The sequence below is a fragment of the Aquabacterium sp. OR-4 genome (genome assembly GCF_025290835.2).
Lineage (GTDB): Bacteria > Pseudomonadota > Gammaproteobacteria > Burkholderiales > Burkholderiaceae_C > Pseudaquabacterium.
Genome location: NZ_JAOCQD020000003.1, coordinates 227359 through 283411 on the forward strand (window position 1 = coordinate 227359; position 56053 = coordinate 283411).

The 56053-nt window shown below is 71.1% G+C and carries 51 protein-coding genes (2 of these 51 running past the window's edge); 23 read left to right on the forward strand and 28 right to left on the reverse strand.

Annotated features, from left to right (window positions below; translation table 11 throughout):
• Window positions 1-642, reverse strand: the 5' portion of a protein-coding gene (locus N4G63_RS23035) for an N-acetylmuramoyl-L-alanine amidase (protein WP_260789963.1). Its footprint begins 294 nt before the window's first position; 642 of the gene's 936 nt are visible here — the first part of the coding sequence; the start codon lies at window positions 640-642; its stop codon lies beyond the left edge, outside the window.
• Window positions 639-1709, reverse strand: coding sequence for a BadF/BadG/BcrA/BcrD ATPase family protein (locus tag N4G63_RS23040; protein ID WP_314600365.1), 1071 nt, complete (start codon window positions 1707-1709; stop codon window positions 639-641). The genes N4G63_RS23035 and N4G63_RS23040 overlap by 4 nt, the downstream gene beginning before the upstream one ends.
• A 181-nt stretch (window positions 1710-1890) precedes the next feature.
• On the opposite strand from N4G63_RS23040, the gene N4G63_RS23045 reads away from it, so the two are divergent.
• From N4G63_RS23045 to N4G63_RS23080, 8 genes are all read left to right on the forward strand, one after another.
• The gene (locus tag N4G63_RS23045; protein WP_260789965.1) at window positions 1891-3534 is read left to right on the forward strand and encodes an ABC transporter substrate-binding protein; all 1644 of its coding nucleotides are present in this window, start codon (window positions 1891-1893) and stop codon (window positions 3532-3534) included.
• The gene (locus N4G63_RS23050; RefSeq protein ID WP_260789966.1) at window positions 3535-4554 is read left to right on the forward strand and encodes an ABC transporter permease; all 1020 of its coding nucleotides are present in this window, start codon (window positions 3535-3537) and stop codon (window positions 4552-4554) included.
• Window positions 4551-5465 carry a nickel transporter permease gene (gene nikC, locus N4G63_RS23055; protein ID WP_260789967.1) on the forward strand — a complete coding sequence of 305 codons (915 nt, stop codon included), beginning with the start codon at window positions 4551-4553 and terminating at the stop codon, window positions 5463-5465. The genes N4G63_RS23050 and nikC overlap by 4 nt, the downstream gene beginning before the upstream one ends.
• Window positions 5462-6319 carry an ABC transporter ATP-binding protein gene (locus N4G63_RS23060; protein WP_260789968.1) on the forward strand — a complete coding sequence of 286 codons (858 nt, stop codon included), beginning with the start codon at window positions 5462-5464 and terminating at the stop codon, window positions 6317-6319. The genes nikC and N4G63_RS23060 overlap by 4 nt, the downstream gene beginning before the upstream one ends.
• Window positions 6316-7131: an ABC transporter ATP-binding protein gene (locus tag N4G63_RS23065; protein WP_260789969.1), complete on the forward strand. Its 816-nt coding sequence runs from the start codon at window positions 6316-6318 to the stop codon at window positions 7129-7131. The genes N4G63_RS23060 and N4G63_RS23065 overlap by 4 nt, the downstream gene beginning before the upstream one ends.
• A complete protein-coding gene (gene dacB / locus N4G63_RS23070) occupies window positions 7128-8774 on the forward strand; it encodes a D-alanyl-D-alanine carboxypeptidase/D-alanyl-D-alanine endopeptidase (protein ID WP_260789970.1) in 1647 nt (548 codons plus the stop codon). Before N4G63_RS23065 ends, dacB begins: the two co-directional genes overlap by 4 nt.
• A gap of 210 nt (window positions 8775-8984) precedes the next feature.
• On the forward strand, window positions 8985-10457 hold the full coding sequence (locus N4G63_RS23075) for a P-loop ATPase, Sll1717 family (RefSeq protein WP_260789971.1): 1473 nt from the start codon (window positions 8985-8987) through the stop codon (window positions 10455-10457).
• A gap of 322 nt (window positions 10458-10779) precedes the next feature.
• Window positions 10780-11733, forward strand: a complete 954-nt coding sequence (locus tag N4G63_RS23080; RefSeq protein WP_260789972.1) for an IS1595 family transposase — start codon at window positions 10780-10782, stop codon at window positions 11731-11733.
• A 38-nt stretch (window positions 11734-11771) separates the two neighbouring features.
• Here N4G63_RS23080 and N4G63_RS23085 read toward each other — a convergent pair whose 3' ends face one another.
• Window positions 11772-12533, reverse strand: coding sequence for an aldolase (locus N4G63_RS23085; RefSeq protein ID WP_260789973.1), 762 nt, complete (start codon window positions 12531-12533; stop codon window positions 11772-11774).
• Window positions 12534-12611: 78 nt separating this feature from the next.
• Between N4G63_RS23085 and N4G63_RS23090 the strand changes: the two genes are divergently transcribed.
• The 3 genes from N4G63_RS23090 (at window position 12612) to N4G63_RS23100 (ending at window position 14546) form a co-directional block, all read left to right on the forward strand.
• Entirely contained in the window at window positions 12612-13217 is a 606-nt protein-coding gene (locus tag N4G63_RS23090) for a GNAT family N-acetyltransferase (protein ID WP_314600366.1), read from the forward strand.
• Window positions 13198-13392, forward strand: a complete 195-nt coding sequence (locus N4G63_RS23095; RefSeq protein ID WP_314600367.1) for a hypothetical protein — start codon at window positions 13198-13200, stop codon at window positions 13390-13392. The genes N4G63_RS23090 and N4G63_RS23095 overlap by 20 nt, the downstream gene beginning before the upstream one ends.
• A 317-nt stretch (window positions 13393-13709) precedes the next feature.
• Window positions 13710-14546: a crotonase/enoyl-CoA hydratase family protein gene (locus N4G63_RS23100; RefSeq protein ID WP_314600368.1), complete on the forward strand. Its 837-nt coding sequence runs from the start codon at window positions 13710-13712 to the stop codon at window positions 14544-14546.
• Between the two features lie 126 nt (window positions 14547-14672).
• On the opposite strand, the gene N4G63_RS23105 is transcribed toward N4G63_RS23100, so the two are convergent.
• On the reverse strand, window positions 14673-15473 hold the full coding sequence (locus tag N4G63_RS23105; protein WP_260789975.1) for a DUF8198 family protein: 801 nt from the start codon (window positions 15471-15473) through the stop codon (window positions 14673-14675).
• Window positions 15474-15787: 314 nt separating this feature from the next.
• Between N4G63_RS23105 and N4G63_RS23110 the strand changes: the two genes are divergently transcribed.
• Window positions 15788-16204 carry an SRPBCC domain-containing protein gene (locus N4G63_RS23110; RefSeq protein WP_260789976.1) on the forward strand — a complete coding sequence of 139 codons (417 nt, stop codon included), beginning with the start codon at window positions 15788-15790 and terminating at the stop codon, window positions 16202-16204.
• 201 nt (window positions 16205-16405) lie between these two features.
• On the opposite strand, the gene N4G63_RS23115 is transcribed toward N4G63_RS23110, so the two are convergent.
• The 3 genes from N4G63_RS23115 to N4G63_RS23125 all read right to left on the reverse strand — a co-directional run bounded on the left by N4G63_RS23115 (window position 16406) and on the right by N4G63_RS23125 (window position 19595).
• Complete coding sequence (locus N4G63_RS23115; protein WP_260789977.1) at window positions 16406-17260, reverse strand: hypothetical protein; 855 nt, start codon at window positions 17258-17260, stop codon at window positions 16406-16408.
• A 17-nt stretch (window positions 17261-17277) separates the two neighbouring features.
• On the reverse strand, window positions 17278-18255 hold the full coding sequence (locus N4G63_RS23120) for a cyclase family protein (protein WP_260789978.1): 978 nt from the start codon (window positions 18253-18255) through the stop codon (window positions 17278-17280).
• A 206-nt stretch (window positions 18256-18461) separates the two neighbouring features.
• Window positions 18462-19595, reverse strand: a complete 1134-nt coding sequence (locus N4G63_RS23125) for a zinc-dependent alcohol dehydrogenase family protein (protein WP_260789979.1) — start codon at window positions 19593-19595, stop codon at window positions 18462-18464.
• A gap of 244 nt (window positions 19596-19839) precedes the next feature.
• Here N4G63_RS23125 and N4G63_RS23130 point away from each other — a divergent pair, with 244 nt between their 5' ends.
• The 8 genes from N4G63_RS23130 (at window position 19840) to N4G63_RS23165 (ending at window position 28105) form a co-directional block, all read left to right on the forward strand.
• Window positions 19840-20724, forward strand: coding sequence for an HTD2 family dehydratase (locus tag N4G63_RS23130; protein ID WP_260789980.1), 885 nt, complete (start codon window positions 19840-19842; stop codon window positions 20722-20724).
• A gap of 24 nt (window positions 20725-20748) precedes the next feature.
• On the forward strand, window positions 20749-21912 hold the full coding sequence (locus tag N4G63_RS23135; protein WP_260789981.1) for an acyl-CoA dehydrogenase family protein: 1164 nt from the start codon (window positions 20749-20751) through the stop codon (window positions 21910-21912).
• Window positions 21912-23093 carry a CaiB/BaiF CoA transferase family protein gene (locus tag N4G63_RS23140; protein WP_314600369.1) on the forward strand — a complete coding sequence of 394 codons (1182 nt, stop codon included), beginning with the start codon at window positions 21912-21914 and terminating at the stop codon, window positions 23091-23093. Before N4G63_RS23135 ends, N4G63_RS23140 begins: the two co-directional genes overlap by 1 nt.
• Window positions 23094-23146: 53 nt before the next feature.
• Complete coding sequence (locus tag N4G63_RS23145) at window positions 23147-24505, forward strand: MmgE/PrpD family protein (RefSeq protein ID WP_260789983.1); 1359 nt, start codon at window positions 23147-23149, stop codon at window positions 24503-24505.
• Between the two features lie 5 nt (window positions 24506-24510).
• Window positions 24511-25419, forward strand: coding sequence for an HpcH/HpaI aldolase/citrate lyase family protein (locus N4G63_RS23150; protein ID WP_260789984.1), 909 nt, complete (start codon window positions 24511-24513; stop codon window positions 25417-25419).
• Window positions 25416-26573 (forward strand): tripartite tricarboxylate transporter substrate-binding protein, encoded by a 1158-nt coding sequence (locus N4G63_RS23155; protein ID WP_260789985.1) that lies wholly within the window; start codon window positions 25416-25418, stop codon window positions 26571-26573. Before N4G63_RS23150 ends, N4G63_RS23155 begins: the two co-directional genes overlap by 4 nt.
• Window positions 26574-26754: 181 nt before the next feature.
• Entirely contained in the window at window positions 26755-27222 is a 468-nt protein-coding gene (gene bfr / locus N4G63_RS23160; RefSeq protein WP_314600370.1) for a bacterioferritin, read from the forward strand.
• A gap of 7 nt (window positions 27223-27229) precedes the next feature.
• Window positions 27230-28105 carry a hypothetical protein gene (locus tag N4G63_RS23165; RefSeq protein WP_314600371.1) on the forward strand — a complete coding sequence of 292 codons (876 nt, stop codon included), beginning with the start codon at window positions 27230-27232 and terminating at the stop codon, window positions 28103-28105.
• A 12-nt stretch (window positions 28106-28117) separates the two neighbouring features.
• On the opposite strand, the gene N4G63_RS23170 is transcribed toward N4G63_RS23165, so the two are convergent.
• Complete coding sequence (locus tag N4G63_RS23170) at window positions 28118-29023, reverse strand: 2Fe-2S iron-sulfur cluster-binding protein (protein WP_314600372.1); 906 nt, start codon at window positions 29021-29023, stop codon at window positions 28118-28120.
• 475 nt (window positions 29024-29498) lie between these two features.
• Here N4G63_RS23170 and N4G63_RS23175 point away from each other — a divergent pair, with 475 nt between their 5' ends.
• Window positions 29499-29987 carry a ferritin-like domain-containing protein gene (locus N4G63_RS23175; protein ID WP_260789988.1) on the forward strand — a complete coding sequence of 163 codons (489 nt, stop codon included), beginning with the start codon at window positions 29499-29501 and terminating at the stop codon, window positions 29985-29987.
• Between the two features lie 66 nt (window positions 29988-30053).
• On the opposite strand, the gene N4G63_RS23180 is transcribed toward N4G63_RS23175, so the two are convergent.
• From N4G63_RS23180 to N4G63_RS23230, 11 genes are all read right to left on the reverse strand, one after another.
• A complete protein-coding gene (locus tag N4G63_RS23180; RefSeq protein ID WP_260789989.1) occupies window positions 30054-30266 on the reverse strand; it encodes a hypothetical protein in 213 nt (70 codons plus the stop codon).
• A 547-nt stretch (window positions 30267-30813) separates the two neighbouring features.
• Window positions 30814-31971 (reverse strand): ChaN family lipoprotein, encoded by a 1158-nt coding sequence (locus tag N4G63_RS23185; protein WP_314600373.1) that lies wholly within the window; start codon window positions 31969-31971, stop codon window positions 30814-30816.
• Window positions 31968-32291 carry a DUF2149 domain-containing protein gene (locus N4G63_RS23190; protein WP_260789991.1) on the reverse strand — a complete coding sequence of 108 codons (324 nt, stop codon included), beginning with the start codon at window positions 32289-32291 and terminating at the stop codon, window positions 31968-31970. The genes N4G63_RS23185 and N4G63_RS23190 overlap by 4 nt, the downstream gene beginning before the upstream one ends.
• Window positions 32291-32818 carry a MotA/TolQ/ExbB proton channel family protein gene (locus N4G63_RS23195; protein WP_260789992.1) on the reverse strand — a complete coding sequence of 176 codons (528 nt, stop codon included), beginning with the start codon at window positions 32816-32818 and terminating at the stop codon, window positions 32291-32293. The genes N4G63_RS23190 and N4G63_RS23195 overlap by 1 nt, the downstream gene beginning before the upstream one ends.
• Window positions 32815-37032, reverse strand: coding sequence for a cobaltochelatase subunit CobN (cobN, locus tag N4G63_RS23200; protein WP_260789993.1), 4218 nt, complete (start codon window positions 37030-37032; stop codon window positions 32815-32817). The genes N4G63_RS23195 and cobN overlap by 4 nt, the downstream gene beginning before the upstream one ends.
• A 2-nt stretch (window positions 37033-37034) precedes the next feature.
• Entirely contained in the window at window positions 37035-39410 is a 2376-nt protein-coding gene (locus N4G63_RS23205; RefSeq protein ID WP_260789994.1) for a TonB-dependent hemoglobin/transferrin/lactoferrin family receptor, read from the reverse strand.
• Window positions 39411-39517: 107 nt separating this feature from the next.
• Window positions 39518-39889: a hypothetical protein gene (locus tag N4G63_RS23210; RefSeq protein ID WP_314600374.1), complete on the reverse strand. Its 372-nt coding sequence runs from the start codon at window positions 39887-39889 to the stop codon at window positions 39518-39520.
• Window positions 39890-39926: 37 nt separating this feature from the next.
• A complete protein-coding gene (locus tag N4G63_RS23215) occupies window positions 39927-41339 on the reverse strand; it encodes a DUF2325 domain-containing protein (protein ID WP_260789996.1) in 1413 nt (470 codons plus the stop codon).
• A gap of 3 nt (window positions 41340-41342) precedes the next feature.
• A complete protein-coding gene (locus N4G63_RS23220; protein WP_260789997.1) occupies window positions 41343-41981 on the reverse strand; it encodes a hypothetical protein in 639 nt (212 codons plus the stop codon).
• 203 nt (window positions 41982-42184) lie between these two features.
• Window positions 42185-42457, reverse strand: coding sequence for a hemin uptake protein HemP (locus tag N4G63_RS23225; protein WP_260789998.1), 273 nt, complete (start codon window positions 42455-42457; stop codon window positions 42185-42187).
• A 103-nt stretch (window positions 42458-42560) separates the two neighbouring features.
• Window positions 42561-44141, reverse strand: a complete 1581-nt coding sequence (locus N4G63_RS23230; protein ID WP_260789999.1) for a DUF4331 domain-containing protein — start codon at window positions 44139-44141, stop codon at window positions 42561-42563.
• A 187-nt stretch (window positions 44142-44328) separates the two neighbouring features.
• On the opposite strand from N4G63_RS23230, the gene N4G63_RS23235 reads away from it, so the two are divergent.
• Window positions 44329-44952, forward strand: coding sequence for a PEP-CTERM sorting domain-containing protein (locus tag N4G63_RS23235; RefSeq protein WP_260790000.1), 624 nt, complete (start codon window positions 44329-44331; stop codon window positions 44950-44952).
• 51 nt (window positions 44953-45003) lie between these two features.
• Here N4G63_RS23235 and N4G63_RS23240 read toward each other — a convergent pair whose 3' ends face one another.
• The 5 genes from N4G63_RS23240 to N4G63_RS23260 all read right to left on the reverse strand — a co-directional run bounded on the left by N4G63_RS23240 (window position 45004) and on the right by N4G63_RS23260 (window position 51352).
• A complete protein-coding gene (locus N4G63_RS23240; RefSeq protein WP_260790001.1) occupies window positions 45004-45588 on the reverse strand; it encodes a GNAT family N-acetyltransferase in 585 nt (194 codons plus the stop codon).
• Window positions 45588-46505, reverse strand: coding sequence for a LysR substrate-binding domain-containing protein (locus tag N4G63_RS23245; protein ID WP_314600375.1), 918 nt, complete (start codon window positions 46503-46505; stop codon window positions 45588-45590). Before N4G63_RS23245 ends, N4G63_RS23240 begins: the two co-directional genes overlap by 1 nt.
• A gap of 119 nt (window positions 46506-46624) precedes the next feature.
• Window positions 46625-49480, reverse strand: coding sequence for an ATP-binding protein (locus tag N4G63_RS23250; protein WP_314600376.1), 2856 nt, complete (start codon window positions 49478-49480; stop codon window positions 46625-46627).
• 166 nt (window positions 49481-49646) lie between these two features.
• Window positions 49647-50261, reverse strand: a complete 615-nt coding sequence (locus N4G63_RS23255) for an exopolysaccharide biosynthesis protein (protein WP_260790004.1) — start codon at window positions 50259-50261, stop codon at window positions 49647-49649.
• A 203-nt stretch (window positions 50262-50464) separates the two neighbouring features.
• Complete coding sequence (locus N4G63_RS23260; protein WP_260790005.1) at window positions 50465-51352, reverse strand: LysR family transcriptional regulator; 888 nt, start codon at window positions 51350-51352, stop codon at window positions 50465-50467.
• 159 nt (window positions 51353-51511) lie between these two features.
• On the opposite strand from N4G63_RS23260, the gene N4G63_RS23265 reads away from it, so the two are divergent.
• The gene (locus N4G63_RS23265) at window positions 51512-52489 is read left to right on the forward strand and encodes a TerC family protein (RefSeq protein WP_314600377.1); all 978 of its coding nucleotides are present in this window, start codon (window positions 51512-51514) and stop codon (window positions 52487-52489) included.
• Window positions 52490-52589: 100 nt separating this feature from the next.
• Here N4G63_RS23265 and fahA read toward each other — a convergent pair whose 3' ends face one another.
• The 4 genes in view from fahA to N4G63_RS23285 are tightly spaced (at most 16 nt apart) and all read right to left on the reverse strand, a layout consistent with a single transcriptional unit that may run on beyond the window.
• Window positions 52590-53918: a fumarylacetoacetase gene (gene fahA / locus N4G63_RS23270; RefSeq protein WP_314600378.1), complete on the reverse strand. Its 1329-nt coding sequence runs from the start codon at window positions 53916-53918 to the stop codon at window positions 52590-52592.
• Complete coding sequence (locus N4G63_RS23275) at window positions 53915-54166, reverse strand: DUF2783 domain-containing protein (protein ID WP_260790006.1); 252 nt, start codon at window positions 54164-54166, stop codon at window positions 53915-53917. The genes fahA and N4G63_RS23275 overlap by 4 nt, the downstream gene beginning before the upstream one ends.
• A gap of 14 nt (window positions 54167-54180) precedes the next feature.
• Window positions 54181-55944, reverse strand: coding sequence for an FAD-dependent oxidoreductase (locus N4G63_RS23280; protein ID WP_260790007.1), 1764 nt, complete (start codon window positions 55942-55944; stop codon window positions 54181-54183).
• A gap of 16 nt (window positions 55945-55960) precedes the next feature.
• Window positions 55961-56053 carry the final stretch of a VOC family protein gene (locus tag N4G63_RS23285; protein WP_260790008.1) on the reverse strand. It continues 453 nt past the right edge of the window, so the window shows 93 of its 546 coding nt (coding positions 454-546); its start codon lies off the right edge, out of view; the stop codon is at window positions 55961-55963.

Consider the following 56053-nt stretch of genomic DNA (forward strand, 5'->3'; position numbering starts at 1 on the left):
GGCGATCAGCCCGGCCTCGGCCAGGCGCCACCACGGAAACAGCGGGCCCGGATCGATCTTGCGCTGCGGCGCGATGTCGCTGTGGCCCAGCACGCGCTCGGGCTTGATCTGGTGCCGCGCCACGATGTCGCGCACCAGCGCCAGCATCAGGTCCATCTGCGCCTCGGGATAGGGCGTGAAGCGCTGGCTGCCATCGGCGTTTTTCTCGGCGCCGGCGTTGACGATCTCGATGCCGATCGACGCGCTGTTGAGGTTGCTGCTGCCGGCCCAGTGGCTGGCGCCGGCATGCCAGGCGCGGCGGTTCTCGTCCACCAGGCGGTAGACACGCGGCGGGTTCTCGTCGCTCAGCAGGTAGTGCGCCGACACCGCCTGCTCGGTGAGGATGCGCGCCGAGCGCGCCATGTCTTCGTCGGTGTAGTGCAGGATCAGGAATTGCACGCGGCTGTCCTGGCCCTGGGCGCGGTAGGTCTGGCTGTCGATCTGCAGCGCGGGGCGCTCCGCGCCGGTCTGCGCACAGCCGCCCAGCAGGGCCAGGCTGGCCAGCAGGGCCAGGCCGCCCGGCACCAGGCCGCGCGCCCGCGCTGGCGGCCACGCGGCGGGCCGAGCTGCGGGCCAGGCTGCGGGCCGGGCCGCGGGCTTCATGCCGCCTCGCCCATCAGCCGCGCGGCGCGGCGTGCGGCGCCGGCGGCGGTGGACTCTTCGGCCAGCGGCGCCTGGGTGACCGGCAGCGTGTCGGGCAGGGCCGCGCTCATGGCCGCGGCCAGGCGCGGGCTCAGCAGGAAGGCCCGCCCGGCCAGCGCCACCGGCCGCGGGCCGAAGCGCTGCGCCAGTGCCAGCGCCAGGCGCGCCAGCTCGCGGCCGGCTTCATCGAGGATGGCGGCGGCATCGGCGTCGGCCAGCGGGCTGCCGGCCGGCCCGTCGGCGGCGGCCACCGCGCGTGCCAGCAGGCCGATCTCGCCGCGCGAGGCGCGCGCGATCCAGTGGCGGGTGAGGGCCCAGTCGCCCAGGTCGTTGTCGAGGTCCACGCCTTCACCGGCCTCGCGCGCGATGTCGGCCAGCACCCGGCGCGCCATGCCCGAGCGGCGCCAGGCGCCGGGCTCGGCATCTTCGGCGCGCCAGATGCGGCGCAGCGCCTGGCGGGCGATCCAGTGCGCGCTGCCGCCGTCGTCGATCAGGCCGCCGCGGCCGCCGGCGCGGTGGAACTGGCCGCCAGCGTCCACATGGCCGGCGATCGAGCCGGTGCCGGCATAGACCAGAAAACCCGCACCCGGCGCAAAGGCCACCTGGCAGGCCATCTCGATGTCGCTGGTGATCTCGATGCGCACCCCGGGCACGGCCAGGGCCTTGGCCAGCATCTGGCGCAGCAGGGCACCGCCGGCGCGGTCGGTGCCGGTGACGCCGGCACACACCGCGGCCACCGGGCCCAGAACCAGCGGCCGGCCCACCGGATGGCCGTTGCCGCGCACGCGCGCCGCCAGCGCCGCCATCACCTCGGCCGCCGCCTGCTGGCCATGCGGCTGGCCCAGCAGCGCGGCGGTAAAGCCCGGCAGGTCGCCCTGCGCATGCAGGCGGCCCGCGGCATCGGCCAGCGCCCAGCGGGTGGAGGTGCCACCCACGTCCAGGCCCAGGCCCAGGCGGGCCGGCGCGGACGCAGCCGTGGCTTGCAGGGGCGGGTGGGAAGCGGGCGGGGGGACTGCGTCAAACGCCATGGGTGGGCCAAGGTGAGCCAAGCGCGCAAGCATTGTGCAGTGCCGCGCGCTGCCCGGCCGCGGCACCCGCGCGCGGCCCCGATGCCTGGATGAGCGCCGGCCATCACCCTGGGCAATGCCCTGGCCCGGGCTGGCACGACCCCTGCATAGAATGGTTTTACACCCCAGGAGGACTCGACGCATGACCCTTGCCGCCCCCCGCCACGCCCGCCAAGCTGCGCCGAGCCGCCGTGCGATCCACGCCGCCAGCCTGGCCACGCTGATCGCCGCCAGCCTGCCCTTTGCCGCCGGCCCGGCGCTGGCCGCCACGCCGAAAGACACGCTGGTGATCGCGCTGGCCTTCGACGACATCATCACGCTCGACCCCGCCGAGGCCTTCGAGATCTCGGCCGGCGAGCTGATGGGCAACAGCTACGACCGCCTGGTGCGCCTGGACGCCAACGACACCAGCAAACTGGTGGGCGACCTGGCCAAGGGCTGGACGGTCTCGGCCGATGGCAAGACCTACAGATTCGAGTTGAAGCCCGGGCTCAGGTTCGCCTCGGGCAACCCGGTGACGGCCGACGACGTGGTGTGGTCGCTGCAGCGCGCGGTGCTGCTCGACAAGAACCCGGCCTTCATCCTCACCCAATTCGGCTTCAACAAGGACAACGTCAAGACCGCCATCCAGGCCAGCGGCGCCTTGACCCTCACGCTCACCACCGACAAGGCCTATGCGCCGAGCTTCGTGCTCAACTGCCTCACGGCCAATGTGGCCAGCGTGGTCGACAAGAAGCTGGTGCTGGCCAACGAGGCCAATGGCGACCTCGGCGCCGCCTGGCTGAAGACGCACTACGCCGGCTCGGGGCCGCTCAAGATCCGCGAGTGGCGCGCCAACGAGCTGGTGGCGTTGGAGCGCAACGACGCCTACGCCGGCGCCAAGGCCAAGCCGGCGCGCGTGATCTACCGCCACGTGAAGGAATCGGCCACGCAGCGCCTGATGCTGGAGAAGGGCGACATCGACGTGGCCCGCAACCTCAGCCCGCAGGATCTGGAAGCCCTGGCGGCCAGCAAGGACGTGAAGCAGACCGCCGCGCCCAAGGGCACCGTCTACTACATCGGCCTGAACCAGAAGAACCCCCACCTGGCCAAGCCCGAGGTGCGCGAGGCCCTGAAGTGGCTGGTGGACTACCAGGCCATCGGCAGCACGCTGATGAAGAACATCGGCGTGGTGCACCAGAACTTCCTGCCGCAAGGCCTGCTGGGTGCCGCCAAGGACAACCCCTACAAGCTGGACGTGGACAAGGCCAAGGCCCTGCTGACCAAGGCCGGCTTAGGGCAAGGCTTCAAGCTGAGCATGGACGTGCGCAGCGTGCAGCCCATCCAGGGCATGGCCGAGGCCTTCCAGGCCACCGCCAAGCGCGCCGGCATCGACATCGAGATCCTGCCCGGCGACGGCAAGCAGACCCTCACCAAGTACCGTGCCCGCAGCCACGACATGTACATCGGCCCCTGGGGCGCCGACTACTGGGACCCGCACACCAATGCCGACACCTTTGTGCGCAACCCCGACAACAGCGACCAGGCCAAGAGCAAGCCGCTGGCCTGGCGCAATGCCTGGGACATCCCCGCGCTGACCGGCCAGGCCGATGCCGCGGTGCTGGAGCGTGACGGCGCCAAGCGCGCCAAGATGTACCAGGCCATGCAGGCCGAGTTCCGCAAGAGCAGCCCGTTCATCGTGCTGTTCCAGCAGACCGAGGTGGCCGCTTACCGCAGCAACGTGGAAGGTCTGAAGCTCGGGCCCACCTTCGACACCAACTACGTGTTCAACGTGTCGAAGAAATAAGTGATCGGGCGCCTGGCCGCCACGGCGCGCTTTGCGGCCGTGGTGGCCCTCACCTACCTGGGCCTGCTGGCCGCCACCTTCTTCATCGGCCGCGTGATGCCGATCGACCCGGTGATCGCCATCGTGGGCGACCGCGCGCCCGAGCATGTGGTGCAGCGTGTGCGCGCTGAGCTGGGCCTGGACCGGCCGCTGACCACGCAGTTCGCCATCTACGTGCGCAAGGCACTCAGCGGCGATCTGGGCACCAGCGTGCTCACCGCCCGCCCGGTGGCCGAGGACATCCGCAAGACCTTTCCGGCCACGCTCGAGCTGGCCACCTGCGGCATCCTGATCGGTGCCGGCCTGGGCGTTCCGCTGGGGGTGTGGGCCGCCGTGCGCCGTGGCGGCTGGGCCGACCAGGCCGTGCGCGTGATGGCGCTGGTGGGCTACTCGGTGCCCATCTTCTGGCTGGGGCTGATGGCGCTGCTGGTGTTCTACGCCAAGCTGGGCTGGGTGGGCGGCCCGGGCCGCATCGACGTGGCCTACGAGTTCAGCGTGCCCACGGTCAGCGGCCTGCTGCTGGTGGATGCGGCGCTGGCCGGCGAGTGGGAGGCCTTTGGCAATGCGCTGGGCCACCTGGTGCTGCCGGCCTCGCTGCTGGGCTACTTCTCGCTGGCCTACATTGCGCGCATGACGCGCAGCTTCATGCTGCACGAGCTGGCGCAGGAGTACATCGTGGCTGCCCGCGCCAAGGGCCTGAGCGAGGCGCGCATCATCTGGCGCCATGCGCTGCGCAATGCCATGGTGCCGCTGGTGACGGTGATCGCGCTCAGCTACGCCGGCCTGCTGGAAGGCTCGGTGCTGACCGAGACCGTGTTCGCCTGGCCCGGCCTGGGCCAGTACCTCACCAACAGCCTGCAGAACGCCGACATGAACGCCGTGCTGGGCGCCACGCTGGTGGTGGGCACGGTGTTCATCGCGCTGAACCTGCTGAGCGATCTGCTGTACCGCGTGCTCGACCCGAGAACGCGCGCCCGATGAGCCGCAGCGCCTCACCCCGCCTGCACACCTGGCTGCTGAGCGAGCACCCCGCCTCGCGCCGCCAGGCCGCGCTCGGCCGCGCCTATGTGGCCTGGCGCGGCTTTGCGCGCAACCGGCTGGCGCTGCTGGGCCTGGCCATCGTGATCGGGCTGGTGCTGCTGGCGGCGCTGGCGCCCTGGCTGGCCAGCCACTCGGCCACCGCGGGCGAGCTCACCCAGCGCCTGCAGGCCCCCAATGCCACGCACTGGCTGGGCACCGACGACCAGGGCCGCGACATTGCCGCGCGGCTGCTGCACGGCGCGCGCATCACGCTGGCCGTGGTGAGCCTGGTGGCGGTGCTGGCCGCGCCCATCGGCCTGCTGGTGGGCACGGTGGCGGGCTATGCCGGCGGCTGGGTGGATGCGGTGCTGATGCGCGTCACAGACATCTTTCTGTCGTTTCCCAAGCTGATCCTGGCGCTGGCCTTTGTGGCCGCGCTGGGGCCGGGCATCGGCAATGCCATCCTGGCGATCAGCATCGTGTCTTGGCCGGCCTATGCCCGCATCGCCCGGGCCGAGACCCTGGTGGTGGCGCAGAGTGACTACATCGCCGCTGTGCGCCTGCTGGGCGCCAGCCCCGCGCGCGTGGTGCTGCGCCACATCGTGCCGCTGTGCCTGCCGAGTGTGATCGTGCGCGTGACGCTGGACATGGCCGGCGTGATCCTCACCGCCGCGGGCCTGGGCTTTCTGGGCCTGGGCGCGCAGCCGCCGCAGCCCGAGTGGGGCGCGATGATCGCCACCGGCCGGCAGTTTGTGCTCGACCAGTGGTGGGTGGCGGCCGCCCCCGGCGCGGCGATCTTCATCGTGAGCCTGGGGTTCAACCTGCTGGGCGATGGGCTGCGCGATGCGCTCGACCCCAAGGGTGATCAATGAGCACGCATGAACCGCTGCTGACCGTGCACAACCTGCGCGTGGCCTACTCGCAGCGCCAGGGTGCCGATCCGGGTCTTCGCGAGGTGGTGCGCGGCGTGAGCTTCTCGCTCGGCCGCGAGCGGCTGGGCATCGTGGGCGAATCGGGCTCGGGCAAGAGCCAGACCGGCCGCGCCATCCTGGGCCTCACCGCGCCCGGCGGCCAGGTGACGGCCGATGCTTTGCGCTTTGACGGCATCGACCTGCTCAGCTGCCCGCCGGCACAGCGCCGCGCGCTGCGGGGCGGGCGCATCGCCATGGTGCTGCAAGACCCCAAGTTCAGCCTGAACCCGGTGATGACCCTGGGCGCGCAGATCACCGAAACCCTGCGTGCCCACCAGCCCACGGTGGGCCGCAGCGAGGCCCAGCGCCGCATGCTGGCCGCGCTGGAGGCCGTGCGCATCGACGACCCCGCGCGCGTGGCCGGCCTGTATCCGCACGAGGTGTCGGGCGGCATGGGCCAGCGCGCCATGATCGCCATGATGCTGATCGCCGGGCCCGAGCTGCTGATCGCCGACGAGCCCACCTCGGCGCTCGATGTCACGGTGCAGCTCGAGGTGCTGGGCATCCTGGACGGCCTGGTGCGCGAGCGCGGCATGGGCCTGGTGTTCATCTCGCATGACCTGCGCCTGGTGAGCAGCTTTTGCGACCGCGTTTTGGTGATGTATGCCGGCCGCGTGGTGGAGACGCTGGACAGCGGCCGCCTGCACGAGGCCACCCACCCCTACACCCAGGGCCTGCTGAACTGCCTGCCGCAGATCGATGCGCCACGGCATCCGCTGCCCGTCTTGGACCGCAAACCCGAATGGCTGGCATGAGCGACACCCCCGCCGCCATCGGCCTGAGCGTTCAGGGCCTGACCGTGCGCTACGGCGCCTTCACCGCGCTGAGCGAGGTGGGCTTCACGCTGGCCCCCGGCGAAGCCCTGGGCCTGGTGGGCGGCAGCGGCTCGGGCAAGAGCACGGTGCTGCGCGCCATCTGCGGCCTGGCCCCGCGCAGCGCCGGGCAGGTGCAACTGCAGGCCGACGGGCCGGCCGGCGCCGCGCTGCCGGCGCCGGGCAGCCTGGCCTTTCGCCGCTGCGTGCAGATGGTGTTTCAAGATCCGTTCGGCTCGCTCCACCCGCGCCAGACGGTGGACCGGCAACTGGCCGAGCCGCTGGCCATCCACCGCGTGCCCGATGCCGAGGCGCGCATCGCCCGTGCGCTGGACGAGGTGGGCCTGGGCGAGGCCAGTGGTGGCGGCTTTCGCTTTCGCTACCCGCACCAGCTCTCGGGCGGCCAGCGCCAGCGCGTGGCGATTGCCCGCGCGCTGATCCTCGAGCCGCGCGTGCTGCTGCTGGACGAACCCACCTCGGCGCTGGATGCCTCGGTGCAGGCCGAGGTGCTGAACCTGCTGGACAGCCTGCGCCAGCGCCGCGGCCTGAGCTACCTGATGGTGAGCCACGACCTGGCCGTGGTGACCCATTTGTGCCAGCGCCTGCTGGTGATGGAGCGCGGCCGCATCGTCGAACAACTGACCGCGCAAGACCTGGCCGCCCGCCGCGTGAGCGCCCCGGCCACGCAGGCGCTGCTGGCGGCGGCGCAGGGCTTTGTGCGCAAGCCGGCCGCCGCAGAAGAGCAGGGCGCATGAGCGAGCTCACCATTGCCCCCGCCTTGGCCCAGCCCATCGTCACACGCCCCATGCCCCAACGCCATCGCACGCTCAGCCTGTCCGCTATCACCTCGCTGGCCATCGCCCTGGTGCTGGCGCTCTCAGGCTGCGCCACGCCGCAGCGCACCACGCTCACCCAGCTGCCGCCGCCGGTGCTGGCCGCGCTGGCCGAGGCCGGCCTGCCGGCCGACAGCCTCTCGGTGCTGGTGGTGCCCGCCCCCTGGCCCGGCCAGAAGATCGACCGCGCCACCCTCGGCCCGCCGCTGCTGAGCGTCAACGCCGACCGGCTGATGCAGCCCGGCTCGGCCATGAAGCTGATCACCAGCATCGTGGCGCTGGACGTGCTGGGCCCCGAGCACCGCGGCTTCACCGAGCTGCGCTCGGCCGCACCCCAGCAGGGCGAGGTGCTGCAAGGCGACCTGGTGCTGCGCGGCGGTGCCGACCCCGAGCTGGGCCTGCCCGAGCTGTGGCAACTGCTTTCGGCCTTGCGCTGGGGCACCAACGGCCCAAATGGCCAAGTGAGCGGCGTGCGCGAGATCGCCGGCGACATCGTGCTCGACCGCACCCTGTTCAACCCGCCGCGCCCCGACATCGGCCTGCCGCCCTTCGACGAGACACCCGAGTTCGCCTACAACGTCATCCCCGACGCGCTGAACCTCAACGGCAGCCTGGCCGGCCTGGTGATCGAGGCCGGCAGCGGCCCCCAGGCCACCGTGGCGGCCCGGCTCAACCCCCCGCTGCCCGGCATCACGCTCGACACCACTCAGCTGCACCCCATCGACGCCCCCTGCCGCGAATGGGACGAACACGGCTGGCGCACACCCGAGGCCACGCCACAGCCCGACGGCAGCGTGCGCGTGCGCCTGCAAGGCGGCTTTCCCCGCGGCTGCGCCGTGACGCCGCAACTGCAGCTGATGGAACGCAACCGCCTGGCCGAAGCGCAGCTGCGCCTGGTGTGGGAAAGCCTGGGCGGCACCTGGCGCGGCCGCGTGCGCGAAGGCACGGCGCAAGACGCCGCCGCATCGCAATCGCCCCAGGCCCGCCTGATCTTCCGCCGCGTGGCTCACCCCTGGGGCGAACTGCTGCGCACGATGAACAAACGCAGCGACAACGCCTTTGCGCGGCTGCTGTACCTGTCACTCGGCCTGCCCCGGCCGGGCGATGCGCCAGTTGCGGCCGGTGATGCCCCCATCGCCACCGCAGAGCGTGCTGATCAGCGCGTGCGGGCCTGGTTCAAGGATCAGGGCATCGACGCCACCGGCCTGGTGATGGACAACGGTTCGGGCCTCAGCCGCAGCGAGCGCATCAGCGCCACGCAGATGGCCCAGGCGCTGCAGGTGGCGCTGTCAGGCCGCCGCGCGAATGAACTGCTGATGAGCCTGCCGGTGGCGGGGGAGGACGGGACGATGCGGCGGCGCTTGACCGACAGCCCGGCCAAGGGGGTGGCGCGGTTGAAGACGGGGACGTTGAGGAATGTGGTGGCGTTGGCGGGGGTGGTACCGGATAAAGTTGGGAATTACTGGGTTCTGATGGGAGTAATCAATCAAGCCGAGGCAGGACATGGCAGACAAGTACTCGACGCGGTGATCAACTGGGTCGTGCATCACCAACCACCTGGCTAATGTGACATCTGGATCAGTCCCAAGCCCTCTCGAACTGCTGTTGCAAGATTGCCCAGTCTGCTCGATAAGCAAGCCGATTGATCGCGCTCGACTTAACGTGACTTGACCGGTATTCGAAGAATGCGATTTTTGGCTTTGAGAACTCTTCGTTCGCGATTCGTCAAACTAAATTAGTTCTTGAAATTCTTAAATTAACCCGAAAGGAAGCCAATGAGTGACGCCTTAAGCATAACATTCGGAGACCGAGTCGCCGAAAACGAATCCCAAGACCTATCTGCCTACTTTATTAAGACAGAACACTGGGAAAAGGTTAGATCCGGTAAGGCTGACATAATTTTCGGTGCAAAGGGTGCGGGGAAGAGTGCACTCTATACACTCTTATTCAAAGAATCGGATCTATTGAGGCAGGAAGGAACGACGCTAATTTCCGCCGAAAAGCCTGTGGGCCAAACGGTCTTCTCGGAGATCAAGAATTCGCCGCCAACCACAGAGGTTGAGTTCGTCACCCTTTGGAAAATATACATCTGCCAGCTAATAATACAACAGCTACAGGAGACCGAAAATTGCGCAGGCAAAGCAGCAGACGTAAAAAATAAATTAGTGGAAGCGGGCCTAATTCAAGAAAAAAACACCCTGAAGAGGCTCGTTAATTCCGCAATGGCGTTTGCTCGTCGCATTATTAACGTTGAATCCTTTGAGGGCGGCGCAGCACCGGATGGATCACTCGTAACAGGAAAAATCACGTTTCGGACACCAACCGCAGAGAATCACAGACTTGGATATGTTTCGGTCGACGAGCTTCTTGAAATCCTCAATGAATACCTGACTGACAGAGGATTGAGATATTGGGTGCTCTTTGACCGACTGGATGTGGCCTTTGACCAAGACGCCGGATTAGAGAAAAATGCGCTCCGTGCGTTGTTTAAGACGTATCGCGACATCGAGGATCTGGAAGCGATATCGCTAAAGATATTTCTTCGAGACGATATTTGGAAGCGAATTACTGACGAAGGATTTCGCGAATCCAGCCACATAACCAGAACAACAACAATAGACTGGTCACCCCAAAGTCTCTTGAACTTAATTATCCTACGCGCAATCAAAAATCCAGATATAACCAGGGAATACTCGGTTAACCCTGATGTTGTTGAACGTAGCCACGCCGAACAACGATCACTGTATTACAAAATATTCCCAGAACAAGTTGATATTGGCGAGAAGCAATCTGATACGTTTGACTGGATATTAAACCGTGTTCGGGACGGGCTTGCCAATGCAGCGCCGCGAGAGGTTATACATTTTCACAACGAAATCATTGTTTGCGAGAAGGAGTTAATGTCCATTGGTGCGCGAAAGGTTGAATCGCCCAATCTCTTCAGCCGCTCATCAATTAAAAGCGCGACGCTTGAAGTCTCGAGGGTAAAGGCGGAGCAGAATCTTTTCGCAGAGAACCCGCATCTAAAGCCATTTATTCAAGGGCTAGATGGCAACAAAGCCGAACAAAGTCTCGAAACACTCGCTGGTCTTTGGGGAAAGAGTCTGGATGAAACTAAGAGGATCGCTGCCGAGCTGGTAGTCGTAGGTTTTTTTGAGCAGCGCGCCGCTCGAGACGAGGGTATTTTTAAAATCCCCTTTATATATCGACCTTACCTACGAGTCACACAAGGAAAGGCGTTTTCATAATTTGATGGCGATGAATATTTTGAATATAGAAAATCATTGGGTGCACGCTCATCCAAATCGGCAGAGTCGATTGATTCTCGCTGCATCCGGGAAAGTTAGGCCCAAGACCGTCTAACGAGGCAGTAGCTCCCCGGCAGTTCGGATTACTGCACATGTTCACTTGAAGGCTGCGCGGAACTCAATTGGACAAGTTAAATTACTGTGCGCCGTCATCAGTGCTCATAGCTATCGTCCGACCTGATTCGTCACCAAGCTCAGCCAGACTCATCCAATGAGCTACTGGCCCCGTAGGCTGTACCTCATTCACAGGAGGGCCAGCGCGATGCCGATGAACCGAGTCCAGTTCCAGCCTGGCGTGTCGATGGCCGAGTTCTTCTCGCGCTACGGCACCGAGGCGCAGTGCGCCGAGACGGTTAAGGCGATGCGCTGGCCTCAGGGCTTTCGCTACCCGCGCTGTTCGTCGGCCGAGCACTACGTCGTCGGCCATGGCGCTCGCAAGTTGTTTCAGTGCCAAGCCTGCCGCCACCAGACTTCTCTGACCGCAGGCACGGTCATGGACAGCACCAAGCTGCCGCTGACGACCTGGTTTATGGCCATCTTCCTGCTCAGCCAGGACAAGACCGGGCTGTCGGCACTCGCGCTCATGCGTCCTCTGGGCACCAGCTACCGTACTGCCTGGCTGATCCACCAGAAGCTGATGAAAACCATGGCATTGCGCGACAGCGAACAGCCGCTCACGGGCTCGGTGCAGGTCGACGACGCCTACCTGGGTGGCGAGCGCGCCGGGGTTGGTGGTCGTGGTTCGCCCAACAAGGTACCCATCGTCGCTGCCGTCTCCACCAATGACCTTGGCTATCCACTGCGAGTCAAGCTCAATGCGGTGGCGGCATTTACGAACGAGGCCATCACTGCCTGGGCGCGCACGAATCTGACGCCGGGCTGTGACGTGCGCAGCGACGGCCTGTCGTGCTTTGTTGGCGTGATCGACGCTGGCTGTGCGCACTCGTACGTCGTGGTCGGCCGCCGCCTGCCGCGCGAGCTGCCCCAATTCAAGTGGGTCAACACCGTGCTGGGCAATCTCAAGACCCTGATCAACGGCGCGCACAAGCACTTCAAGTTCGGCAAGTACGCCAGCCAATGCCTGGGAGCCTTCGCCTACCGGTTCAACCGGCGCTTCGATCTGCGCACACTGCTCACCGACCTGATCGGCCACGCAGCAACCAACTCGCCAACCCGCGAGCGGCAGATCAGGGGCGGGGCTGAGGTTCATGACTAATCAGGTCGTCCGATGGACGCGATATAGATTTATGACGCTCAAACTATCCGCCGCAACGCCTCAAAGAACAAAACCGACTGCTCCCTCTCCCCCTGCACCTGCCCCGCCACCGTCGCCGCCAAGCCCGCATCCACCGGCGCCAAACCCAGCCCCGTCGACAAGGCCAGCACCTGCGCTTGGCAGGCCCGCTCCAGGTAGTACAGGTCGTCATACGCGTAGTCGACGCGCTCGCCGCACACCACCACGCCGTGGTTGCCCAGGAAGGCGATGTCGGCGCTGCCCATTGCGCGGGCGATGCGCTCACCCTCCGTGTTATCAAGCGCCAGGCCGTTGTAATGCGCGTCGATGGCGGTGCGGCCGTGGAAGCGCATGGCGCCTTGTGACAGCGTGGTGTCCAGCGCGCGGGCGGTGGTCAGCGTCAGCGCGGTGGCGTAGGGCATGTGGGTGTGCAGCACGCAGGCCTTGCGGCAGATGCGGTGCACGGCGGCGTGGATGAACATGGCCGTGGGTTCCACCGGGTGACGGCCGGCCAGGCGCTGGCCGACGGCGTCCACCATCACGATGTCGTCGGCCTGGATCTCCTGCCACAGCAGGCCGCGCGGGTTCAGCAAAAAGCGGCCATCGCCGCCTGGCAGTTCCACGCTGAAGTGGTTGCACACGCCTTCGGCCAGGCCATGGTGGGCGGCGGCGCGCAGGGCCAGGGCCAGGTCTTCCCGCAGGCGGCGGATGTCGTCGCGGTGGTAGTCGTCGGCCGCTTGGGCGTCAGTGGCGTGGAATGCGGTGGAGACGGTCAGCGTCATGGGTCAGGGCGGGAGTGCATGGCGGTTCACCATCGGTGCATTCTCGGGTCGCCGATCCGTCGCTAAGCTCGCCGCACCATGCCCACACCCATCCACCTCGACACGCCCCGCCTGCGCCTGCTGCCCTGGCGGCCCGATCACTTGGCCCCGTTCGCGGCGCTGAACGCCGACCCCGAGGTGATGCGCCACTTCCCGTCCACACAAACCGTCGACCAGACACAAGCCAGCATCGACCTGTGGATGGGCCAGTTTGCGCAGCAGGGCTGGAGCAACTGGGCGGTGGAACTGAAGGCCACGGGCGAGTTCATCGGATTCATCGGGCTGTCGGTGCCGCGGCGGGTGCTGCCGTTCTCGCCGTGCGTGGAGATCGGCTGGCGGCTGGCCCGCAGGTTCTGGGGCCAGGGCCTGGCCAGCGAGGGCGCGCGCGCCTGCCTGCGGGTGGGCTTCGAGCAGCTGGGCCTGGCCGAGGTGGTGTCGTTCACGGCGCTGGGCAATGCACCGTCGCGAGCGGTGATGGCACGCATCGGCATGCGCGACACAGGGCAGGATTTCGAGCACCCTGGCGTGCCGGAAGGGCACCCGCTGCGCATGCATTGCCTGTACCGCATCACGCGCGACGAGTGGGCCGCGCAGGTGGGCAGCAGCACCCCCGCTGGCCACGGCGATGCTCGCCAACCTGGATGACGGCCTGCCCGAGCGCACCCGCGCGCTCGATGTATCCATCGGCAGCCAGATCCGCGCCGGCCAGTTGCTGAAGACCTCGGTCTACGAGTTCCGCTACCTGGATGCGTCGCCCAGCCAGCCCGCGCTGGCGCTGCTGATGCCGAAGGCGCTTCGCGCATGCCGGCACCCCTGCTGAGCAAGATGCGCAACGCCTGAGCCGACGGGCTGCGCCCCTGCGCTACATTGATCGCCTCGAAAAGGAGTGACGCATGGCCAAGGGTGAACAACGCAGCAACAAGATGACGAAGAAACCCAAGAAGGACAGTGCCCCCCCAAAGGAATCATCGTCGACTTCTACCAGGCCAATTGCGCCAATGACATCGATCGCGCCAAAGGGCAAGCTGAAGAACAAGTAGACCGAACAGACAGGGTGTCAAGGCCGGCACAGCGCAGCGGCGTGCCGCTGGCCACAATGCCAGCCTCCGCCACCCCAGCACCTCGACCGCCTTCACCATGAGCCAATGGACCTGCTTCGACGTGACGATGGATGGCGCGGTCGCGCACATCCGCATGAACCAGCCGCAGCGCCACAACGCGATGACGGCGGCCTTCTGGTCCGAGATTCCGCAGCTGTTCCGCGCGTTGGATGCGGCCGGCAATGTGCGCGCGGCCGTGCTGTCGTCAGAGGGCAAGAACTTCACCGCGGGCATGGACCTGGGCGTGTTTGCCAATGCCGGCACGCTGGGCACGGTGGATGTGCGCGCGCGTGAGCAGTTCCGCCACCAGCTGCGGCAGCTGCAGGGCAGCTTCAATGCCATTGCCGAGGTGCGCTTTCCGGTCATCGCGGCGGTGCAGGGCGGCTGCATCGGCGGCGGGGTGGATCTGGTCAGTGCCTGCTGCCTGCGCTATGCCAGCCGCGAGGCCTGGTTCTGCATCCACGAGATCAACATCGGCATGATGGCCGACGTGGGCACGATGAACCGCATGCCCAAGCTGATCCCCGATGCGGTGATGCGCGAGCTGGCCTACACGGGCGACCGCCTGGGCGCCGAGCGCGCCGAGCGGCTGGGCTTCGTCAACGGCCTGTTCGACGATGCCGCCGCCACCGTGGCCGGTGCGCTGGCCGTGGCCCAGCGCATTGCCCAGCGCGCGCCGGTGGCCGTGGCCGCCAGCAAGGAGATGATCAGCTACAGCCGTGACCACTCGGTGGCCGAGAGCTTTGCCTACATGAACGCGCTGCAGCCCGGGGTGTTCGACCCCGCCGACATCGAGCGCGCCATCGCGGCGCAGCAGAAGAAGCAGGTGCCTGAGTTCGCGGATCTGCCGCCGATTGCGCCGCCGCTGGGTTGAGCTTCAGGCGCCGATGCCGGCGTAGCCCTGCTGCCGCTCGTGGCGCAGCGCCAGCACCACCGCCTGCCAGCACCACCACCTGCCAGGTCGGCCACGGGCCTGTGATGGCCGATGGCCACCCTCGGTTCAAGGCAGCCACTGCAAGGCCGGATCGCCTTGCCCCGCAGCGCCCGTCAGCGGGGCGTTGAACAGCGCCGCGGCCAGCGCCCGCTCGCGCTCGGCCACCAGGGCCTGGAACGGGCGGGTGTCGCCCATCGCGCCAAAGGTTTCGAAACCCGACTCCAGAAAGTTCTGCAGCGCGCCCAGCCCGGCGGCCTGCGCGGCGCTGCGCATGGCGCGCAGGCCCACGCGCAGCAGGCGGTGGCGGGTGTGCTGCTCCAGCGCGGCCATCATGTGCAGGGTGAGCGTGATCTGGCGCTCGCGCGCCTCGGGCTGGCCCACGGCCTGCCAGGCGCCGATGTAGACGGGGGCGCTCAGCGTGGGCACCGCCGTGCCGGGCGGCGGGCCGGCCTGGGCCTGATGCTGAGCCAGGTGCCGGGCCATCGCGTCGTCGAGCTGCTCGCTCATCGCGTGCAACTCCACCAGCTCGGCCACGGTGTCCACCAGCGCGGCCGGAAACAGGCGCACCAGCGTGGGCACCACGCGGGCAAATTGCGCGTCGCGGGCGCTGAAGTCTTGAGGGCCGTACAGCTCGCGCAGAAAGAAGCGCGCGCCAGGCGCATAGCGGCCGCCGGCCACGTGGCCGTCCAGCAGGTCGGCATAGCTGCGCTCGAAGCGTGCGGCCTGGTAGGCCTTCAAGGGCGCCAGCCAGGGCGCGCCGGCAGCCGCGGTGCTGTCGCCTTGCGGGCCGCCGCGCCGGCGCTGGCCCAGCGCGGCCACGGCCTGCAGACGATCCAGGATGGCCTGGGCTCGGGGCGATGTGCTCATTCAGAGGGCTTCAGACAGCGCCTGGCGGCCATGGCCTGCGGGTGGCCGGGTGGTCGGGTGGCCGGGCGGTAAGGTGGTAGACGGGGCGGGCTGGCGCCGATGGCGGCTTCATCTTGCCAGCATACCCATGGCGCACGGCCGCGTGGCCCCGCGCCGGCGGCAGGCACAGCGCGATGCATACTGTTTTGACGGTGCCTGTTGGGGGCGCTGCCGGCGCTGGCCCGCCCGCATCTGGCGCAGCGCTTGCACCCACTGTTGCACCCACTGCGCCACCACTGCTCCCCCCACTGTTTCACCCACCGTTTGAGGCTGTCATGAAGATCACCGTCTCCACCCTGGTTGCCGCACCCATCCATGCCGTGTGGCAGGCCTACACCACGCCCGAGGACATCAAGGTCTGGAACACCGCCTCGCCCGACTGGCACACCACCGCCGCCACGGTGGATCTGCGGCCGGGCGGCCTGTTCAGCTCGCGCATGGAGGCCAAGGACGGCTCCTTCGGATTTGACTTTGCTGGCCAGTACACCGAGGTGATCCCGCTGCAGCGCCTGGCCTATGTGTTTGGCGAGCGCGCCGGGGTGGTGGAGTTTGTGCCCGGGCCCGCGGGGGTGACCGTCACCGTCACCTTTGACGGCGAGCCGACGCACTCCGAAGAGCAGCAGCGCAGCGGCTGGCAGGCCATTCTCGACAACTTCAAGTGCCATGTGACCGGCCAGCTGGCCGCGTCATGATCTGGCGCTGCACCTCGTGCTGCACACCGGGCTGGTGCCGGCGCAGTCGTGGGCAGGCTGCTGGCCGCGGGCAGTGGCGGTTGATGCGCTGTACCAGGCCGCGCCGGCAGCCGGCCAGCGGCAGGCCTTCTTGATCCCGTCGTGTGCCGCTGACAGCGCCCCGGCTCAACAAGGCGCCGCCTTGAGCGGCGGGCCGCCCGCTCAGCAGGCCAGGCGCAGGCTGGTGGCGCGCTGATCGTTGCGCTGGCGCAGGGCCTCGGGCATTTGATCGGCACCCGGCGCGCCGGCCTGGCGGGCGGCGGCCTGCAGGGCCTGGGCCTGCTCTCCCTGGTGCAGCAGCGCACCCAGCTCGGCGCGGCATGGCCGCGCCGATGGCGTGTTGGGCTCTGCAACGGCCAGGGCCACGGCCTGGGCACCGGTAAAGCCGGTGAGCCAGTACCACACCGGGTCGCGGCAGCTCAGGGCCAGGCCATCCAGCGGGATGGGCGGCGCGTCGGCGGCGGGCCGCAGGCGCACATGCACCTGCAGACGGCCGTCGGCGGCCTGGCTGTAACGGGGGGGATCGGGGTCTTGCAGCGCGGGCAAGGTGGGCGGGGCGGGCAGCGCGGGTGGGGCAGGCGGGGCGTTGGGTGCCCCGTCTGCGCTCGCGCTGTTGGCGGTGTTCAGGGCGCGCGGTTCGGTGGGCGCACCCGGGCCCGGCGCTGCCACGCCGGGGGCGGCCGCAGGCTGCAGCTGCAGCATCCAGCCGCTCTGGCGAAACAGCCCGGCCAGGGTTTGCGCCAGCACCACCGCCTGGCGCGCGGTGCTGGCATCGGCCGGTGGTGGCTGGCCTTGAACCGGCAGGCGCGGCAGCAGGGCCTGCGACGAGGCCGGGTCGAGCGTCAGCCGCAGATCCAGCCAGGCCAGCTGCGGCGCTGCGCTGGCATCGGGCTGGGCCTGGGCCACGATGCCCAGCGCGCAATCGAGCGCGCCGTGCGGGTGGGCCTGCAGCGGCGCGGCGGCCAGCAGCAGGCCGGCGGCTGCGCCCAGTTGCTGCCAGCCGCTGACGGACCGCACCGCGCGCTGCACCACGCTCAGCGGATGGCCGTCGGGTTGATGATGGCCTGCACGCCGCCGGTCATGCGGCTCTGGCCCAGCACGAACATGAACTCCCAGGCCTTGTCCTTGACCAGGGCCTCGGTGTCGATGTTCTCCAGGATGTAGATGCCGTTTTTCGGGATCAGGATCTGGTGCACCTCGAACACGCCCACGCCCTTCTCGAAGGGCACGGCTTCCATGCCCCAGGTGTCGGCCCCCACGGCCAGCACGTTCTTGCTAACCAGGTATTCGGCGCCGTCCTTGCCCACGCCCGGCTCGCCGCTGATGTAGCGCTTGTCGTCCTTGCCCACCAGGCTCAGCCAGCCGGTGTAGAACAGCACCACGTCGCCCTTGCGGATCTCGATGCCCTGGCGCTTGGCCTGCTCGTCGATCTCCTTGCGGTTGAAGGCCGTGCCTTCGGGCACCGGGTTCTTGCCGTAGTAGGCGGCCATGTCGAGCACCACGCCGCGGGTGACGAAGTTGGGCACCTTCTCGATGCCCAGCTTGGTCAGGCCGTTGGCCTGCACGAAGTCGCTGTTCTTGTTGCAGTTGTAGTAGACGTTGTCGATGCCGATGTGGCCCAGGCCGTCGAGCTGGGTGCCGGTGCCCACATAGCCCATGTAGATGTCGTCGTTGTAGTTGGTCTTGGTGTGTCCCAGACCCACGCCGCCCACCTGCGCCGGCTGGTTGATCACCAGCGCCCAGCTGCGCGGGCCGAAGGCCGGCGTCTTGCTGTTGGTCTCGACGCCCAGGCGGTAGACCTTGCCGGTCTTCACCAGCTTGGCCGCGGCCAGCGCCAGCTCGGGGCTCAGCAGGTTGGCGGCGCCGATCTCGTCGTTGGGGCCCCACTTGCTCTTGCACCAGTCGGGCTGGGCCTGGGCCTGGGCGGCACCGGCCACCAGCAGCCCGGCCGCGGCCAGCGCGGCACCCAGCCATGACACCCCCACTCGCTTCTTCGATGCATCCACTTGCATGTCGACTCCTTGTGCAACGAGGTCCGGCACGGGCAGCAGGCCTGGGCGGCGGCGTGTCTCCTCGTCGGAAATCTGCTTGGCCGGCGCACGCCACCCGGCGCGGATGATCGTCTGCCCGCGCCTCTTGCGGGTTGCTTTTTTGCTGAAGGGCGGGTTAGTCCGGAACGCGCTTGTCGCCCAGGCGTCAGGCCGTTGCGGCAAGGGTGTCAGAGCAGCACCACGTCGCGCATGGCCTGGCCGGTGGCCAGGCGGTCGAAGCCGCGGTTGATGTCGTCCAGCGTCAGGGTCTCGCCCATCAGGCGGTTCACCGGCAGCTGGCCACGCTGGTACATCTGCACATAGCGCGGAATGTCGCGGGCCGGCACGGCCGAGCCGATGTAGCTGCCGCGCAGGGTGCGCTCTTCGGCCACCAGCTGCACCGGTGGCAGGGCAAAGCGGCGGTCGGGGTGGGGCAGGCCGGCGCTGATGGTGCTGCCACCGCGGCGCGTGATGGCCCAGGCCAGCTCCATGGCCGGGATGGCGCCGGCCATCTCGAAGGCGTAGTCGACGCCGCCGCGCGTGAGGGCGCGCACCTGCTCGGCGGCGTCGGGGGCGCTGGCGTTCACGGTGGCGGTGGCGCCCAGTTCGCGCGCCAGCGCCAGCTTGGCCTCGCTGAGGTCCAGCGCCACCACCTCGCGCGCCCCCGAGGCCACCGCCGCCAGCAGCGCCGAGAAGCCCACCCCGCCCAGGCCCAGCACCGCGGCCGTGCTGCCGGCCTGCACGCGCGCGGTGTTGATGACCGCGCCCACACCGGTGAGCACCGCGCAGCCGAACAGCGAGGCTTCGGCCCAGCTCAGGCTGGCTGCGCTGTCGGGCAGTGCAATGCACGAGCGCTGCGACACCACGGCATGGTCGGCAAAGCAGCTCACGCCCACGTGGTGGTGCACCGGCTGGCCCGCCAGGTGCAGACGCCGGCCGCCGCCCAGCAGGGTGCCGGCGCCATTGGCCGCGGCGCCGGGCTCGCACAGGGCCGGCCGGCCTTCCTGGCAGGGCAGGCAGCCGCCGCAGCTGGGCATGAACACCAGCACCACCCGGTCGCCCGGCTGCAGACGGGTGACCCCGGGCCCGCAGGCCAGCACCTCGCCCGCCGATTCATGACCCAGGGCCATCGGCACCGGCCGCGGTCGGTCGCCCGAGATCACCGACAGGTCGGAGTGGCACAGCCCCGCGGCGCGCAGGCGCACCAGCACCTCGCCGTGGCCGGGTGGATCGAGTTCAAGCTCGCGGATCTTCAGCGGCCGGCTGTCGGCATACGGGGCGGGCAGGCCGATGGTTTCGAGCACGGCGGCGCGGATCTTCATGCGGGGCACTCCGGTGGTTCGGCCCAGTCTAGAAGGCCGGCGCAGCGGGCGCATCGGGCGCAGCCCGGGGCCGGCTGGCGCCAAGCGGCCGCGGGTGCCACGCGATGCCACGCCGCGCCGCGCCGTTAAGGCCGGCAAAAGGCGCGCTTCCCGCTTTACGAATGGCGTGTGGCGCGCGCTGCGGTCATGCTCGGGCCCCGACAAAACATCCGAGCGCGGCGCCGGCCTGGGCGCTGCCAGCCGCATGACTACGCCCGACCCCACACCGCCCGCCGCCGAGCTGCTGCACCTGAAGGACTGGATCGGCCGCGCCGAACAGCGCGCCGACTGGATCTCGGCCGCGCCGCTGGCCGCGCTGTCGGCCACCCTCGACCGCCACGACGCCGAGCCGCTGCCCGGCTGCACCGTGCCGCCGCTGTGGCACTGGCTGTTTTTTCTGCCGATGGCGCCGCATTCGCAGCTGGGCGACGACGGTCACCCCAGGCGCGGCGGCTTCTTGCCGCCGGTGCCGCTGCCGCGCCGCATGTGGGCCGGTGGCCGGCTCGAGTTTCATCACCCGCTGCGCGTGGGCGACGAGGTCACGCGGCAATCGCGCATCCTCAGTGTCGACATCAAGGCCGGGCGCAGCGGCACGCTGGTGTTCGTGACCGTGCGGCACGAGCTCACCAATGCCCAGGGCCTGGCGCTGAGCGAAGAGCACGACATCGTCTACCGCGAAGCGCCCGTGCCGGGCGCGCCCACGCCGCCGCCCAAGGTGGCGCCCGGCGATGAGGCCTTCTCGCGCGCCATCACGCCCGATCCGGTGCTGCTGTTTCGCTACTCGGCGCTCACCTTCAACGGCCACCGCATCCACTACGACCAGCCCTATGTCACCCAGGTCGAGGGCTACCCCGGCCTGATCGTGCACGGCCCGCTGATCGCCACGCTGCTGCTCGACCTGCTGCGCCGCCAGCAGCCCGAGGCGCGGGTCAGGCGCTTTGCCTTCACCGCGCTGAAGCCGCTGTTCGACATCCACCCCTTCACCGTGTGCGGCAAGCCGCAGGCCGAGGGCGCCGAGCACCGCCATGCGCTGTGGGCCCGCGATCACCAAGGCCACCTGGCCATGCGCGCCACGGCCGAACTGGCCTGATTCACTTTCTTCCGCACCGACCCCATGTCCACCACGCCCGAGAACAGCTTTCCCGAGATCCGCGACGCCGTGCGCGCGCTGTGCGCCGAGTTTCCCGACGAATACCACCGCAAGGTCGACGCCGAGCGCGGCTACCCCGAGGCCTTTGTCAACGCGCTCACCCAGGCCGGCTGGATGGCCGCGCTCATTCCCCAGGCGTACGGCGGCTCGGGGCTGGGCATGGCCGAGGCCTCGGTGATCATGGAAGAGATCAACCGCTCGGGCGGCAACTCGGGCGCCTGCCACGGCCAGATGTACGTGATGAACGCCGTGGTGCGCAGCGGCAGCGAAGCCCAGAAGCAGAAGTACCTGCCGCGGATCGCCGCCGGTGAGCTGCGCCTGCAGAGCATGGGCGTCACCGAGCCCAGCACCGGCAGCGACACCACCAAGCTGAAGACCCTGGCCGTGAAGAAGAGCGACCGCTGGGTGGTCAACGGCCAGAAGGTCTGGATCTCGCGCATCCAGCACAGCGATCTGATGATTTTGCTGGCCCGCACCACGCCGCTGGATCAGGTGAGCAAGCGCTCCGAGGGCCTGAGCTGCTTCATCGTCGACCTGAAGGCGGCCATCGGCAACGGGCTCACCGTGCGGCCCATTCCGAACATGGTCAACCACGAGACCAACGAGTTGTTCTTCGACAACCTCGAGCTGCCCGACGACGCGCTGCTGGGCCCCGAGGGCAAGGGCTTCAAGACCCTGCTCGACGGCCTGAACGCCGAGCGCACGCTGATCGCCGCCGAGTGCATCGGCGACGGCTACTGGTTCATCGACCGCGCCGCCAGGTACGCCAAGGAGCGCATGGTGTTCGGCCGGCCGATCGGCCAGAACCAGGGCGTGCAGTTTCCGATCGCCGACGCCTTCATCGAGCTGGAGGCCGCCAACCTGATGCGCTGGAAGGCCTGCGCGCAGATCGACGCGCACCAGAACGCCGGTGCGGCCGCCAACATGGCCAAGTACCTGGCGGCCAAGGCCAGCTGGGAGGCGGCCAATGCCTGCCTCCAGACCCATGGCGGCTTCGGCTTCGCCTGCGAATACGACATCGAGCGCAAGTTCCGCGAAACCCGGCTGTACCAGGTGGCGCCGATCAGCACCAACATGATCTACAGCTACGTGGCGGAACACGTGCTGGGTCTGCCGAGGTCGTTCTGATGCTCCCCCTCGAAGGCATCACCGTCGTCACGCTGGAGCACGCCATCGCGGCGCCTTTCTGCACCCGCCAGCTGGCCGACCAGGGCGCGCGCGTGATCAAGATCGAGCGCCCCGGCGTGGGCGACTTCGCGCGCGGCTACGACGAGCGGGTGAAGGGCCTGGCCTCGCATTTCGTGTGGACCAACCGCAGCAAGGAAAGCCTCACGCTCGACCTCAAGGCGCCGGTGGCCGACGAGGTGCTGCACCGGCTGCTGGCCGGCGCCGACGTGCTGGTGCAGAACCTGGCCCCCGGCGCCGCGGCGCGCATGGGCCTGGGCTACGAGGCGCTGAGCGCGCAGTACCCGAAGCTGATCGTCTGCGACATCTCTGGCTATGGCAATGACGAAGACAAGACCGGCCCCTATCGCGACAAGAAAGCGTACGACCTGCTGATCCAGAGCGAGTCGGGCTTCTTGTCGATCACCGGCAGCGATGCCGAGATGGCCAAGGCCGGCTGCTCCATCGCCGACATCGCCGCCGGCATGTACGCCTACACCGGCATCCTCAACGCACTGATCGAGCGTGGCCGCAGCGGGCGCGGCAAGCACCTCGATGTGTCGATGCTCGAGGCCATGGGCGAGTGGATGGGCTACCCGCTGTACTACGCCTTCGAGGGCGCGCCACCACCGCCGCGGGCCGGCGCGGCGCACGCCACCATCTACCCCTACGGCCCCTTTGCCACCGGCGACGGCAAGACCGTGATGCTGGGCCTGCAGAACGAGCGCGAGTGGCAGGCCTTTTGCGAGCAGCTGCTGGGCGACGCCACGCTGGCCACCGACGAGCGCTTCAACACCACCGCGCGCCGCTCGGCCGCGCGCGCGGCGCTGAAGGCGCTGATCGAGCAGGCCTTTGCGGCGATGACGGCCGCACAGGTGCTGGCGCGGCTGGACGAAGCCGGCATCGCCAACGCCCAGGTCAACAGCATGGCCGACCTGTGGGCGCATCCGCAGCTGCAGGCCCGCCAGCGCTGGGCCCAGGTGGACACCCCGGCCGGCCCGGTGCCGGCTCTGCTGCCGCCGGGCTGCACCCAGGCGCGCATGGACGCCGTGCCGGCGCTGGGCCAGCACACCGACGCCGTGCTGCAGGGCCTGGGCTACACGCCCGAGGCGATTGCCGCGCTGCGCCGGGCCGGCACGGTGTGAACCCCCCCGGTGCCCGCGCGCACCGCCCCTGAACCCCGAGAGACAGACCGCCCATGAGCGCCACCCATCCCGGCCAGACCCTGGCCACCTTTGCCGCCACACTGCGCCTGGCCGATGTGCCGGCTCCGGTGCTGCGCCGCACCGAAGACCTGATGCTCGACTGGGCCGGCTCCACGCTGGCCGGCAAGGGCTCGCGGCCGGTGGAAAGCATCGCCCGGTTCTGGCAGTCGCAGGGGCCGGCCAGCGGCCCGTCGGAGGTGCTGATCCACCGTTGCGGCAGCAGCCCGCTGGTGGCGGCCGCGATCAATGCCGCCGCCTCGCATGTGGCCGAGCAGGACGATGTGCACAACGGCTCGGTGTTCCACCCGGCCGCGGTGGTGTTTGCGCCGGCGCTGGCCATGGCGCAGTCGCTGGGCCGCTCGGGCGCCGATCTGCTGGCCGCCAGCGTGGCGGGTTATGAGGTGGGCATCCGCGTGGGCGAGTTCCTGGGCCGCTCGCACTACCGCATCTTTCACACCACCGGCACCGCCGGCTCGCTGGCCGCGGCCGCGGCCGTGGGCCATCTGCTGCGGCTCACGCCCGAGCAGATGGGCCATGCGCTGGGCTCGGCCGGCACCCAGGCCGCGGGGCTGTGGGAGTTTTTGCGCACCGCGGCCGACAGCAAGCAGCTGCACACCGCGCATGCCGCGCACACCGGGCTGGCCGCGGCCTGCCTGGCGGCCGACGGCTTTACCGGCGCGCAGCGCATCCTCGACGGCGCGCAGGGCCTGGCCGCCGGCATGAGCAGCGACAGCGACCCGGCGCGCCTGACCGATGGCCTGGGCACGCGCTGGGCCACGGCCGAGACCTCGTTCAAGTACCACGCCTCGTGCCGCCACACCCATCCGGCCGCCGATGCGCTGCTGGCAGTGATGAACGCCCACGGCCTGCGGCCCGAGCAGATCACGCGGGTGCAGACGCTGGTGCATCAGGGCGCCATCGACGTGCTGGGCCCGGTGGTGGATCCGCAGACCGTGCACCAGAGCAAGTTCTCGATGGGCACGGTGCTGGCGCTGGCGGCGCTGCATGGCTACGCCGGCCTGGGCGAGTTTGACGCGCACTACAACGACCCGGCCACGGTGGACTTCTGCCAGCGCGTGAGCATGACGCTGGACGCCGAGGTCGACCGCGCCTACCCGGCGCGCTGGATCGGCAAGGTGCGGGTGCACACCGGCGATGGCCGCGTGCTGGACGGCCGCGTGGACGAGCCCAAGGGCGACCCCGGCAACACCCTCAGCCGCGCCGAGCTCGAAGGCAAGGCGCTGCGCCTGGCCGCCTACCGCGACGCGGCCAGCCCGGCCGAGATGCAGGCGCTGATCCAGCGCATCTGGGGCATGGCCGACTGGCCGGTGGTGCAGCGCCTGCTGGGGTGAGCGGCATGCACCCGCGCAGCTACCTGTTCGTGCCGGCCGACCGGCCCGAGCGTTTTGACAAGGCCCTGGCCGCCGGCGCCGAGGCGGTGATCATCGACCTGGAAGACGCCGTGGCGCCCGCGGCCAAGGCGGCGGCGCGCGCGGCGCTGGCCACCTGGCTGGATGCCCGGCCGGCCAGCCTGCCGGCCGCGGCCGCGGCGGTGCCCGCCATCGTGCTGCGCTGCAATGCCGCCGCCACGCCCTGGTTCGAGGCCGATCTGGCGCTGGCCGCGCATCCGGCGGTGCAGGCCCTGATGCTGCCCAAGGCCGAAACGCCCGCGGCCGTGGCCCGGGTGGTGGCGGCCGGCGGCCGTGGCCGCGCGCTGCCGGTGATTGCACTGATCGAAAGCGCGGCCGGCCTGGCCGCGGTGAACAGCCTGGCCGCCACGCCGGGCGTGTGCCGCCTGGCCTTTGGCAGCCTCGATCTGCAGGTGGATCTGGGCCTGCGTGAGGCCACCGAGGACGAGCTGCTGCCCTGGCGGCTGGCGCTGGTGCTGGCCTCGCGCCTGGCCGGCATCGCCGCACCGATCGACGGCGTGAGCACCGCGCTCGACGATGCCGAACGCCTGGCCGGCGATGTGGCGCGCGCGCGCCGCCTGGGTTTCGGCGCCAAGCTGTGCATCCACCCGCGCCAGGTGGCCGCGGTGCGTGCCGGGCTGCGGCCGGCGGCCGCCGAGCTGGCCTGGGCGCAGCGGGTGCTGGCGGCAGCAGCCGCGGCCGGCGGCGGCGCGGTGGCCGTGGACGGCCGCATGGTCGACAAGCCGGTGCTGCTGCGTGCCGAGGCCATCGTGCGCGAGGCGGCCGATGGAGTGTGCAGCCCCCCGCAACAGCCGGCGTTGGGAGCCGGCGACAACACCAGGAGACAAGCACCATGATCAAGCCGCCAGTCACCCCGCAAGACACACGGCAAGTCACACGGCAAGTCACACGGCAGATGGGCCGGCAGGCCCCGCCGCAGGCCATGCCCTTGACGCCAGCCGCCAGCCCGCCGCTGGCCCTGCGCGCCGCCGCGCCGCGCCGGCGCCTACGCAGCGCGCTGGCCCTGGTGCTGGGTGCCGCGGCGCTGGCCGTGGCCGGCCTGCCGCAGCCGGTGCGTGCGCAAGCCGCCCCGGCGCAGGCGACGGCCTACCCCAGCCGCAGCATCACGCTGCTGGTGCCCTTTGCCGCTGGCGGGCCCACCGATGTGGTGGCGCGCGCACTCGGCGCGGTGATGGCCAGGAGCCTGGGCCAGAGCGTGCTGATCGAGAACAAGACCGGTGCCGGCGGCACGCTGGCCTCGGGCCATCTGGCCAAGGCCGCGCCCGACGGCTACACCTTCCTGATCCACCACAACGGCATGGCCACCGCGCCGGGCCTGTACCGCAAGCTGGCCTTCAACCCGCTGACCGATTTCGAGTACGTGGGCCAGGTGGTGGATGTGCCCATGACCCTGCTGGCCCGCAAGGACCTGCCGCCGCGCACGGCGCCCGAGCTGGTGGCCTACATCAAGGCCCAGGGCAACAAGCTCTCGCTGGCCCATGCCGGGCTGGGGGCGGTAAGCCAGCTGTGCGGCATGCTGCTGCAGAAGATGGTGGACACCGAGCTCAACAGCATCCCGTTCCAGGGCACGGCGCCGGCCATGAACGCGCTGCTGGGCGGCCAGGTCGACATCCTGTGCGACCAGACCACGCAGACCCTGCAGCACATCAAGGCCGGCAACGTGAAGCTCTACGGCGTGACCACCCGCGAGCGCATCCGCGCGCTGCCCGACACGCCCACGCTGGACGAGGCCGGGCTCAAGGGTTTCGAGGTCAAGGTGTGGCATGGCGTGTACGCGCCCAAGGGCACACCGCCGGCGCTGATCGAGCGCTTTGGCACCGCGCTGCGTGCCGCGCTGAAAGACCCGGCCATCGTGCAGCGCATGGGCGAGCTGGGCGCCGAGATCGTGCCCGAGGCCAAGCAGACGCCCGAGGGCCTGCGCAGCTGGCTCAAGCCCGAGATCGACAAGTGGGGCGCGCTGATCCGCTCGGCGGGACAGTACGCCGATTGAAGGCTCAGCCGCGCGCGCGCCAGCGGCCCGGCGGCCGCCCCGCCAGCGCCCCCGGGCGGCGGCCGCCCGGCGCACGCGGCGCCTGATCCGGGCAGGCCCGTCGGACACCGGTTCTGCGCGACACTTCGGCACCGCGCGCCGCAGCCGCGCTGCGCCGCTTGCGCCTCAACCCGGAGAAACAATGCAAGGCCAACCCGCCATCCTCGACGCCCTGAACTCGCTGCTGGTCTATGAACTGGCCGCGCGTGACCAGTACTTCATCCACTCGCGCATGCTGCGCGAATGGGGCCTGGAGAAGGCCGCCGACCGCATCAGCCACGAGATGGACGACGAGACCGAGCACGCCAGCGCGCTGATCAAGCGCATCCTGATGCTCGAGGGCACGCCGCGGATGACGCCGGCCGCGCTGACCGTGGGCCACGACCTGCCGTCGATCTTTGCCAACGACCTGGCGGTCGAGCTGTCGGTGGTGCAGCACCTGCGCGAGGTGATCGCGCTGTGCGAGACCGAGCGCGACTTCGTCACCCGCGAGGTGCTGCTGCCGATGCTGGTGGACACCGAGCAGGACCACGCCCACTGGCTGGAGCAGCAGCTGCGCCTGATCCAGATGACCGGCCTGCAGAACTACCTGCAAAGCCAGCTGGCCTGACCGCCCGGTGGCGCTCACCCAGGTTCTGCAGTCGTTTCGCAGCCACGATGTTCCGCCCTGGCTGCAGGCCTGCCTGCACAGCGTGCGTGGCTGGGCACAGCAGCAGGGCTGGCAGTGGTGCTTCATGGACGACGCCTTCTTCGACCTGGCGCCCGACTGGGCGCGCCAGCGCTGCGCCGGCAACGTCTATGCCCTGACCGACCTGTGCCGGCTGCTGTGGGCCGAGCGCGCGCTGGCCGACGGCGCCGACCGTGTGCTGTGGGCCGATGCCGATGTGCTGGTGTTCGAGCCGGCGCGCCTGCGCTGGCCGGCCGGGCAGGGCCACGGCTTTGCGCGCGAGCTGTTCCTGCCGGTGGATCGCCTGGGCCGGGCCGGCCCGCCGCAGCATGGCATCAACAACGCGCTGATGGGCTTCGAGGCCGGTGACCCGGTGCTGGCCGACTACCGCGCAGCCTGCGAGCAGGCCTTGCGCAGCGCGCCCGCCGGGCCGGTGCCACGCACCGCGCTGGGCCCCGCGCTGCTGGCCGCGCTGGGCCGCGAGCGGCCGCTGCAGGTGATCGAGGGCGTGGGCCTGTTCACGCTGGCGCAGATGCAGGCCATTGCCCAGGGGGCCGGGTTGGCGGGTGCCCAGGGGGCCGGGCTGGCGGGTGCCCAGGAGCCTGGGCTGGCGGGCGCCCAGCGGCCCGGCCTGGCCGCGGGCCAGGCCCTGCTGGCCGCCACGCTGCAGCACAGCCACACGCCGCCGGCCGCGGCCAACCTGTGCCACTTTCTGCGCAACGCCACGCCGCCGGCGCAGCGGCCGGGTTTTGATGCGCTGTACGGCCAGGCCGTGCAGCGCCTGCTGGCCCACGGTGCGGCGGCGCTGGGCGCTGGCACTGCCTAGCCTCTCAGGCGCTCAGGCCACCGGCACGGCGGCGCGGCGCACGGTGGCTTCCTCCTGCGCGATCCACTGCTTGAGCTTCTCGACGTGCTCGGCTTCCTCCTTGACGAACTCCTTGGCCACGGCCCGGATCTGCTCGTCCTTGGTGGTGTGGGCGATGGCGTAATAGAACTCGTAGCCGCGGCGCTCGCCCTGCAGCGCGGCCTTCAGGGCGTCCAGCCGGCGCAGCGCGGGGTCGCCTTCCCACAGCGTGGTCTTCTCGGGCGTGGTGTTGTCGGGCCAGGCCGAGCTGGCGGGCAGCTCGAGCACGGCCTGGTAGCGCGTGCACTTGGCCTTGGCTTCGTCCAGGTGCAGGCGTGAATAGCCGGCCAGCTGCGCAAACAGCGCCGCCACGTCGGCATTGCCGGCCTCGCCCATGGCCTGGGCCAGCTGCTCGAAGTGGATCGCGGCGTCTTCTTCCACCTTCACGGCGTAGCTCAGGAACTGGTCGAGCGTGCGGATGCCCACGCCGCCCTTGTAGATGGCCGCGGCAATCGACAGCGCCGGGCCCTTCATCGGCAGCGTGACATCGCCTTCGAACTCGACCGCGATGTCCTCGTCGCGCACAAAGCACTGGCAGGCCAGGCGGTGGCGCGGCGGCATGTCGTTGACCTCGGCGTCCATGATCTCCTGCTTGGTGATCTTGCCCAGCTGCTTGAGCACCTCCTTTTCCTTCTCGGTCAGCGCCACGCCGTAGCGCACGCCGGCACGGTAGTGCCTGACCTGCACCAGGCAGGAACCGCACTCGCCGTCCTGGCAGTCGAAGGGGATCGGGATGTGGTGCGCCTTGGCCAGCGCCAGCAGCGTGCCGCGCTCGCCGGCCACGGCGTAGACGGTGACGTCGCGCGGCATCAGGGGTGAAGAGAAAGTGACATTGGCCATGGTGCGGCCTCCTGTGAACGGGATTGAGGGAACTCGTGCAGCGCAACTGCCGTGCCTTGCGCCGCACAGGCCCGGCGCGGCCGGCCGGCCGCCGCGCCCTGCGCAGGCTGGCCGGCACCGCGCTGGTGCGGCGGCCCGGTGGCGCCCGCGCGGGCAAGGCCTGCCGCGTGTCGCCGGCCTTGACGGGCATCAACGCCGGGCGCTGTACCGGGCCGCTCAGTTGGCCTGTTGGGGTGCCGGCATGGCCCGGGCTTGCGCCGCATCAAGCCGGCTGCGGGTGCTGCCGCGCGCGGCTCGGCTCGTGCTTGCCATGGCCACCCGGGCGCCACGGCAGCGGCGGGTGGTGCGCCGCTTGTCGGATTTGCCACACGACACGGCAGGCGGCCATCGGCGCGCGCGCTGCGGCTGTCGCATTTGGCGGGCAGCCGACGCCCGGCCCGCACGCCCGCCACGACCTGCATCGGAGCCACCCCCCATGGACACCGTCGAGACCTTTCTGGCCCACACCATCCGCCTCGAGCAGGAGGCGGCGCGCCGCTTCGAGCAGCTGGCCGATGCCATGCAGACCAGCGGCAACCGCGAGGCCGGCCAGCTGTTTGACCGGCTGGCGCACTTCTCGCGCCTGCACCTGGCCGAGGCCCGCGCCCGCGCCGGCTTTCGCGAGGTGCCCGAGCTGCGCGCCGACGACTACCAGTGGCCCGACATCGAGAGCCCCGAGACCGCAGCGATCTGGGCCGCCGATCCGCTGCTGGGCTGCGGCGAGGCGCTGGAGGTGGCGCTGGCCGCCGAATCGGCCGGCCTGGCCTACTACCAGCAGATCCTCGAGACCGCCACCGACTCCGAGATCCGCCGCTTTGCGCAGGCGTTCGTGGCCGAGGAAACCCAGCATGTGACCGAGCTGCAGCGCTGGCTGGGCCTGCACCGCGCCGGCCAGCCGCTGCCGCTGCAGGGCGGCGCCGCGTGAGCGCCAGGCCCGCCAGCGGGTGAACGTGCGCGCCGCGGCGGCCTACACCGCCGGCACCACCACGGCCTACACCGCCGGCGCCACCACGGGCGCGCCGAACTCCCGGCCCACCAGCTGCATCACGCGCAGAAAGCTCTGGCGTTGCGGCTGGGGCAGGTGATCGAGCGGCACCTGGCCGCGGGCATCACAGGGAAAGGCGTAGGCGCGGCCGGGGTCGAACAGCGAGCCGAAGCGAAGCTCGAAACGCGCGTCGCTGGTGGCGAGGGTAACGGCGGTCATGGCGTGGTCCGGGATGGTGACAACGGGTTGCACAGTGGCAGCAAGCGGCGTGCCAGTTCTTGGCCCATCTTGAACCCATCACGCCGCGTGCGGCCGGCCGGCCCCGCGCCAGCCAGGGGCCGAACGCCCATTGGCCGTGCGTTTTGACCGCTTGCCGAGGCGGCCTGCATGGCCCGGCCAGTCACCCGACTTGACCTGACCTCACGCGGCCCGGTCTGGCCTGGCGTTGCCGGCTGGCAGGCTGGCAGGCCGGCTCAGCGCCGGCGCCGGCGGCCGGGTTCGAGGCCGGGCTTTTCGCCGGGCCTTTCGCCGGGCTTCTGGCCGGGCCTTTGGCCGGGCGGCTGCGCTGCCGGCCCATGCGCGGCCTGCGCCTGTTCCAGCGCTTGCAGGCGCCGCAGCGCGGCCGGGCGAAACGGCTGGTGCCGGCGGGCGGCGTCGGCATCGGCGGCGGCGGCCGGCTCGGGTGCGGCGACCACGCAGCAGGGGCACGACCAGCCACTGCCCGCCCGGCCCAGGCGCAAGCTGCGGCGGCGCAGGCTGAGCGCGCTCATGGCCGGCTCCCCGCGGCCGCGGAGGCCGGCGCCGTGCTGGCTGGCGCCGGGGGCGCCGCGGGCAGGGATGTCGCCGAGGGCGCGGATGGCATGCCGGCCGCCTGCATGCCCGCGCAGGGGTCGCCGCGCCCGGGCGTGGCGGCGCTCACCCAGGCCAGATGGGTGGTGGCGGCCTGCTGCGTGGCGGGCGGCGCCTCCAGCATGGCCACGCTCAGCACACGCAGCCGGGGTGCCCACACGGCCAGCAGCTGCGGCACGCCGTAATCCTGGCGCACATGGCCGTTGCCGGCCAGCAGCACGGCCGGGCGTGCACCCTGGGCATGGGCCTGCAGCAGGGCCTGGGCCATGGCGGCGTCGCGTGCGCGCTGCGCCGCGCGCATGGCCGGCACCCGCGCGGCCGGCAGCATGCCGCAGTGGCTGTCGAGCAGGCTGCGGTCGAGCGTGTCCTGGGCCGCGGCGGCCAGCGGGGCCTGGCGCAGCGGCCCGGCCAGATCGGCCGGCCAGGCCGCTTCGCCTTCGCGGGCAATGCGCCGCACCTCGTCGCGTGGCAGGTTGCCGCCGCGCAGCGGCAGGCCGGCCGCCAGCAGCGGCTCGAACAGCGGCTGGTGGCGTGGCCAGGCCCAGCCCTTGGGGTCGAAGCCGCCGGCCTCCAGCGTGGCCAGCGTGGCCTGCGCAGGGGCTGGAGCCGGGGCCGGGGCCGGGGCCGGGGCGGTTGCGGTGGCCGGTGCGGGGGTGGTCGTGGCAGCCGTGGCGGCCACCGGCAGGCCGCGCATCAGGTGCTCGGCCACCACCACCGGCCGCAGGCCGGGTTGCGCCGCCAGCTGGGCCAGCCAGGCGCCGCGCTGGGCGTGGTGGGCGACGTTGTCGTGCAGCTCGCCCAGCAGCACGATGTCGGCCTGGGCCAGGCGGGCCAGCAGCGCGCTGCGCGTCAGGCGCTCGCCGGTGGCCAGGTCGATGCCGCTGGCGCCGTCATCCGGGCGCGTGGGGTGGGTGCTGGCATTGGCATTGGCGCTTTGGCCGGGGCCGGGGCCGGGCACCGGGTTCAGCGCACAGCCGGCCAGGCCCAGCGTGGCGGCGCCCGCCACCGCCCAGGCCGCAGCCAGGGCCTGGGCGTGCAGCGGCCGCGGGCCCGGGCGGGGGGCGTGCGGCCTCATGGCGCCACCTCGGGCACGTAGACGATGCTGCCGTCCTTCATGCGGTAGGCCACGCCGGCCTTGTCGCCGTCGCCGCTGCCGATCTGGCCGCTGGCCTTGTAGTGCTCGACCTTCTCGCCCTTCTTCACCACGATCTCCATGCCGGGTTTTCCGGCGTCGGTGATCACGGTCACGTCGCGCCGGCCGATCTGGCTGAGCAGCGGGTTCTGCGCCACGGTGATCAGCAAGGCGGCAATGATGACCAGGAAGATGTCGATCAGGTTGACCACCGACAGGATGGGGTCGTCGTTCTCGGCTTCGTGCAGCAGCTTGAGCGCCATCACGCCACTCCGCCGGTGCTGCCGGTGCTGCTGGCCATGGCGCGGCGGCGGCCCAGGATCTCCAGCATCTCCTCGGCCAGCCAGCGCCGGCGCACGTTGGCCACCCAGAAGGTGATGGCCGCGGCGATGAGCGCCAGGATCACCGCCGAGAAGGCCACGCCCAGGTTCTGCGACACCTGGGCCAGGTTGCCCTTGGACAGGCCCTCGAGTGCCGGGCCCATCGGGATCATGGTGGCCACCAGGCCCAGCAGCGGCGTGATGCGGCTGGCGATGCGCGGGCCTTCCATCAGCTTGTGCGCGGCGAGGTCCAGTGCGTCTTCGTCCAGGCCCATCGGGCCGGCGGCGCGGTGCAGCGCGGCCAGCGGCCGGCCGCCGCCGTGGGCGCTGTCGCGGCGGCGCCAGGCGTCCATCGCAAAGGCGCCCAGCACCCAGAAGGCGTAGAGAAACAGCAGGCTGATCAGCAGCAGGGTGGGCAGCAGGAACAGCTGCGCCACGGTGTACATGGTGAGTTCGAGGGTCTGGCTCATGGCTGGGCGGGTGACAACAGGTTCAGGATGGGAGCTGCGCTGGCGCGCGCGGGGCTGCGGCGGCGGGCCTGCCAGGCGCCACCGGCCATGGCCAGCGCCAGCAGCGCCAGTGCGGCCGGGGCCAGCGGCGCCGGGCTGTCGGGCGCCTTGGGCGGCACGCGCTCGAGCCGCAGGCCCTGCACCGGGGCGGTGGCCTGCGGTGGCGGGGCGGGTGGGGGCTGCGGCGGCGCGGTCGGAGCGTGAGGGGCGGGCGCATCGGCCGGGCGCGTCGCGGCCGGTGTGGCGCCGGGCGCGGCTGCCTGCGCCGGTGCCGGCGCCGCCGTGCCGAAGCCCGCGGCCACGTAGGCGCGGAAGCTGGCGTTGTCGCTGCGCACCTGGTGGGCCTGGGCCAGCTCGTTGTAGCGGGCCTTCAGCTCGGCCACGCTGGCGGCGCTGGCCTGCCACTGGCCCAGGCGCGCGGCCTCGAGCATGCGCTCGATGCTTTGCGCCAGCGCGTGCGGGTTGTGCTGCGCAAACCAGCGCTGCAGGCCGAGCTGGTGCTTGTCGCGCACGTACACATCCATGAACTCCTGCCACTGGTCGTGGCGCACCACCTCGCGCGCCACGCTCTGCCAGCCGGCGAAGTTGTTGATGCCGTCCAGCACCGCCAGCGTGCCGGCATAGCCCTCGGCCATCAGGCCCTGGATGTGGCCGGGGTGGAAGTTGCGCGTGGCCAGCTCCTTGGCCAGGAACTGGGCCGCGCCTTCCACGCGGGCGCTGCCCGCGCCATTGCCGCGCAGGTTGCTGACATACAGCTCGGGCGCCGCGCCATCGAGGTGGCGCACCGCCAGGCCGATGCCGCCCAGGTACTGGAAGGGGTCGTCGGTGGTCAGCAGGCCGTAGAGGTTGCTGCTGCGCGACAGCACCGCCGCCTCGGTGCCGCGCAGGTGCTCGGCATAGAGGTTGAGCGCGCCGGCGGTGGACACACCGGCCTGGCCCCAGCGCGATTCATCGGGCCCGTAGGCAAACTGCATGCGGCGCAGGTACAGCTCGGCCAGCTTGCGGTCGCCTTCGCCTTGGGTCTTCCAGGTGTCGGTGGCCAGTGCAGCGTCGTCCAGGCCGGTGCCGTAGCGGCCCGATTCGCTGGCGAAGATGCGCGTGGCGCCGGCCAGCTGGGCCTCGGCCGCGGGCACGCCCTGGCGCTGCAGGTTGGCGCTGATGCGGCGCGCATTGGCGGCCACCGGGTTGTCGGCCTCGGCGCTGGCGGCCGTGTCCTGCGCGGCCAGGCGCGCGGCTTCGGCCAGCTGCTTCATCACATTGGGAAAGTGGTCGCGGTACAGGCCGGTGGCCGACAGCACCACGTCCACCCGCGGCCGGCCCAGGCGTTCGCGCGGGATCAGCTTGACGCCGGTGACGCGGCCGCCGGCGTCCCATTGCGGCTCGACGCCCAGCGCCCACAGTGCCTGCGCCTCGAGCAGGCCGAAGTGGCGCATGGTCTCCACCGACCAGAGCGTCAGCGTGGTCTTGGCCAGCATGCGCCCGGTCTTGGCGCGGTGCGTGGCGATCAGCGCGTCCATGGCCTGCTGGCCGGCCGCCCAGGCCGCGGGCGTGGGCACGCGGCTGGGGTCGAAGCCGTACAGGTTGCGGCCGGTGGGCAGGGCGTCGGGGTTCTTGATCGGGTCGCCGCCATAGCTGGTGGGGATGTGGCGGCCATCCAGCGCGGCCAGCAGCGCACGCTGCTCGTTCTGGGCGCCCAGATCCTGGTACCACTGACGCGCCTGTTTCAGCTTCTCGCGCGCGGCCGGCGGCAGCTGGGGGATGTCGGTGCCATCGCGCAGGTGGGCGGCCAGCAGGCGGTAGGGCTTGCTCTCGGTGAGGCGGGTGTGGTCGACCACCAGCAGCTCGTCGGCTTCTTCGGAAGGGTTGGCGGGGTCGGCCACGCCCTGCCAGAAATCCTGGCCCAGCATCGTGAGCACCTGGGCCACGCGCCAGCGCTCGTCGGCGCCCTGGCCAAAGGTGTGCAGGCCCATCGGCTGCACGGTCAGCGCCAGCTCGTGCAGGTGGTCGTGCACGGCGGCCACGAAGCCGGCAAAGTCGGCCGCGATGCGCGCCTCGCTCCAGCCCATATCGAGCTGGATGCGCTCGGCGCGCACGCCGGCCAGAAATTCGGCGCGCAGCTGCTCCTTCACGCCGCCGCCGTCTTGCGCCAGCCACTGGTGCAGCAGGTCGTGCAGGCGGGTCAGCTTGTCGTGCAGGCCGGCGGGCACCAGCGGCGGTGTCTGGTGGCTCAGGATCACCGCGCGGCCACGCCGCTTGGCCTGCGTGGCCTCGCCGATGTTGTCGACGATGTAGGGGTAGATCACCGGCGTGTCGCCTACCGCCAGCATCGGCCAGTCAAACACCGACAGGCCGCGCTCCTTGCCCGGCAGCCACTCCTGCGTGCCATGCGTGCCGTAGTGCACCAGGGCCTGCGCGCCAAAGGCCTGGCGCGCCCACAGGTACACCGCCAGGTAGTGGTGGGTGGGCAGGGCGCTGCTGGAGTGGTAGATCGACTTTTCCTTGTCCGACCCGCGCTCGTCGCGGCCGGGCTGCGGCAGCAGGCTCACCTGGCCCAGGCGCAGCCGCGGGATCACGAAGAACGGCGCGCCAGCGTCAATGGCGGGGTCGCGCAGCACCATGGTGCTGCGTTCCGGCTCGCCCCAGCGCGCGCGCAGTGCATCGCCCACGCTGGGCGGCAGGCCGGCCAGCCAGCGCCGGTAGTCGGCCACGGGCAGGCGCTCGGCCAGGCCGTCGCGCAGCAGCTGCTGCAGCACGGCGCGGTCGTCGGGCGGGCGGTAGCCGGGCGCCAGCAGGCGCTGCAGCGCGGCGGTGAGCGGCGCCTCGGCCAGGGCCTCGGTGCGGTAGCCGGCGCCCTGCAGCGCGGCCAGCGTGCCGCTCAGGGAGCGCGGCAGGTTCATGAAGCTGGCCGAGAGGTTCTTCTCGCCGGCCGGGTAGTTCCAGAAGAAGATCGCCACGCGCTTGTCGGCCGGTGGCAGGCGCCGCAGCGTGGCCAGGTTCAGCGCCTTGGCGGCCACCGCGGCGGCCTGCGCGGCAATCGGCACCACCGCCTCGTCGCCCGCTCGCGTGGCCATGGCCACCTGGATGTCGGTGATGCCGGCGTACTCGGCCTGGGCCAGGTAGAAGGGCACGTCGATCAGCGGCACGCCCTGGGGATCGGCGGCCCACTGCGCCTCGCTGCCGCGGCGCCAGGCCATGGCCTGGATCACCGGCACGCCGAGTGCCGCCAGCTCCTGGCGCCGGCCCTCGGGGTTGAGCGTGATCTGGGTGTTGACCAGGGCCTCGACCACCGGCTGGCCGTTGACGGTGACCATGCGGCGCAGCGCGTCGGGGTCCATCACCGGGGTGTAGAAGGGCAGGGCCACGGCGCCGGCGGCCTCGATGCGCTGCACCAGGTCGTCGATGAAGCCGGTCTGCTGCGCGGCAATGCTGCCGGGGTGGAACACGATGCCCACGGTGGGCGGGCGGCGGGCGGGGTCGATGCCGCGCGCGGCCAACCACTCGGCTGGCGTGGCCACCACGGTCTGGGCCAGCGCCGGGTGGTAGAGGCCGGCCGTTGGAAACACCTGCGGCGGCGGCAGGGCACGCCAGTCCCGCCCCGCCAGATGCGCGGCCAGGCTGCGCAGCAGGTGCTCGGTGTTGGCCTTGCCACCCTGCACGAAGTAGCCGTGCAGGCGCCGCGCCAGCTCGGCGTCGAGCCCGCCGCCGGCCTTGGGTGCGGCGGTGGCCAGCCACACATGCGGCAGCGGCTGCAGCGCCGGCAGGGCGGCGCCCAGCTTGCCGCGCACGAAGTCCTCGATGTGCTGGCGCGGCGCATCGATCAGCACCAGGCGCGTGCCCTGCCACAGCCGCGGGTTCAGCGCCTCGGCCGGCAGCTTTTCCACGAACTCGGCGCGCAGCGGCAGGCCCATGGCCTGGGCCTGCTGCACCAGCGCGACGAAGCGGCCCGGCGGCGACGGGCTGGTGGTGAGCAGCAGCACGCCGCCCGGCGCGCCGGCCAACGTGACGGGCGCGGGTGCGGGTGCGCCTGGCGCAGCCTGCACCGGCCGCGCCAGGCACAGCATCACCAGCAGCCAGGGCAGGGCCGCCAGCAGCAGCCAGCGCAGCAGCGGCCAGCGCAAGGGTGGCCAGCGCAGCAGTGGCCAGCGCCCGGGCGCGCGGCGGTGGGGCGGGCGCATGCTCAGAACTGGTAGCGCGCGCTGAGGTTCAGGTGGCGCCCGGGCTGCGAGTAGGCATCGGCCACCGTCGTGGTGCTGGTGATGCCGCGCACATCGGCCCAGTTCATGTACTTGACGTCGCCGATGTTCTGCAGATTGGCGTTGAGCTCCCAGTGCCGGCTGAGCTGCCACCAGGCCGACAGGTCGGCGGTGATGTAGCCGGCCGGGATGTACAGGCCGCTGGCGTAGGGCCGGTGCTGGCTCTTCTGGCCGACCAGCAGCAGCTCGCCGCCGAAGGCGTTCTTGCGCTCGTAGCGCAGCGCCAGCGTGCCCTTGTCGGGCTCGATGGTGGACAGCGGGCTGCTGCTGCCATCCACCGCAAACTGGTCGCCGCGGGCGTGGGCGTAGCGCGCCTCCACCGCCCAGCCGGGCGCAAAGCGCCATTCGCCCTGCAGCTCGAAGCCCTGGATCTCGGCGCGCGCCGCGTTCACGCTCTGGAAGGTGCGCGTGGTGCTGGCCATGCCGGCATCCAGCGGCACCGTGGTGGTGGCGGTGACGTCGGTGTTGCCGACGATGAAGTCGCGGTAGCGCGACTTGAACAGCGCCAGCCCCCAGCGCAGCGCACCGTCGCGGCCGCGCAGGCCCAGCTCGAAGGACTGGCTGTGCTCGGGCTTCAGGTCGGGGTTGCCGATGCTGCGGTAGGGCGGGTTGGCGGTGCTGTTGCTGACGCCGCCATTGATCTGCCAGGGCGTGGGCGTGCGAAAGCCGCGCGCCACCTGCGCATAGGGCTGCAGCAGCGGCTGCCACTGCCACACCACGCCCAGCCGCGGCGACACCGCCTGGCTGGACAGGCGCGTGGGCGTCACGCTGTTGTTGCGGGTGTACAGCGGGTTGCCGGTGTCGGGGTCGATCTCGTAGCGGTCAAAGCGCAGCGAGGGCGTGATGCGCCAGGCGCCGATGGCCACCTCGTCTTGCGCAAAGGCGCCGAACTGGCGGTAGTCGGAATCGGGGAAGCTCTGGTTGGGCAGCGTGGCGGCTGCGCTGGCGCTGCCGCTGGTGATCAGGCTGCCATCGGCGGCAAAGTGCGCGCCTTCCTTGAGCGAGGTGATGCGCGCGTCGGAGTAGTCGGCGCCCCACACCACGCGGTGGGCCACGGCCGCGCCGCCGAAGGTGCTTTCGCCCTGCAGGCCGGTGCCCAGCGTGCGTTCGCCATAGGTGGTGTCGCGGGTGCGGCGCGCCCAGGCGGCCGGCGGGCTGGTGTAGCGCTCCTGGCCGAACTGGTGGTTGGCGGTGTCCTGGCCGTAGACCCAGGCCGACAGGCGCTGCACCCAGGGGTTGCGCAGGTCGGTGTAGACCCAGTCGAGCTTGCCCAGGCTGCGCGTGACATGCTCGGTGGCCCGTGCATCGATCACGTTGGCATTGACGAACTGCATGCCCACCACGGTGTAGATCGGGTCGGTGCTGTTGCGCCGGTCCAGGTGCTCGAGGGTGAGCTTGAGCTGGTGGCGCGCATCCAGCGTGTACAGCAGCTTGCCCAGCACGTAGTCGCTTTGCCGGTCCTGCGGGTTGGGCACGGTGGACTGGGCGTTGCGCGTGTCGCGGTCGCCGCGGTTGTCGATCTCGTGGCCGCGGCGCAGGCTGGCCAGCACCAGGGCCTGCCAGGCGCCGGCGCCCTCGCCCTGGCGCATCGCGAACGAGGGCACGGCCAGCCATTCGCGGCTGGCCGAGCTGTAGCCCAGCTTCAGGCTGGCCTGGCTGGGCTGGCCCAGCGTCAGCAGGTCGGCGGGATCCTTGGTGAGAAAGCTCACCGCGCCGGCCAGGCCGTCGGAGCCATATGAGGCCGACGAGGGGCCGCGCAGCAGTTCCACGCGCTTGCTGCCCTCGATGTCGAGGTAGTCGCCGCGGCCGGCCACGTAGGGCCCGCTTTCGTAGAACATCGGCAGGCGCACGCCATCGACCTGCAGCAGCACCTGGTTGCCCTCGAGGCCGCGCACATTGATGCCCTCGTTGCCGCCGCGCCCGGCGGCACTGAACACCGCCGACATGCGCGCCGGCGGGCGCCGCACCGCAATGCCGGGCTCGTCGTCGAACAGGCTCTTCAGGTCGGTGGCGCCGCTGCGGGCGATGTCGCGCGCCTCGCGCGTGCTCACCGTGGCCGGCACCGCGTCGTCGTTGGCCTCGATGCGGGTGGCGGTGGTGACGATGCGCGGCAGCACCACCTCGGGGCCACGCGCCGTGGCCTCGGCGGCCGGCGTTGCGGGCGGCGTGGGCGACTGCTGCTGCGCCGAGGCCGCCGCACTGGCGGCCAGCAGGCCGGCCAGCAGGGTGGGACGCAGCGCCGACGGCGCCTGGGGGTGGATCGACTGGCGAAAAGCTGGCGGGGCGCGGTGGGACAACACGGTGGGGAACTGCTTCAAAAAAGGTAGAGGGTTTGCACGCTGGCCGCTCGCATGGCGGCCAGTCCTTCGCCAGGCGTGCAAGACCTTCCGGTCTTGCACGTCCGGGCTCAGTGCCAGCGGCTGGGGGGGGTGGGGGTGTTGGCGGCGCCGGTCACGCTGGCCACGTTGGCCAGGCAGCCGGCCTGGGCGCAGGGTTCGCCGCGGGCCAGACCCTGCCAGCGTTCACGCGCCTGGGCCATCACCTGGCGCATGGCGTCGGACAAGGCCGGGTGCTCGGCCAGGAAGAACAGGTTGGACACCACCTTGCGCGCCAGCAGCGAGCGCAGGCTGGCCACGTCCAGGGCCGTGCCGGGGGCGGGGTCGGCCCAGGTGGTCATCAGCGCCAGGGTGCCGGCGATCAGCGCATGCGGGCAGGGCAGGGGCAGCTCGTCGTCGAGGTCGGCCTCGGCCGCATCGGGGCGTTCGTTGCTGGGGTTCATGCGGTGGATCTCCAGAAAAATGGGTACGGCCGGCGTGTCAGCGCACGGCCAGCGGGGCGGCCAGCGGCGGGCTGGCGGGGCCGGCCTCGGCGCCCGGCCGGCCCAGGCCGAGCGCGCGCTGCAGGCCGCTGCGGCTGGGCTGCTCGACAAACAGGCAGGGCTTGCCGGTGCGCTTGCAGTGCGACTTGACGCGCCAGTAGGCGTCGTGGCTGATGCAGCCGGTCTGGCAGATCACCAGATCGGCCGCGGCCAGGTGGGCGTCGAGCTGGGCCGGGCTGTGCTCGTTGCCGCCGTCGTGGTGGGCAAAACGCGCGCCCTCGCCCTCGATCACATGGCGGTACACCGGCACCGCGCGGCTGCGCCCGCCCACGCACAGCACCGAGCGCTGGGCCAATACCGGCCAGGGCAGCGGCTGCTGCAAGGGGTTGGCGGCCGCCTGGGCTGCAGCGGCCTGGGCGCTGCCGGCATCGGCGGGCGTGGCCGGCGCCGGCCGGGCGGCGGCCAGCCGGGCCTGGCGCAGCGCGCGATCCAGCCCGACCAGGCGCTCGCGCAGCTGCAGCACCTGGGCCTGCAGCTCGCGCCGCGGCGCCAGATCGGGGGCGGCCTGGCGGGCCAGCAGCAGGGTTTCCTCGAGCTGCTCGATGCGCGTGTCGCGGCCCAGCAGCTCGCCGCGCAGCTGCACCAGGCTGGCCTGCATCTGCTCCAGGCGCACCGCCTGCTGGCGCAGCTGCTCGGCCTGGCGGGCGTGCAGCGCGGCCTGGGTCTGCTGCAGGCGCTCGTGCGCCACCTGCAGCTCGCGCAGGCGGCGGCGGTCGGCGCGCTCGGCGGCGCCCCACTGGTGCTGCAGCATGTGCACGTCGTGCAGCACCTGCTCCTCGAGCAGCGCGTCGCAGCGGGCATGGGTGAGCGTGGCCCACAGCGCGCCGGCCACGCCGTCACCGGCCAGCGCCTCGCGCCAGTGGGCGGCCAGCGCCTCGGTGCTCTTGCAGCCGCGCACCGTGCGCAGCGCATCGGCATAACGTTCGTCCAGCGCCTGCTGCAGGCGCTCGGCCAGGGCCGAGCGGCGCTTGCTGGCGGCAATGGCTTCGCAGTGCAGCTCGTAGTCGTCGGCCGGCGTGCTGTCGCCGTACTCGCGCTGCACCAGTTGGCGCACGGCATCGATCGGCAGGCACACGCCGATCACCGGGCAGAAGGCGTGGCTGTCCAGCTCCCACAGGCGGCGGCGGCGCGAGCCGGGGGCGCGCAGCTCGGTGGGCAGGGCCTGCGGGGTCAGCGGGGTCAGCGGGGTCAGCGGGGCAGGTGCCTCGCGCCCGCCACCGGCTGTGGCCAGTGCAAAGGGCGGCAGCGCCTGGGGCGCCAGCGTGCCCGAGGGCAATGCCGAGAGCCCGGCCGCCGGCGCGTTGATCGCGGCCAGCACGCCGGCCTGCAGGGTGGGGCGGATTTGGCACATGGTTCAGGCAGGCGGCCAGGGCGCCAGTTCGTCGAGCAGACATTGCCAGCCGCAGTGCAGGGCGCCGGCCTGCGCGGCCATGCCCAGCAGCAGCGTGGGCCGGCCCAGCGCGTCGGTGACCATCAGGTGCTGGTCGAGCCCATCACGCCGCTGGCGCGACAGGCGCCAGGCCTGGCCCATCAGCTCGTCGGGCAGCAGCAGCGCACCCTGGTGCCATTGCAGCCACCAGCCGCCGATCACCGGCTGCACCTGGGTCAGCGTGGTGTGGCACTGGCACCAGCCGTCGCGGGTGGGCCAGCCCAGGCTGAGCGGCCAGGCGCGCTGGTGCACGGCCAGCAGCACATCGGGCAGCGCGTCGCGCTCCACCGCGGCGCGGCGGTCGGCATGGCCGGGCTGGGTGATGGCCGGCCAGGGCGCCGGCTGCAGGCGCTGCGGCCGGGCGCCGCTGCGCGCCAATGCGCCGTCGGGTTGGGGCATGGCCGGTCGCACCGGCGCGCCGCGCTGCATCAGGCGCACCGGCGCCGGGCGGGCATGCTGCGCGCTGGTGGCCGTTGGCTGGGCGGCCGCCGGCGGCACCGCAGCGGCCTGGGCCGATGGCTGGGCGGCACCGGACGGGGCCAGGGCGAAGGGGCGTGACGGCATGAACGAACTCCCGGCAGCCCGGCCCGGGCCGTGTGGGCCGGGTGATCAGGCTGATTGGACGCAGGCGCGGCAAGCGGGCGGTGGCTGGCAGCGGCGCGGGCGTTCGTGGTGGATGGGCTGGATTGAAGCGCTGGAACGGACGGCGTTACAGGGAGGGTGAGCCATGGCGCGGCACCGGCAGCTCGCCGGCCGCGCCGGGCCGCCTACTTGGTGAGGATCAGCTTGCCCTGGCGGGTGAGGCGCAGGCGGTAGGTCGCGTCGCCATGGCGGATCAGCGCCTCGACGCCGCGGCCCAGCAGCTCCTGGCTGGGCCAGCAGGGCAGCGCCGGGTCATGGGCCGATGGGGTGTGCAGGCCGTCGGCGTGGGCCGGCAGGGTCTCGGCCGCACGTTCGGCCAGCCGGCTGGGCGGCATGCTGTGCGCAGCCACGGGCTGGGGGTCGAAGCGGCGGGGCGGAGGGGCGTTGGGGGTCGGCATGGGGTGGATACTAAATGCGAATACTTCTCATCCAGTATTAACCACATACCGCAAGTGGCTTTTGGCATGCCAGGCCGCCGGGCGGGCCCGGCGGCCTGCAGGCTCAGCGGCTGCCCGGCAGCGGCGTGGCCAGGTACGGAAAGCCCGGCAGCAGCGGCACCACGGCCTGGTCCACCGCGTCGTGCAGGGCCAGCGCGGTGTTGCCCAGCGGCACCGCGGCCGGCTTGCAGGCCGCGCCAAGGCCCAGGGCATTGCCGTTGCCGTTGGCCACGCACAGGCCGCCCATCACCGCCACCAGGGCGATGTCGACCACGTCGTCCTTGGGCCGCCGGCCGTTGGGGAAGCCTGCGAAATCGGTGCCGCCGGCCAGGATGTTGCCCACCACGCCCAGCCGGTTCTGCTGCGCAAAGGCCACCGGCTCGATGCCGGTGTTGAGCCGCAGCATCTCGCTGGCCACCACGGCGCGCGGCTGGTTCAGCCCGCCGATGCCGGTGAGGAAGGTGCCCACCAGATCGGTGCGCGGGTAGTTGGTGGGCGCCACGCCGGGCAGGCCCAGCGCGATCTCCAGCAGCTTGGGCAGCGACGGGTGGGTCACGTAGTCGGCAAACTGGCCGTCGCTGGCGGGCACCGAGCCGTTGAAGCGGTCCTTGTCCTTCAGGCCGATGACCACCTCGTTGACCAGGGGCATGCCCAGGCGCGACACCTGCACCCAGGGCCCGCCGGGCTTGGCGGTGGTGGCATGGCCGGCCGGCGGCGTGGGGTTCAGCAGCACGGCCTGGCGCAGGCTGGCAGTGGTCCAGCCGCCGATCACCGCATCGCCGTCGGGGCCGGCGCGCAGGCAGTCCTTGTGCACCTCGAGGGCCAGCGAGGTGACGTTCTTGTCGCCGATGGTGTTGGGCGCGGCATTGATCAACGCCGGGTTGGTGATCACCGCCACCGGGGCGTTCACCAGATCGAAGATGGCACCCAGGTTGACCGCAAAGCCGTCCTGGCGCTGGCCCACGAACAGCCGCGCCGGCTGCACGCAGCCGGGCATGGCCACGGTGTAGACATGCTGCGCGGCATAGGCGGCGTAGTCGGGCAGGGTCTTGTGGCCGATGTGGTCGATGGGCTTGGCAAAGCTGGTGGCGCCGCTGCCGGCCTGGGTGAGCGGCAGCGGCGTGCCGGTGCGGCGGTCACCGCGCACCAGGCTGACGCTGAAGCGCTCGGCCACGTTGATGTTGCCGTCGCCGCGGTTGACGATGCTGCCGGCCTGCACCAGCGGAATGCCGATGTTCTTGCCGCCCACCGGCAGCGTGATGCCGGCGCCGCCGCCGGCCAGGCTGTTGCTGAAGCGGAACTGGAAGCTCAGGTCTTCCCTGGCGTCGCCGTTGTTGTCGATGTGGATCTCGTACAGCGCATTGGCGTCCATCGCAAAGTAGTTGGGGCCGCCATAGGCATCCTGCAGCGGCTGGTAGTTGGCGATCAGCGTGACATAGCCGCTGCGGCCCGGCTCGTAGCTGCGGAACATGTAGAAGTCGGTGCCATCCACCTTGGGCGCGGTGGTGATGAACGGGGCCTCGCGGTGGCTCGAGGCCTGGGCCGTGCCCAGACCGGCCAGGGCCAGGCCGGTGGCCAGCCAGGTGGCTTGGGCCAGGCGCTGCGGGCGCGGCAGGCGCGAGGCGCCAGAACGGTTTCGGTGCATGGTGATGATTCCTCCGGACAAGGCCGTCGCGGGCTGCGATGCGGCTGCGCTGCTTACGTCCCCCGGCAGCGCGCGGATGCGGCGCGCAGTGCGGCCCCCCAAGAACGTGGGGGACGCGTGCACCGGGCGCATCCGGCCGGCCGGCCCGGCCGTAGCTGCCTTACCCGCCCCGACCACGGAGACACCCATGTCACTGCCTCTTGCCCCCCGCCCCTGCGGCACCGCCCGCACCGCCCGCACCGCTGGCCTGGCCGCCGCGACGCTGGCCACCGCCCTGCTGGCCACCGCCCAGGCGCAGGCCGCGCCGCTGCTGCAGTTCGCGCCGATCGGCGGCAGCGGCAACGTGTCGGTGTTCGACGCGCAGGCCGGCACCGGTGGCTGGGTGGGCGGCCTCGACGGCCTGCTCGATCCGGCCCTGGGCCTGCCGGCGCCGGCCGTGAGCACGGTGCTGTTCACGCTGGACCACCTGACGCAGATGCTGAGCGGCCAGTTCGAGTTCAGCACCACCGACCTGGCGTCCACGCTGGTGGGCCTGGTGAGCGGCACGGTCAGCGATGCGGCCATCCTCACGCAGGGCGGCCAGTTCAGCCTCGACTACACGATCACTGGCGGCAGCGGCCTGTTGGCCGACGTGCGCGGCTACGGCCTGGCCTTCGTCGACTTCGACCCCGCCGCCGGCGGCAGCGACAACTACCGCGAGTCGGGCCTGCTGGTCTACAGCGTGCCCGAGCCGGCCAGCCTGCTGCTGACCGGTCTGGCGCTGTGCGCCATGCTGGGGCTGCGCAGCCGGGGCCAACCGATCAGGGGCTGAGCGTTTTTCGGCCGTGGCCGGCGCTCAGCTTCGCATTTCGGGCACACCCTGTCAGGTGAGCGGGCCCGCCCGCGCTGCGGCCGGGCCGCCGGCGTGCTCGTACAGCACATCGGGGCAATGCTCCTCGTTGTCCTGCCCGTCACTGAAGGCGATGGCCACGAAGCCATGCCGCTCGTACCAGCGCCGCGCACCGGTGTTGGCCTGAAAGCAGTACAGCCGGATCGGTGGCGCCAGACTGGCCAGCGCGTGCTGCAGCAGGCGGGTGCCGATGCCACGCCCGACCCAGGCCGGATCGACCGCCATCTGCGTGATCCAGTGCGCCGGCGCCGCGGCCTCGGTGGCCATCATCGCCAGCACCGTGGCGGGTGGGGCGCCCGCGCTGCCGGCCGGTGCCGCAACCGGCCCGTGGCCCTGGCCGTGGCCTTGCACGCCGCCCTGGCCACAGCCCTGGCCGGGCCCCGCCAGCTCGGCCAGCACCACCCCGCCCGCCGGCACCAGCACCCGGGCCACCCAGTGCCGAAGATCGAGCTCGGCATGGGCCAGCGGCGCATAGGGCATGAACGCGCGGCGCGTGTCGATCAGCAGCTCGGCCACGCGGCCGGCATCGGCGGCGCCGGCCGGGCGCAGGCGCAGCATCACGCGGGCCGGGCGGCCTGGGCCGCGTCAGCTACCAGCAGATCGACCAGATCGCGCGCAAACATCGGCAGCGCCTCGAGGTTGCGCACGCACACATGCATGGCGCGCACGGCCCAGGCGTCGCTGAGCGGCACGATGCGGATGGCCATGGCCTGCGCATGCCGGCGCGCCGCCGATTCGGGCAGGATGCCCACGCCCACGGCGGCCTCGACCATGCGGCAGGCGGCCTCGAAGTTGCCCACCTGGATGCGCAGGCGCAGGTGGCGGTGCAGGCCGTCGCAGACCTGGCGCAGGAAGGCATGGATGGCGCTGCTCTCGTGCAGGCCGATGTGGTCGAGGTCGAGCGTCTGCTCGAAGGGCACGCCGTCGGCCTGCGCCGCCTCGGCCAGCGCATGGCCGGCCGGCACCACCAGCACCAGGCGGTCCTGGCGGTAGGCGATGGTCTGCAGGTTCTCGGTGCGCACATGGCCGGCCACGATGCCGATGTCGGTCTGGCCCTCGCTGACCGCGCGCACGATGTCGTGGCTGAGGCGCTCGCGCAGGTCGATGTTCACATCCGGGTGGGTGCGCAGGTAGCTGCGCAGCACCGGCGGCAGAAACTCGCCCAGCGCCGTGGTGTTGGCAAACACCCGCAGATGGCCCTTGATGCCCTTGGCGTACTCCTGCATGTCGCCACGCAGGTGCTCGATCTGGCCCAGCACCTGCCGCGCATGGTGCACGAAGGCCTGGCCCGGTGGCGTGAGCGTGACGCCCTGGCTGGTGCGGTAGAGCAGCTTGGCGCCGATGCTCTCCTCGAGGTTCTTGATGCGCGTGCTGGCCGCGGGCAGCGACATGTGGCTGCTTTCGGCGCCGCGGGTGAGGCTGTTGGATTCGGCCACGCGAACCATCAGGCGGAGGTCGACCAGATCAAAATGCATGGCGGCGATTCTGCGGCATGCCGCTGCCAGCGCTCGGCATCCGGCGCGAACGCCGCACGCCGGCCGGCGCCAGCCCGGCGGGCCCCAACCGGCTTTTTGCCGGCCACTCAACCAGCCACTCAACCAGCCGCGTGCAGGCCCGGCGGCGCGGTGGTGGTGCTGGCCCCGCCGGCGGCTGCCTGGCGCAGCGGCAGCAGCACGCGCAGCAGCTCGGCCTCGCCCACCGGCTTGGCCACGAAGCCGTTCATGCCGGCGGCCACCACCTGCCGGCGCTCGTGCTCGAGCACCGCCGCCGACAGCGCGATCACCGGCAGCGCCGCGGTGCGGGCATCGGCACGCAGCAGGCGCGTGGCGGCCAGGCCGTCGATGCCCGGCATGTGCAGGTCCATCAGCACGGCGTGCAGCGTGGTGGCGTGCTCGCGGGCCAGGTTCACCGCGGCCTCGCCGTTGTCGGCGGCCAGCACCTGGGCGCCCAGTCGTTCGAGCAGGGCGCTGACGATCAGCATGTTGACCGGGTTGTCCTCGGCCACCAGGATGCGCTGGCCGGCCAGCAGCTGGCTGGCCGCGTCGCTGCGCAGCAGGTCGTCGTCGCTGCCGAAGGCCGGCGGCAACGGCAGTTCGGCCCAGAAGCTGCTGCCCTGCGTGCCATGGCCGTGCACGCCCACCTCGCCGCCCATGCGCGTGGCCAGCTGCCGGCAGATCGACAGGCCCAGGCCGGTGCCGCCGAAGCGCCGCGTGGTCGAGCTGTCGGCCTGCGCAAAGGGCTTGAACAGGCGCTCGCGCAGCGCGGCCGAGACGCCGGGCCCGCTGTCGCGCACGACAAAGCGCACCCGGTCGGGCACCAGGGCCGAAACCTCCAGCGCGATGCTGCCGCGCGGGGTGAACTTGAGCGCGTTCGACAGGTAGTTCGACAGGATCTGCCGCACCCGCACCGGGTCGCCGCGCACCAGCTGCGGCACGCCGGTGCCAATGCGGCAGTGCATCTGCAGCCCGCGCTCGCGGCCCAGCGCGGCAAAGCTGCGGAAGGTGCTGGTCACCAGGCCGTGCAGGCCGAACTCGATGTTCTCGAGCTCGAGGTGGCCGGCCTCGATCTTCGACAGGTCGAGCACGTCGCTGACGATGCCGGTGAGCTGCTCGGCCGCATCCACCATGTGGCTCAGGTACTCGCGGCGCCGCGCCTCGTCGAGGCCGGGCGTCTGCAGCAGGCGCGCCAGGCCCAGCACACCGTTCAGCGGCGTGCGGATCTCGTGGCTCATGGTGGCCAGGAAGGCGCTCTTGGCCTGGCTGGCGGCGTCGGCCTGCAGCTTGGCTTCGGCCAGCTCGCGCGCCACGCGCTGGCGCTCGGTGATGTCTTCGGCCACCCAGATGCTGCCGCCTTCGCGCGGGCGTGCCGCATCCACCGGGCGGGCGCGCAGATGCACGGTGATGCTGCGGCCATCGCGCAGGCGCAGCTCGCGCTCGATGTCGAGCTGGCCGTCGCGCGCCTGCAGCGAGTCGCTGTAGTCGGCAAAGCTGGCGTGGCGCTGGGCGTCGGCAAACATCAGCGCGGTGCTCTGGCCCAGCAGTGCGGCCGGGTCGAGCGCAAAGATCTCGCCCCACTTCGGGTTGACGCGCTCGAAGCGGCGCTCGCGCACCAGCGCGATGCCCACGCTGGCGTTGTCGAGGATGGCGTCGCCCTCGCGGCGCGCGCGGTCGATCTCGGTGACGTCGCGCGCATGGATCACCGCCACCCGGTCGCCATGCCAGTCGAAGGCGGCGGCGGTCAGCAGCATGTCGCGCGGCTGGCCGTCCACGGTGTAGGCCACTGAGCGCAGGTCGCGCACGATGCCGGTGGCCTTGAGGGCCTCGCGCAGGCGCAGCGGCTCGGCGGGGTCGCGCCAGATGCCCAGCGTGAGCCCGGTGCGGCCCTGCACCGCGGCATCGTCCAGGCCGGTGAAGGCCACGAAGCCGGCATTGGCCAGCAGGATGGCGCCGTCGTTCAGCCGCGCCACCACGATCGGGTCGGGGCTCATGTGCACCAGGCGGTCGAGCATGGCCTGGCTGCGCTGCTGCTCGCGCTGCAGTGCGCGCTCGCGGCTGATGTCGCGGCCCACGCCGCGCCAGCCGATCAGCTCGCCGCGGGCGTCGAAGCGCGGCTCGCCGGTGTGGCTGGTGCTCAGCAGGTGGCCATCGGTGCAGCGGTAGTTCAAGACCCGGTCGCGGAACGGCCGGCGCGCGCGCAAGTCTTCGCGCTGCAGGCGGGCATCGGCATCGTCGATCAGCTGCGGCCCGCCGGGCTGGCCCCAGCGCATGAACTCGGCCACGCTGCGGCCGGTGCGCGACTCGAACGATGGCGACAGGTAGGTCGGGCGGCCGCGGGCATCGGTCTCCCAGGTCCAGTCGCTGCCGATGCGCAGCAGATCGGCCAGGCGTTCGCGCTCCACCGCGATCTGCTGCACCGCGCCGCCCAGCACGCGGTGCAGGGCCAGCGCGGCCAGCCAGCCACCCAGCGCCAGCAGCAGATGGGCCAGCAGGCGGTTGGCCTGGGCCAGGGCGTCGTGCAGGCCGGCACCGGGCAGCCGGCCCTGGCGCTCAGCCCAGTCGAGCGCCACCACCACCAGCACATAGGCCAGCGCCAGCCAGCTGGCCGCACGCATGCCGGCCGCCGCACCGGCCACCGCCAGCAGCAGCGCGGCCCCCGACAGCGTGACCATGTGCACCCCAAGGCCCGAGAACCAGGCATGCTGGGCCAGCGCCAGCAAGGCCCCGCCCAGCACCGCCAGGCTGCTGCTGCGTGGCCGGCCGCGCAGCAGCAGCAGCCAGCCGCCGGCGGCCGCCAGCGCCATGATCAGGCCCATGCGCAGCAGGGTGTCCGAGCGCCCGCCCCCGGCGTTGCCGCCCCAGGCCCACTGCAACAGCCCCAGCAGCAGCAAGGCGCCGGCCATCACGCCGACAAACATCACCAGCACGCGTGGCAGCAGCTGGACGGCGGGCACCGGCGCGGGCGCGGCGCCCGGCACCTGCGGTATCGAAGACGGATCGTGGCGAGGCAACACCGGTAAAACCTGTCGGGGGCATCCCAGGTCGCCGAGCGTACCCGTACCGGCTGACGCGCGGGCCGCGCCGGGCGGCCCACAAAGTCACGAACTGCCTAAACCCCGCTCAGATCCCCAACCCGAGGCTGCGGCCCAGGCCATGCGCGGCGCCAAAGGCCAGGTCACCCAGCCACAGCAGCATGGCAATGGCACCGGCGCCGCTGACGGCCGACAGCAGCAGTGCCAGCCCGTCGCGTGCCATCCAGCCCAAGGCCAGCAGCACCAGGCTCAGGCCGGGCAGCACATTGCCCAGCGGCAGCGGCAAAAAGATGATGAAGGCCATCAGCACGATCCACAGCGCCCACAGCAGCGCCGTGCGCGGGTGCGACAGCAAAGACAGGCGGGCGCAGAACCACCGCCCCTGCAGCCAGCGCACGCCGTCCAGCGCACGCAGCACGCGGCGCGACCACACCGGCCCCAGGCGAAAACCGCCCAGCCGCGGCGGCAGCGGCCGCGGCGGTGCACCGCGCGCCCAGTTCAGTGCCAGCAGCGCGATGGCCCAGCTGAGCACCGTGCCCACACCGCCCACCGGCACCACGCACAGCAGGGCCAGCACCAGCAGCAGCATGGGTGTGCTGGCCGGGCCCTGCAGGCGCAGCAAATCGTCCAGCGTGGGATCGTGCGGCGCGTCGGGCGGCTCGCAGGACTCTGGCGGTGGGCTCGAGGCGGTGGGTGGGTGCATGGCTGGACAGTGTGACCGTCGCGGATGACAGCCCGCCCGCTGCGCGCCGGCCGGTGGCACGAGCCGGTGACGGGCGGGCGCCTCGGGCGGCGGGAAAGCCTCGATTGAACCTGTTGATTCGTGTGCGAGGCTTCGGTGGATTCGAAGTGTGCCTGCGGCGCGACCTGCTTGTGGCCGTGCTGCCGCGGCCCGCTGCGGCGGCGTCAGCCCAGCCGCGCGGCGGCGATCACCTGCTGCACCAGCGGGTGGTGCTGCCCGCGCCGGGTGCGGATGGCATGCACCTCCTCCAGCACCTCGGGGCTGTCGCCCAGCCATTTCAGGCCGCGGGTGATGGCCACATCCTCGGCACCCGCGGCACTGACCGGAAACACGCCGAGCCCGCGCGCGGCAAACAGCGCCAGCAGCGCGCTGTCTTCAAACTCACCCACCACCTGCGGTGCCAGGCCGTGGCTGTCAAACCATTGCTCCAGGCGCGGTCGCAGCGGCGAATGCGCCGTGGGCAGCAGCACCGGCAGCTCGTTCAGGCACAGCGGAAAGCGGCTCACCTCGGCCGCCTTCACCAGGTGGGCCGGGCCATGCCACTGCACCGGCGAGGCCTGCAGCCGCTCGCTGGCCAGGCGCAGGTTGGGATTGGGCGGCGCGGCCTGGCCGGCCAGCACCAGATCGAGGTGGTGGCGCGCCAGCTCGCCCAGCAGCTGCTCCTGCTCGCCCTCGTGGCATACCAGGCGCAGCCGCGGCGCGGCCAGCACCGGCGCCAGCAGCGCATGCGCGGCCAGCTTGGAGATGCCGTCCACCAGGCCCACGGCCAGGCGCTGCACCGGCGCGGTGGCGGCACTGCGCACATCGTCGGCAATGCGCTGGCCGATCTGGAAGATCTCGTCGGCGCGGGCAAAGGCCGCCTGGCCGGCCTCGGTGAGCGCCACGCCGCGGCCGGCCGGCTTGAGCAGCTGGTGGCCGAGCGACTTCTCGAGCTCGCGCACCTGGGCGCTGATGGTCTGCACGGCCATGTCCAGGCGCTCGGCCGCGCGGGTGAAGCCACCCTCCTTGGTGACCAGCCAGAAGTAGTAGAGATGGCGGTAGTTGAGGTTCATGGCATCGGCGCATCGGGCTGGTCGGGCCTGTCGGGGCGTTCCGGAGGAGGCAATGGCAGCTGATTCTGACTTCGTATTTTACGAAACGTTAGACAGTATTGATCGAAACAACAGAAGCGTCACGGCCACCAGAATCGCGGCTTCTGAAAGGGGATTGCCGTGGACACGATTGCGCCGACCTGGCTCTGGATATTTTTTGTCGTCACCGTGCTGGTGGCGCTGTTCATCGACTTCGTGGTGCTGCGCAAGCAGGGCGCCCACGAGGTCTCGGTGCCCGAGGCGGTGCGCTGGTCGATCGTGTGGGTGGCCGCCAGCCTGGCCTTCAACGGCCTGTTCTGGTGGGCGGTGGCGCAAGACCACGGCCAGGCCGTGGCCAACACCAAGGCGCTGGAGTTTCTGACCGGCTACCTGATCGAGAAGAGCCTGGCGGTCGACAACATCTTCGTGTTCCTGATGATCTTCACCTACTTCGCGGTGCCGCCGGCCTACCAGAAGCGGGTGCTGATGATCGGCATCGTTGGTGCCATCGTGCTGCGCACCGGCATGATCCTGGTGGGCTCGTGGCTGATCACGCAGTTCCACTGGGTGCTCTACATCTTTGGCGCGTTCCTGCTGATCACCGGCATCAAGATGTGGTGGGCGGCCGGCAAGGAGCCCAGCCTTGACGACAACCCGGCGCTCAAGCTGCTCAAGCGCGTGATCCCGGTGAGCAACAGCTTCAACGGCGAGCGCTTCTTCACGCTGGACAATGGCAAGCGCATCGCCACGCCGCTGCTGCTGGTGGTGGCGCTGGTGGGCATCACCGACGTGATCTTCGCGGTCGATTCGATCCCGGCGATCTTCGCGATCACCACCGATCCGTTCATCGTGCTCACCTCGAACATCTTCGCCATCCTGGGCCTGCGCGCGATGTACTTCCTGCTGCAGGCGGTGGCCGCCAAGTTCCACCTGCTGAGCTATGGCCTGGCGCTGATCCTGGGCTTCATCGGCACCAAGATGATGTTGATCGACCTGGTGAAGATCCCGGTGCTGGCTTCGCTGGGCGTGGTGGTGGGCATCCTGGCCGCGACCATGTGGCTGTCGGTGCGCACCGCACCCAAGCTGCCCGAGCTGGAAGCCGGCGCCTCGCGCCACTGAGGTCTGGCCGCGGTGCCGGCCTCGGCAAGGGCCGTGGCGCCAGCAGAAAGGGCCGGCATTGCCGGCCCTTTGTCATGCCGGGCCGCCCGGCCAGTCTGGATCAGGCCGTGAGCGGTGCCGGCAGCACGGTGCCGCTGCACGCGCCAAAGCCGACGCGCGGGCCGCCGGCCTGCTGCGCAAAGGCGCGCAGGGTCAGCGTGTCGCCATCGGCCAGGAAGCTGCGCGTCTCGCCACCGGGCAGCGCCAGCGGCTGCTTGCCGCCCATCGACAGCTCCAGCAGCGAGCCCCCCTGGCCGGCTTCGGGCCCGCTTTGCGTGCCGGTGCCCAGCAGGTCACCGGTGGCCAGGTTGCAGCCATTGCTGGCATGGTGGGTGAGCAGCTGCGCCAGGGTCCAGTAGGCATCGCGGAAGTTGCTGCTGGAGAGCCTGGTCGCGGCCTCGCCGCGCTGGCGCATCGCGGCGGTCTGCAGCCACACCTCGAGCGTGATGTCGATGGCGCCGGCCGCGCGGTTGGCCGCGCTGTCCAGGTAGGGCAGGGGCTGCGGATCACCCGCCGGCCGCGTGAAGGGCACGCGGTAGGGCGCCAGGGCCTCCATCGTCACCAGCCAGGGCGAGAGGGTGCTGCCGAAGTTCTTGGCCAGGAAGGGGCCCAGCGGCTGGTACTCCCAGGCCTGCAGGTCGCGTGCGCTCCAGTCGTTGAGCAGCACCAGGCCGGCCAGGCGGTCTTCGGCCGCGGTGATGGGCACCGGCTCGCCCAGCGCATTGCCCTGGGCCACGATGGCGCCCAGCTCCAGCTCGTAGTCCAGCCGCTGGCAGGGGCCGAACGCCGGGGCTTCGTCGGCCGGGCTGGTGGGCGCCCGGGTCTGGCCCAGCGGGCGGCGCAGCGGCGTGCCCGAGACCACGATCGACGAGGCGCGGCCGTGGTAGCCGATGGGCACCCACTTGTAGTTGGGCAGCAGCGGGTTGTCGGGCCGGAACAGCTTGCCCACCGTGGTGGCGTGGTGGATGCCGGTGTAGAAATCGGTGTAGTCGCGGATGGTGCAGGGCAGGGCCATCTCGGCCGCGGCCTGCGCCACCAGGCAGCCGGCCAGCGCGGCCTGCTGTGGCGAGCCGGTGGCCAGGGCATCGCTGATGGCCAGGCGCAGGGCCACCCGGGTGGCCTTGGGCGCGGCGATCACGGCCGCCAGATCGCCCTGGGCCAGCGCATCGAGCTGCGGCGCCAGCGCGGCCGGCCAGCCGGCCACCGGGCGGGCGGCGGCCAGGTCGAGGATCTGGTCGCCGATGGCCACGCCGATGCGCCAGGGCTCGGTGCTGCCGGCGCGGCGAAAGCGGCCCCAGGGCAGGTTCTGCAGGCTGAAGTCGCAGCCGGCCGCCTGGGCCGAGGCCACCCAGCTGGTGCGTTGGGCGTTGTGGCTCTTGTCCAGGCTCATGCGCCGGCTCCTTCGGTGCCGGCCACGCCGGCGCGGGCGGCGGCCAGCGCCTGCTTCAGCACGCGCAGATCGCCGATGTGGTTGGCCAGCAGCAGGATCAGCCGGGCGTTGACCAGGCGGCTGGCCTCGTCGCCGAGGTCGCGGTGGGTGTCGATCAGCATCTCGTAGAAGTCGTCGCCGGGGCTGAAGGCATGCAGCGGGGTCTGGCCGGGCACGCCGAAGTGGGCTTGGGTGTTGAGTTGAGCCATGTGCGGGGGGGCTTTCAGGCGTTGCAGGTGGCGCGTTGCACGGCGGCGCGCACGGCGGCGGCGTCCAGGCCGCGCCAGCGCGCAGCCACATGCTGATCGGGGCGCAGCAGGTAGGCGGTGCCGGGCCGGGCATCGCAGCGGTGGCGGGCGATGCCGCCGGCATCGAGCACCTGGCGGGTGCCGGCCGGCAGGCCGGCGGGCAGCGCGCCGGCCTGCCCGGTGACCAGCAGCGTGTGCACCGGAACCGGCGCATCGGCCAGGCGGGCGATGTGCTCGCACTGCATGGCCGTCAGCGCCTGGGCGCTTGGCGTGAACAGCATCAGCACGAAGCGCTGGCCGCAGTGGCGCAGCAGCCAGCCGGCCTGCACCGGCGCATCGGCCAGCGGCGCGCCGGGGCGCATCAGGCCGTCGAAGGGCTCTGAATCGGGCGTGTTGAGCGCCGAGTCGAGCAGGTGCGCCGGCACGCTGAGCCGCCCCGAGTTGACCAGCGCGCGGGCGAAGGCATGCTCGCGCGCCAGCGTCAGCACGGCATTGCGGAAGTCGCGGCTGACCTGGCTCTTGGGCGTGATGAAGTCGGTGGCGCGTGTCGAGTTCAACAGGTTCTCGTCGGCCGCCAGCACGCGTTCGGCGCTGTAGTTGTCCAGCAGTGCCTCGGGCGCCAGGCCGCGCAGCACCAGGTCGAGCTTCCAGGCCAGGTTGTCGGCATCCTGCAGGCCCGAGTTGGCACCACGTGCGCCGAAGGGCGAGACCTGGTGCGCCGCGTCGCCGGCAAACAGCACGCGGCCATGGCGAAAGCGGCCCATGCGCCGGCACTGGAAGGTGTAGACGCTGACCCACTCGAGCTCGAACGCCGCGTCGGGGCCCAGCATGGCGCGGATGCGCGGGATCACCCGCTCGGGCTGCTTCTCGGCCTCGGGGTCGGCATCCCAGCCGAGCTGGAAGTCGATGCGCCAGACGTCGTCGGCCTCGCGGTGCAGCAGCACGCTCTGGTTGCGGTGAAAGGGCGGGTCGAACCAGAACCAGCGCTCCTGTCCAGGCCGCGCCCGGCCGCGCACGGTTTCGTCCGGCGCCGTGCCGGGCTGGCCGCTGTCAGCCGCGCCGCCGCCCGGTCCGGGTGGCTGCGACTTCATCACCACATCGGCGATCAGGAAGCGGTCTTGAAAGACCTTGCCCTCGATGTCCAGGCCCAGCATGCGGCGCACCGGGCTGCGTGCGCCATCGGCCACGATCAGCCAGTCGGCATCGAGCGCGAAGCTGCCGTCGGCGGTGGCCACCGTCAGGCGCACGCCGTCGCCCGCGCCCGCGCCGGGCGCCACGGCCGTGACCTTGTGCTTCCAGCGCAGGGTCAGCCCGGGCAGCTGCTGCGCGCGCTCGACCAGGTACTGCTCGAGGTAGTACTGCTGCAGGTTGACCATGCCGGGGCGCTCGTGGTCGGCCTCGGGCAGCAGGTTGAAGCGGAAGACCTCGTCGTCGCCGAAGAAGGTGCGGCCCACGTTCCAGGTGACGCCCTTGGCCACCACGGCGTCGCCCACGCCCAGGCGGTCAAGGTACTCGAGCGTGCGCTTGGCGTAGCACAGGCCGCGCGAGCCCACGCTGACCGTGTCGTCGTCGTCCAGCAGGATCACCGGCTGGCCCTGCTGGGCCAGGTCGATGGCGGCCGCCAGGCCCACCGGGCCGGCGCCCACCACCACCACGGGGTGGCGCGGCACGCGGCCGGGGGCCTCCAGCTCGGGCGCGCGCGGGCTGGTGTAGCGGGGGTAGGTGTAGGTGCTCAGCATGGCCAGGGTGCCGGCGTCAGGCCGTGCCTTGGCCGAGTTCGTGGTTGTGCATCCAGGCGGCGTGCTTGGGCGCGCGCTTGGTCTGGGCCCATTCGTTGAGCATGTCCCA

Bases quoted from the DNA above. Each gene is read 5' to 3' on its own strand.
- N4G63_RS23125 (WP_260789979.1), bottom strand. From the start codon at position 19,595: ATGAAGATCCGCGCCGCCGTGCTCGAAACCATCGGCCTGCCCGCCCCG.
- N4G63_RS23145 (WP_260789983.1), top strand. From the start codon at position 23,147: ATGAGCGCCACCCATCCCGGCCAGACCCTGGCCACCTTTGCCGCCACA.
- N4G63_RS23260 (WP_260790005.1), bottom strand. From the start codon at position 51,352: ATGAACCTCAACTACCGCCATCTCTACTACTTCTGGCTGGTCACCAAG.
- N4G63_RS23085 (WP_260789973.1), bottom strand. From the start codon at position 12,533: ATGACGCTGACCGTCTCCACCGCATTCCACGCCACTGACGCCCAAGCG.
- N4G63_RS23210 (WP_314600374.1), bottom strand. From the start codon at position 39,889: ATGAACCCCAGCAACGAACGCCCCGATGCGGCCGAGGCCGACCTCGAC.
- N4G63_RS23140 (WP_314600369.1), top strand. From the start codon at position 21,912: ATGCTCCCCCTCGAAGGCATCACCGTCGTCACGCTGGAGCACGCCATC.
- N4G63_RS23130 (WP_260789980.1), top strand. From the start codon at position 19,840: ATGACTACGCCCGACCCCACACCGCCCGCCGCCGAGCTGCTGCACCTG.
- N4G63_RS23190 (WP_260789991.1), bottom strand. From the start codon at position 32,291: ATGGCGCTCAAGCTGCTGCACGAAGCCGAGAACGACGACCCCATCCTG.
- N4G63_RS23045 (WP_260789965.1), top strand. From the start codon at position 1,891: ATGACCCTTGCCGCCCCCCGCCACGCCCGCCAAGCTGCGCCGAGCCGC.
- N4G63_RS23230 (WP_260789999.1), bottom strand. From the start codon at position 44,141: ATGCACCGAAACCGTTCTGGCGCCTCGCGCCTGCCGCGCCCGCAGCGC.
- N4G63_RS23150 (WP_260789984.1), top strand. From the start codon at position 24,511: ATGCACCCGCGCAGCTACCTGTTCGTGCCGGCCGACCGGCCCGAGCGT.
- N4G63_RS23215 (WP_260789996.1), bottom strand. From the start codon at position 41,339: ATGTGCCAAATCCGCCCCACCCTGCAGGCCGGCGTGCTGGCCGCGATC.
- N4G63_RS23120 (WP_260789978.1), bottom strand. From the start codon at position 18,255: ATGCAAGTGGATGCATCGAAGAAGCGAGTGGGGGTGTCATGGCTGGGT.
- N4G63_RS23060 (WP_260789968.1), top strand. From the start codon at position 5,462: ATGAGCACGCATGAACCGCTGCTGACCGTGCACAACCTGCGCGTGGCC.
- N4G63_RS23255 (WP_260790004.1), bottom strand. From the start codon at position 50,261: ATGCACCCACCCACCGCCTCGAGCCCACCGCCAGAGTCCTGCGAGCCG.
- N4G63_RS23225 (WP_260789998.1), bottom strand. From the start codon at position 42,457: ATGCCGACCCCCAACGCCCCTCCGCCCCGCCGCTTCGACCCCCAGCCC.
- N4G63_RS23065 (WP_260789969.1), top strand. From the start codon at position 6,316: ATGAGCGACACCCCCGCCGCCATCGGCCTGAGCGTTCAGGGCCTGACC.
- N4G63_RS23170 (WP_314600372.1), bottom strand. From the start codon at position 29,023: ATGGCCAATGTCACTTTCTCTTCACCCCTGATGCCGCGCGACGTCACC.
- N4G63_RS23075 (WP_260789971.1), top strand. From the start codon at position 8,985: ATGAGTGACGCCTTAAGCATAACATTCGGAGACCGAGTCGCCGAAAAC.
- N4G63_RS23195 (WP_260789992.1), bottom strand. From the start codon at position 32,818: ATGAGCCAGACCCTCGAACTCACCATGTACACCGTGGCGCAGCTGTTC.
- N4G63_RS23235 (WP_260790000.1), top strand. From the start codon at position 44,329: ATGTCACTGCCTCTTGCCCCCCGCCCCTGCGGCACCGCCCGCACCGCC.
- N4G63_RS23180 (WP_260789989.1), bottom strand. From the start codon at position 30,266: ATGACCGCCGTTACCCTCGCCACCAGCGACGCGCGTTTCGAGCTTCGC.
- fahA (WP_314600378.1), bottom strand. From the start codon at position 53,918: ATGAGCCTGGACAAGAGCCACAACGCCCAACGCACCAGCTGGGTGGCC.
- N4G63_RS23175 (WP_260789988.1), top strand. From the start codon at position 29,499: ATGGACACCGTCGAGACCTTTCTGGCCCACACCATCCGCCTCGAGCAG.
- N4G63_RS23095 (WP_314600367.1), top strand. From the start codon at position 13,198: ATGCTCGCCAACCTGGATGACGGCCTGCCCGAGCGCACCCGCGCGCTC.
- N4G63_RS23100 (WP_314600368.1), top strand. From the start codon at position 13,710: ATGAGCCAATGGACCTGCTTCGACGTGACGATGGATGGCGCGGTCGCG.
- N4G63_RS23110 (WP_260789976.1), top strand. From the start codon at position 15,788: ATGAAGATCACCGTCTCCACCCTGGTTGCCGCACCCATCCATGCCGTG.
- N4G63_RS23135 (WP_260789981.1), top strand. From the start codon at position 20,749: ATGTCCACCACGCCCGAGAACAGCTTTCCCGAGATCCGCGACGCCGTG.
- N4G63_RS23220 (WP_260789997.1), bottom strand. From the start codon at position 41,981: ATGCCGTCACGCCCCTTCGCCCTGGCCCCGTCCGGTGCCGCCCAGCCA.
- bfr (WP_314600370.1), top strand. From the start codon at position 26,755: ATGCAAGGCCAACCCGCCATCCTCGACGCCCTGAACTCGCTGCTGGTC.
- nikC (WP_260789967.1), top strand. From the start codon at position 4,551: ATGAGCCGCAGCGCCTCACCCCGCCTGCACACCTGGCTGCTGAGCGAG.
- dacB (WP_260789970.1), top strand. From the start codon at position 7,128: ATGAGCGAGCTCACCATTGCCCCCGCCTTGGCCCAGCCCATCGTCACA.
- cobN (WP_260789993.1), bottom strand. From the start codon at position 37,032: ATGCGCCCGCCCCACCGCCGCGCGCCCGGGCGCTGGCCACTGCTGCGC.
- N4G63_RS23080 (WP_260789972.1), top strand. From the start codon at position 10,780: ATGCCGATGAACCGAGTCCAGTTCCAGCCTGGCGTGTCGATGGCCGAG.
- N4G63_RS23040 (WP_314600365.1), bottom strand. From the start codon at position 1,709: ATGGCGTTTGACGCAGTCCCCCCGCCCGCTTCCCACCCGCCCCTGCAA.
- N4G63_RS23275 (WP_260790006.1), bottom strand. From the start codon at position 54,166: ATGGCTCAACTCAACACCCAAGCCCACTTCGGCGTGCCCGGCCAGACC.
- N4G63_RS23280 (WP_260790007.1), bottom strand. From the start codon at position 55,944: ATGCTGAGCACCTACACCTACCCCCGCTACACCAGCCCGCGCGCGCCC.
- N4G63_RS23245 (WP_314600375.1), bottom strand. From the start codon at position 46,505: ATGCATTTTGATCTGGTCGACCTCCGCCTGATGGTTCGCGTGGCCGAA.
- N4G63_RS23090 (WP_314600366.1), top strand. From the start codon at position 12,612: ATGCCCACACCCATCCACCTCGACACGCCCCGCCTGCGCCTGCTGCCC.
- N4G63_RS23105 (WP_260789975.1), bottom strand. From the start codon at position 15,473: ATGAGCACATCGCCCCGAGCCCAGGCCATCCTGGATCGTCTGCAGGCC.
- N4G63_RS23240 (WP_260790001.1), bottom strand. From the start codon at position 45,588: ATGCTGCGCCTGCGCCCGGCCGGCGCCGCCGATGCCGGCCGCGTGGCC.
- N4G63_RS23155 (WP_260789985.1), top strand. From the start codon at position 25,416: ATGATCAAGCCGCCAGTCACCCCGCAAGACACACGGCAAGTCACACGG.
- N4G63_RS23185 (WP_314600373.1), bottom strand. From the start codon at position 31,971: ATGAGGCCGCACGCCCCCCGCCCGGGCCCGCGGCCGCTGCACGCCCAG.